The sequence below is a fragment of the Shimia sp. R10_1 genome (assembly GCF_017744095.1).
Classification (GTDB): domain Bacteria; phylum Pseudomonadota; class Alphaproteobacteria; order Rhodobacterales; family Rhodobacteraceae; genus Shimia.
In genome coordinates this window covers 337874-393948 of record NZ_JAGHQX010000003.1, presented here as the reverse complement: position 1 = coordinate 393948, position 56075 = coordinate 337874, and the positions used below count along the sequence as shown (strand labels likewise).

General features: G+C 58.7%; 54 protein-coding genes (1 of these 54 cut by a window edge). 34 read left to right on the top strand and 20 right to left on the bottom strand.

All coding sequences use genetic code 11. The features are described from left to right. Nucleotides 1–640: the 5' portion of a bifunctional UDP-N-acetylglucosamine diphosphorylase/glucosamine-1-phosphate N-acetyltransferase GlmU gene (gene glmU / locus J7413_RS08815; protein WP_209097700.1), read on the bottom strand. It extends 716 nt beyond the left edge of the window; 640 of the gene's 1356 nt are visible here — the first part of the coding sequence; it begins with the start codon at nt 638–640; its stop codon lies beyond the left edge, outside the window. Nucleotides 641–775: 135 nt separating this feature from the next. Between glmU and J7413_RS08810 the strand changes: the two genes are divergently transcribed. Together J7413_RS08810 and J7413_RS08805 are read left to right on the top strand one after the other, a co-directional pair. After that, nucleotides 776–1450 carry an HAD-IA family hydrolase gene (locus J7413_RS08810; RefSeq protein ID WP_209097699.1) on the top strand — a complete coding sequence of 225 codons (675 nt, stop codon included), beginning with the start codon at nt 776–778 and terminating at the stop codon, nt 1448–1450. Between the two features lie 59 nt (nt 1451–1509). Beyond that, nucleotides 1510–2703: an aminotransferase class I/II-fold pyridoxal phosphate-dependent enzyme gene (locus tag J7413_RS08805; RefSeq protein WP_209097698.1), complete on the top strand. Its 1194-nt coding sequence runs from the start codon at nt 1510–1512 to the stop codon at nt 2701–2703. A 71-nt stretch (nt 2704–2774) separates the two neighbouring features. Here J7413_RS08805 and arsC read toward each other — a convergent pair whose 3' ends face one another. Genes arsC through J7413_RS08790 form a run of 3 tightly spaced genes read right to left on the bottom strand, consistent with a single transcriptional unit; the run spans nt 2775 to nt 4515 of the window. Next, nucleotides 2775–3113 carry an arsenate reductase (glutaredoxin) gene (arsC, locus tag J7413_RS08800; protein WP_209097697.1) on the bottom strand — a complete coding sequence of 113 codons (339 nt, stop codon included), beginning with the start codon at nt 3111–3113 and terminating at the stop codon, nt 2775–2777. Next, nucleotides 3110–4177, bottom strand: a complete 1068-nt coding sequence (locus J7413_RS08795; protein WP_209097696.1) for a quinone-dependent dihydroorotate dehydrogenase — start codon at nt 4175–4177, stop codon at nt 3110–3112. Before J7413_RS08795 ends, arsC begins: the two co-directional genes overlap by 4 nt. Further along, complete coding sequence (locus J7413_RS08790; protein ID WP_209097695.1) at nt 4174–4515, bottom strand: DUF952 domain-containing protein; 342 nt, start codon at nt 4513–4515, stop codon at nt 4174–4176. The genes J7413_RS08795 and J7413_RS08790 overlap by 4 nt, the downstream gene beginning before the upstream one ends. A 123-nt stretch (nt 4516–4638) precedes the next feature. Here J7413_RS08790 and J7413_RS08785 point away from each other — a divergent pair, with 123 nt between their 5' ends. The 6 genes from J7413_RS08785 to J7413_RS08760 all read left to right on the top strand — a co-directional run bounded on the left by J7413_RS08785 (nt 4639) and on the right by J7413_RS08760 (nt 11643). Then, nucleotides 4639–6201: a 5'-nucleotidase C-terminal domain-containing protein gene (locus J7413_RS08785; RefSeq protein WP_209097694.1), complete on the top strand. Its 1563-nt coding sequence runs from the start codon at nt 4639–4641 to the stop codon at nt 6199–6201. A 67-nt stretch (nt 6202–6268) separates the two neighbouring features. After that, nucleotides 6269–6574 carry a DUF1992 domain-containing protein gene (locus J7413_RS08780; protein ID WP_209097693.1) on the top strand — a complete coding sequence of 102 codons (306 nt, stop codon included), beginning with the start codon at nt 6269–6271 and terminating at the stop codon, nt 6572–6574. Then, the gene (locus J7413_RS08775; protein WP_209097692.1) at nt 6574–7230 is read left to right on the top strand and encodes an SOS response-associated peptidase; all 657 of its coding nucleotides are present in this window, start codon (nt 6574–6576) and stop codon (nt 7228–7230) included. The genes J7413_RS08780 and J7413_RS08775 overlap by 1 nt, the downstream gene beginning before the upstream one ends. Before the next feature lie 143 nt (nt 7231–7373). Next, nucleotides 7374–8195: a bifunctional allantoicase/(S)-ureidoglycine aminohydrolase gene (locus J7413_RS08770; protein ID WP_209097691.1), complete on the top strand. Its 822-nt coding sequence runs from the start codon at nt 7374–7376 to the stop codon at nt 8193–8195. A 143-nt stretch (nt 8196–8338) separates the two neighbouring features. Further along, entirely contained in the window at nt 8339–9370 is a 1032-nt protein-coding gene (locus J7413_RS08765; protein WP_209097690.1) for a type I glyceraldehyde-3-phosphate dehydrogenase, read from the top strand. Next, the gene (locus tag J7413_RS08760) at nt 9367–11643 is read left to right on the top strand and encodes an NADP-dependent malic enzyme (RefSeq protein WP_209097689.1); all 2277 of its coding nucleotides are present in this window, start codon (nt 9367–9369) and stop codon (nt 11641–11643) included. The genes J7413_RS08765 and J7413_RS08760 overlap by 4 nt, the downstream gene beginning before the upstream one ends. Nucleotides 11644–11967: 324 nt before the next feature. Here the strand turns inward: J7413_RS08760 and J7413_RS08755 are convergent, their stop codons facing one another. Next, the gene (locus J7413_RS08755; RefSeq protein WP_209097688.1) at nt 11968–13740 is read right to left on the bottom strand and encodes an SLC13 family permease; all 1773 of its coding nucleotides are present in this window, start codon (nt 13738–13740) and stop codon (nt 11968–11970) included. A gap of 142 nt (nt 13741–13882) precedes the next feature. Here J7413_RS08755 and J7413_RS08750 point away from each other — a divergent pair, with 142 nt between their 5' ends. Beyond that, nucleotides 13883–14623, top strand: coding sequence for a YebC/PmpR family DNA-binding transcriptional regulator (locus J7413_RS08750; RefSeq protein WP_209097687.1), 741 nt, complete (start codon nt 13883–13885; stop codon nt 14621–14623). 69 nt (nt 14624–14692) lie between these two features. Here the strand turns inward: J7413_RS08750 and J7413_RS08745 are convergent, their stop codons facing one another. Continuing rightward, nucleotides 14693–15247 carry a superoxide dismutase family protein gene (locus tag J7413_RS08745; protein ID WP_209097686.1) on the bottom strand — a complete coding sequence of 185 codons (555 nt, stop codon included), beginning with the start codon at nt 15245–15247 and terminating at the stop codon, nt 14693–14695. Between the two features lie 103 nt (nt 15248–15350). Further along, the gene (locus J7413_RS08740; protein WP_209097685.1) at nt 15351–16247 is read right to left on the bottom strand and encodes a LysR family transcriptional regulator ArgP; all 897 of its coding nucleotides are present in this window, start codon (nt 16245–16247) and stop codon (nt 15351–15353) included. A gap of 100 nt (nt 16248–16347) precedes the next feature. Between J7413_RS08740 and J7413_RS08735 the strand changes: the two genes are divergently transcribed. Further along, complete coding sequence (locus J7413_RS08735) at nt 16348–16965, top strand: LysE/ArgO family amino acid transporter (protein ID WP_209097684.1); 618 nt, start codon at nt 16348–16350, stop codon at nt 16963–16965. A gap of 91 nt (nt 16966–17056) precedes the next feature. Beyond that, the gene (locus J7413_RS08730) at nt 17057–17989 is read left to right on the top strand and encodes a pirin family protein (protein WP_209097683.1); all 933 of its coding nucleotides are present in this window, start codon (nt 17057–17059) and stop codon (nt 17987–17989) included. Here the strand turns inward: J7413_RS08730 and J7413_RS08725 are convergent. Further along, complete coding sequence (locus tag J7413_RS08725; protein WP_209097682.1) at nt 17973–19097, bottom strand: methyl-accepting chemotaxis protein; 1125 nt, start codon at nt 19095–19097, stop codon at nt 17973–17975. The genes J7413_RS08730 and J7413_RS08725 overlap by 17 nt on opposite strands. 208 nt (nt 19098–19305) lie before the next feature. On the opposite strand from J7413_RS08725, the gene J7413_RS08720 reads away from it, so the two are divergent. Both J7413_RS08720 and betC read left to right on the top strand, forming a co-directional pair. Then, the gene (locus J7413_RS08720; protein ID WP_209097681.1) at nt 19306–20211 is read left to right on the top strand and encodes a DMT family transporter; all 906 of its coding nucleotides are present in this window, start codon (nt 19306–19308) and stop codon (nt 20209–20211) included. Between the two features lie 100 nt (nt 20212–20311). Beyond that, a complete protein-coding gene (betC, locus tag J7413_RS08715; protein WP_209097680.1) occupies nt 20312–21820 on the top strand; it encodes a choline-sulfatase in 1509 nt (502 codons plus the stop codon). A gap of 58 nt (nt 21821–21878) precedes the next feature. On the opposite strand, the gene betI is transcribed toward betC, so the two are convergent. Continuing rightward, nucleotides 21879–22463, bottom strand: a complete 585-nt coding sequence (gene betI, locus J7413_RS08710) for a transcriptional regulator BetI (RefSeq protein WP_209097679.1) — start codon at nt 22461–22463, stop codon at nt 21879–21881. 159 nt (nt 22464–22622) lie between these two features. Between betI and betB the strand changes: the two genes are divergently transcribed. The 3 genes from betB to J7413_RS08695 all read left to right on the top strand — a co-directional run bounded on the left by betB (nt 22623) and on the right by J7413_RS08695 (nt 26108). Further along, the gene (gene betB, locus J7413_RS08705; RefSeq protein WP_209097678.1) at nt 22623–24074 is read left to right on the top strand and encodes a betaine-aldehyde dehydrogenase; all 1452 of its coding nucleotides are present in this window, start codon (nt 22623–22625) and stop codon (nt 24072–24074) included. A 43-nt stretch (nt 24075–24117) separates the two neighbouring features. After that, nucleotides 24118–25773, top strand: a complete 1656-nt coding sequence (betA, locus tag J7413_RS08700) for a choline dehydrogenase (RefSeq protein ID WP_209097677.1) — start codon at nt 24118–24120, stop codon at nt 25771–25773. Between the two features lie 95 nt (nt 25774–25868). Further along, complete coding sequence (locus tag J7413_RS08695) at nt 25869–26108, top strand: DUF465 domain-containing protein (protein ID WP_209097676.1); 240 nt, start codon at nt 25869–25871, stop codon at nt 26106–26108. A gap of 116 nt (nt 26109–26224) precedes the next feature. Here the strand turns inward: J7413_RS08695 and J7413_RS08690 are convergent, their stop codons facing one another. The 3 genes from J7413_RS08690 to J7413_RS08680 form a co-directional block, all read right to left on the bottom strand. Further along, a complete protein-coding gene (locus J7413_RS08690; RefSeq protein ID WP_209097675.1) occupies nt 26225–26899 on the bottom strand; it encodes an outer membrane beta-barrel protein in 675 nt (224 codons plus the stop codon). A 273-nt stretch (nt 26900–27172) separates the two neighbouring features. Then, nucleotides 27173–28573, bottom strand: a complete 1401-nt coding sequence (locus J7413_RS08685) for a helix-turn-helix transcriptional regulator (protein ID WP_209097674.1) — start codon at nt 28571–28573, stop codon at nt 27173–27175. A gap of 108 nt (nt 28574–28681) precedes the next feature. Continuing rightward, nucleotides 28682–29896, bottom strand: a complete 1215-nt coding sequence (locus J7413_RS08680) for a multidrug effflux MFS transporter (protein WP_209097731.1) — start codon at nt 29894–29896, stop codon at nt 28682–28684. Between the two features lie 242 nt (nt 29897–30138). Here J7413_RS08680 and J7413_RS08675 point away from each other — a divergent pair, with 242 nt between their 5' ends. The 6 genes from J7413_RS08675 to J7413_RS08650 all read left to right on the top strand — a co-directional run bounded on the left by J7413_RS08675 (nt 30139) and on the right by J7413_RS08650 (nt 33858). Continuing rightward, complete coding sequence (locus tag J7413_RS08675) at nt 30139–31671, top strand: acyl-CoA carboxylase subunit beta (RefSeq protein WP_209097673.1); 1533 nt, start codon at nt 30139–30141, stop codon at nt 31669–31671. 48 nt (nt 31672–31719) lie between these two features. Further along, nucleotides 31720–32145, top strand: a complete 426-nt coding sequence (locus tag J7413_RS08670; RefSeq protein ID WP_209097672.1) for a hypothetical protein — start codon at nt 31720–31722, stop codon at nt 32143–32145. Between the two features lie 57 nt (nt 32146–32202). Next, nucleotides 32203–32556, top strand: a complete 354-nt coding sequence (locus tag J7413_RS08665; RefSeq protein ID WP_209097671.1) for a hypothetical protein — start codon at nt 32203–32205, stop codon at nt 32554–32556. 128 nt (nt 32557–32684) lie between these two features. After that, on the top strand, nt 32685–33047 hold the full coding sequence (locus J7413_RS08660) for a DUF6497 family protein (protein ID WP_209097670.1): 363 nt from the start codon (nt 32685–32687) through the stop codon (nt 33045–33047). Between the two features lie 202 nt (nt 33048–33249). Continuing rightward, nucleotides 33250–33396 carry a hypothetical protein gene (locus J7413_RS08655; RefSeq protein WP_209097669.1) on the top strand — a complete coding sequence of 49 codons (147 nt, stop codon included), beginning with the start codon at nt 33250–33252 and terminating at the stop codon, nt 33394–33396. A 108-nt stretch (nt 33397–33504) separates the two neighbouring features. Beyond that, on the top strand, nt 33505–33858 hold the full coding sequence (locus J7413_RS08650) for a hypothetical protein (RefSeq protein ID WP_209097668.1): 354 nt from the start codon (nt 33505–33507) through the stop codon (nt 33856–33858). Nucleotides 33859–33944: 86 nt separating this feature from the next. On the opposite strand, the gene J7413_RS08645 is transcribed toward J7413_RS08650, so the two are convergent. Beyond that, nucleotides 33945–35093 (bottom strand): DcaP family trimeric outer membrane transporter, encoded by a 1149-nt coding sequence (locus J7413_RS08645; RefSeq protein ID WP_209097667.1) that lies wholly within the window; start codon nt 35091–35093, stop codon nt 33945–33947. Between the two features lie 629 nt (nt 35094–35722). Between J7413_RS08645 and J7413_RS08640 the strand changes: the two genes are divergently transcribed. The 3 genes from J7413_RS08640 (at nt 35723) to J7413_RS08630 (ending at nt 39114) form a co-directional block, all read left to right on the top strand. Further along, nucleotides 35723–35926: a hypothetical protein gene (locus J7413_RS08640; protein WP_209097666.1), complete on the top strand. Its 204-nt coding sequence runs from the start codon at nt 35723–35725 to the stop codon at nt 35924–35926. 172 nt (nt 35927–36098) lie between these two features. Further along, the gene (locus J7413_RS08635) at nt 36099–38126 is read left to right on the top strand and encodes an acetyl/propionyl/methylcrotonyl-CoA carboxylase subunit alpha (RefSeq protein WP_209097665.1); all 2028 of its coding nucleotides are present in this window, start codon (nt 36099–36101) and stop codon (nt 38124–38126) included. Nucleotides 38127–38199: 73 nt separating this feature from the next. Then, nucleotides 38200–39114, top strand: a complete 915-nt coding sequence (locus J7413_RS08630; RefSeq protein WP_209097664.1) for an aldo/keto reductase — start codon at nt 38200–38202, stop codon at nt 39112–39114. Nucleotides 39115–39157: 43 nt separating this feature from the next. Here the strand turns inward: J7413_RS08630 and J7413_RS08625 are convergent, their stop codons facing one another. Beyond that, a complete protein-coding gene (locus tag J7413_RS08625) occupies nt 39158–39631 on the bottom strand; it encodes a DUF4174 domain-containing protein (protein WP_209097663.1) in 474 nt (157 codons plus the stop codon). Nucleotides 39632–39742: 111 nt separating this feature from the next. Here J7413_RS08625 and J7413_RS08620 point away from each other — a divergent pair, with 111 nt between their 5' ends. The 7 genes from J7413_RS08620 to J7413_RS08590 all read left to right on the top strand — a co-directional run bounded on the left by J7413_RS08620 (nt 39743) and on the right by J7413_RS08590 (nt 46213). Further along, nucleotides 39743–40699 carry a hypothetical protein gene (locus tag J7413_RS08620; protein WP_209097662.1) on the top strand — a complete coding sequence of 319 codons (957 nt, stop codon included), beginning with the start codon at nt 39743–39745 and terminating at the stop codon, nt 40697–40699. 16 nt (nt 40700–40715) lie between these two features. Then, complete coding sequence (gene scpA / locus J7413_RS08615) at nt 40716–42851, top strand: methylmalonyl-CoA mutase (protein WP_209097661.1); 2136 nt, start codon at nt 40716–40718, stop codon at nt 42849–42851. A gap of 139 nt (nt 42852–42990) precedes the next feature. Continuing rightward, entirely contained in the window at nt 42991–43596 is a 606-nt protein-coding gene (locus J7413_RS08610; RefSeq protein WP_209097660.1) for a VOC family protein, read from the top strand. Beyond that, nucleotides 43593–44066: a GNAT family N-acetyltransferase gene (locus J7413_RS08605; protein ID WP_209097659.1), complete on the top strand. Its 474-nt coding sequence runs from the start codon at nt 43593–43595 to the stop codon at nt 44064–44066. The genes J7413_RS08610 and J7413_RS08605 overlap by 4 nt, the downstream gene beginning before the upstream one ends. A 42-nt stretch (nt 44067–44108) precedes the next feature. Beyond that, nucleotides 44109–44786, top strand: coding sequence for a molecular chaperone DjiA (locus J7413_RS08600; protein ID WP_209097658.1), 678 nt, complete (start codon nt 44109–44111; stop codon nt 44784–44786). Continuing rightward, a complete protein-coding gene (locus J7413_RS08595) occupies nt 44786–45811 on the top strand; it encodes an endonuclease/exonuclease/phosphatase family protein (protein WP_209097657.1) in 1026 nt (341 codons plus the stop codon). The genes J7413_RS08600 and J7413_RS08595 overlap by 1 nt, the downstream gene beginning before the upstream one ends. 21 nt (nt 45812–45832) lie before the next feature. Next, on the top strand, nt 45833–46213 hold the full coding sequence (locus J7413_RS08590) for a hypothetical protein (protein WP_209097656.1): 381 nt from the start codon (nt 45833–45835) through the stop codon (nt 46211–46213). Between the two features lie 90 nt (nt 46214–46303). On the opposite strand, the gene J7413_RS08585 is transcribed toward J7413_RS08590, so the two are convergent. Next, on the bottom strand, nt 46304–47839 hold the full coding sequence (locus tag J7413_RS08585; RefSeq protein ID WP_209097655.1) for a Ppx/GppA family phosphatase: 1536 nt from the start codon (nt 47837–47839) through the stop codon (nt 46304–46306). 87 nt (nt 47840–47926) lie between these two features. Beyond that, nucleotides 47927–50101: an RNA degradosome polyphosphate kinase gene (locus J7413_RS08580; protein WP_209097654.1), complete on the bottom strand. Its 2175-nt coding sequence runs from the start codon at nt 50099–50101 to the stop codon at nt 47927–47929. A 206-nt stretch (nt 50102–50307) separates the two neighbouring features. Here J7413_RS08580 and J7413_RS08575 point away from each other — a divergent pair, with 206 nt between their 5' ends. After that, nucleotides 50308–50790, top strand: a complete 483-nt coding sequence (locus J7413_RS08575; RefSeq protein WP_209097653.1) for an N-acetyltransferase — start codon at nt 50308–50310, stop codon at nt 50788–50790. Nucleotides 50791–50821: 31 nt separating this feature from the next. Here J7413_RS08575 and J7413_RS08570 read toward each other — a convergent pair whose 3' ends face one another. After that, nucleotides 50822–51217, bottom strand: a complete 396-nt coding sequence (locus J7413_RS08570) for a helix-turn-helix domain-containing protein (protein WP_247743403.1) — start codon at nt 51215–51217, stop codon at nt 50822–50824. A gap of 161 nt (nt 51218–51378) precedes the next feature. Here J7413_RS08570 and J7413_RS08565 point away from each other — a divergent pair, with 161 nt between their 5' ends. Then, nucleotides 51379–52143, top strand: coding sequence for a nuclear transport factor 2 family protein (locus J7413_RS08565; RefSeq protein WP_209097652.1), 765 nt, complete (start codon nt 51379–51381; stop codon nt 52141–52143). 74 nt (nt 52144–52217) lie between these two features. On the opposite strand, the gene J7413_RS08560 is transcribed toward J7413_RS08565, so the two are convergent. From J7413_RS08560 to J7413_RS08550, 3 genes are all read right to left on the bottom strand, one after another. Then, the gene (locus J7413_RS08560; protein WP_209097651.1) at nt 52218–52886 is read right to left on the bottom strand and encodes a DnaA/Hda family protein; all 669 of its coding nucleotides are present in this window, start codon (nt 52884–52886) and stop codon (nt 52218–52220) included. Nucleotides 52887–52891: 5 nt separating this feature from the next. Beyond that, nucleotides 52892–53977 carry an AI-2E family transporter gene (locus J7413_RS08555; protein ID WP_209097650.1) on the bottom strand — a complete coding sequence of 362 codons (1086 nt, stop codon included), beginning with the start codon at nt 53975–53977 and terminating at the stop codon, nt 52892–52894. A gap of 113 nt (nt 53978–54090) precedes the next feature. After that, nucleotides 54091–55779, bottom strand: coding sequence for an ATP-binding protein (locus J7413_RS08550; protein ID WP_209097649.1), 1689 nt, complete (start codon nt 55777–55779; stop codon nt 54091–54093). Nucleotides 55780–56075 lie beyond the last annotated feature (296 nt).

Below are 56075 nucleotides of genomic sequence, written 5' to 3'. Positions count from 1 at the left end.
CCGTGACATTCAGCCCTTTTTCACGTGCGAGGCCGACGATGTCAGTGAGGTAGTATTCACCTTGCGCATTGTCAGACGAAATTGCGCTGATCAGATCAAAGAGTGTTTTGCTTTCAACAAGCATCACCCCTGAATTGCAGAAAGTGACCGCGCGCTCATCTGTGGAGGCATCTGCAAACTCGACAATCCGCTCAAGCTGATCGCCATTCATAATCAAGCGGCCGTATTTTCCGGGATCTGCAGCGTCAAAACCAAGCACAACAACTGCGTTCCGCTCTTTGGCTGCGACCATGTTTTCGAGGGTTTCAGCGCGTACAAATGGTGTGTCTCCGAAGAGGACAATCACATCACCTTCAAAATCAGCGAGGGCCTCTTGGCACATATCCACAGCGTGCGCCGTGCCGTTTTGCTCTTCCTGCAGAACCACTTCGGCCTCAGGATCAAATTCAGAAACTTCTTTCGCAACCAGATCCGCTCCGTGGCCTGCAACAACCAACGTTTTTTCTGGAGACAGGGCCTGGCCAGCTTGCATGGCGTGGATCAACATCGGCGCGTTTGCAATCGGGTGAAGCACCTTGGGCAGATCCGAATTCATCCGTGTGCCTTTGCCCGCGGCCAGGATGATGAGGGCTATGCTCATTTGTTTTCTCTTTGAATTTCGATTGTGCCCGTTTTATCCGAGTGCTGGAAGGGTGCAAGGGTGACAAGCTTCAATTCAGGTTGCGCCTTGTAACAGCCATTGGCGATAACTCGCGCATCTGAAGAGGGCAAGTGTATGAAAACCGTCATTTTTGATCTGGATGGAACGCTGGCGGATACCAGCGGAGACTTGATTGCTGCGGCCAATTTTTGTTTCCGGGAGATGGGATACGGAGACGTGCTTTGGCCAGAAACCGACGCGGGAGTAGCCTTGCGGGGTGGCCGACGTATGCTCACTGAGGGGCTTAAGCGCGTGGGGGCGCTGGATGAGGCAACCATAACAGCATATTATCCGGTTTTGCTCGAAGCTTATGGCGGCGCTATTGCAGAACATACACTGCTTTATGATGGTGCAATGGAGGCGGTCGCGCAGCTGTCAGCGCAGGGGTATGGCGTGGGGATTTGTACGAACAAGCCAGAAGGACTGGCGCAGCAACTGTTGGAGGCTCTGGGCGTGCGAGACGCTTTTGGCGCGTTGGTTGGGGCGGACACTCTGCCGGTGCGAAAGCCTGATCCAGCGCCACTTGCCGAGACTGTGCGGCGTTTGGGCGGGCATCCCGCCAAGACCCTGCTGGTCGGGGACAGCGACACAGACCGCAACACTGCAAAAGCTGCTGGGGTGCCGAGCGTATTGGTGACATTTGGCCCGAGTGGGGAGGACATGGCGGCGCTTGAGCCAGAGGCGCTTTTGCATGACTTCGCGTCTCTGCCACAGGTGGTTGAGACGCTTCTGGCTGATCCGGTTGGGTGATTGCAGCCGCCTGTGAACTTGCGTAATGCTGATGTGACGCGACCTGTGTGGAGGCCATGATGAGCGAAGTGTTTAAGGGCAATTTCACCCAGCAAGAACCGATTTCAGAAGAGGCGATTGCCGCTGCAGTTGACGTGATGCGCACAGGTCGTTTGCATCGCTACAACCTATCTGAGGGTGAAGTAGGTGAGGCCTCTCTCTTAGAGCAAGAGTTTGCGCAGAGTGTAGGTGCCAAATTCTGCATTGCCGTTGCATCTGGCGGGTATGCGATGGGGTGCGCGTTGCGCGCCATGGGCGTTGGTGCTGGAGACAAAGTGCTGACGAATGCCTTTACTCTTGCACCAGTACCAGGCGCTATTGCCAGCGTCGGCGCTGTGCCAGTGTTTGTGGGCGTGACCGAGGGGTTGGTGATTGATCTGGATGATCTGGAAACCAAAGCGGACCAAGCTGATGTACTAATGCTGTCACACATGCGGGGCCATATCTGTGACATGGATGCGCTGATGGCGATTTGCGCCCAGCACAATATCCGCGTGATCGAGGATTGCGCACACACAATGGGCGGCAGCTGGCGTGGTGTCCCATCGGGGCGCTTTGGGCAGATGGCGTGTTATTCGACGCAGACCTACAAGCACATGAACTCGGGCGAAGGCGGCCTGCTGATCAGTGACGACGCTGAGCTGATGGCGCGGGCCACGATTTTGTCGGGCAGTTACATGCTTTATGGGCGCAATGGGGCCGTGCCCGAGGCGGAAGTCTTTGAACGCGTAAAGTATGACACACCCAATGTCTCGGGCCGTATGGATCATCTGCGTGCCGCGATATTGCGCCCGCAGTTGCGTAAACTTTCTGACAGCGTGGCGGCCTGGAATGCGCGCCACGATGTGATCTTGGATGGGCTGCGCGAAACGCCTGGGCTGACCGTTGTGGAACGGCCTGAAGGCGAAGGCTATGTGGGCAGCTCGATCCAGTTTTTGTTGTTGGATTGGTCGGTCGATAAAATCAACGCCGTGCTCAAGCGATGTTTGGCACGGGGCGTTGAGTTGAAGTGGTTTGGCGGCGCTGAGCCCGTGGCCTTCACATCCCGCTACGACAGTTGGCGCTATGCCCCGAGCGCACCAATGCCGAAATCTGACCGGATCCTGAAGGGGATTGTGGATATGCGCATCCCGCTGACGTTTTCGCTTGAGGATTGCGCACTGATTGCGCGGATCATCAAGGCAGAAGTTGGTGCAGTGTTTCAGTCGGGCTGATGGGTGCCGGGTGAGCGCAGGACGGAAGCCCTGCGCACTTTTGACCGATTTGGTGTCTGGAGCGAAGCGGCTTAAAGGATGTCCAGAACAGCTTCTGGTGGGCGTCCAATTGCCGCTTTGCCGTTTGTAAGCACAATTGGACGCTCGATCAGGATCGGGTTTTCTGCCATTGCGGCGCGCAATGTCGCGTCATCGTCAGACTTGTTGAGACCCAGCTCGGCGAAGCGCTTTTCTTTGGTGCGCATCATCTCGATGGCTTTGAGGCCCAAGAGCTTCTGAACTTCCGCGAGTTCATCTGCGCTGGGCGCGTCTTCGAGATAGCGCCGCACTGTGACGTCGCCCTGTTCTTCAACAAGGGCGAGTGTCTGGCGCGATTTGGAGCAGCGCGGGTTGTGCCAGATGGTGATCATAGCCAGTCCTTTCGTTTGCTTCCAACCGCGTCTGCGACATTGGCAAAGCCATCGCGTTGCAGCAGCGCGTCCAATTCCCGCACGATTGTTTCAGCAAGGGAGAACCCGCCGTAGACAAGCGCTGTATAGAGCTGCACGGCAGAGGCGCCGGCGCAGATCTTGGCGTAGGCTTGGTCCGCGGACCCTATGCCACCAACCCCGATCAAAGGCAGGGCACCCTCTGTCAGTTCTGACAGACGTGCGAGCACTTGGGTGGACTTTTCAAAGAGCGGCGCGCCAGACAGGCCCCCTGCCTCAGCCTTGTGCGGGCTGCTGAGCCCATCGCGAGAAAGTGTCGTGTTGGTTGCAATAATCGCATCAACGCCTGTTTCCTGCGCAACTTCGGCGATCTCGCCCAGTTCGACATCGCTGAGATCCGGGGCGATTTTGAGGAAGACTGGGATCTTCCGATCCAATGCGTCGCGGGTGTCCATCACGCCGCTCAAAAGCGCGGAGAGGGCGGCTTTGCCCTGCAAATCACGCAGCTTTTCTGTGTTGGGTGAGCTGACATTGACTGTTGCAAAATCGAGATGCGCGCCGCAATGCGCCAGTACGCGTGCGAAGTCTTCTGCACGGTTTTCGCTATCTTTATTGGCGCCAAGGTTGAGGCCGATGACAGCGTCTTTGGGGCGGTTGGCAAGGCGCGCGCCGATGGCTTCCATGCCATCGTTGTTAAAACCAAAGCGATTGATCGCTGCTTTGTCTTCGCTCAGTCGAAACAGCCGCGGTTTGGGATTGCCGGGCTGTGGCCGAGGTGTTGCGGCGCCGACTTCGACAAAACCAAATCCAGATTTGGCAAGGCCAGACAGTGCAGTGGCGTTTTTGTCAAACCCTGCGGCAAGTCCAACGGGGTTTGGAAGCGAAATTCCGGCAACTTCGGTGCGCAGGCGCGCTGAGGATATTTGCCCCGGCGCATTTGCCACACCCATTTGCAAAGCGCGGATAGCCAAACCGTGGGATGTTTCCGGGTCAATGCTGCGCAGGGCCTTCATGCCCAGTTTTTCAAGAATGTTGCCGTTGGTCATGATATGGTTCCCGCTGGAAACTGATGGGTGCCGTCCACGAGTGGCAAAGGCTGTGCCCAAGTCACATCAGACAGCCGGAATTCTCGATAGAGATGCGGGAATAAAGCGCCGCCGCGAGAGACTTCCCACTTCAGCTCATCTCCAAGGCTGTCAGCTTCAACAGCGATCAGGAATAGGTCGTCCTCTCCGGCGAAGTGTTTGGCGGCGGTTTCCGCAGCCTGTTCCGCTGTCGAGAAATGGACAAAGCCATCGGCAACATCCACGGGGGCGCCTGCCGTGTGGCCATCGGCGCGCAGAGTGGCCCATTCTTCGGCCCGAAAAATCTTGAAAATAAGCATGGCTTGCTCATGCAACGGGCGGGGCGTGAGGTCAAGCTATAGAGCTTTTGTTAAACCTTTGACATAGGTGTGCCTTAGGCGGCACGATATTGATTGAATGGTAAAAATGAGAAGGGATTCTCCATGATCGCGCGTTTGATGACAGGGGCCGCAGCGCTCGCCGTAACCGCTGGTATGGCAGCTGCCGACTACACTTTGCACATTGTTCACATCAACGATCTGCACAGCCGTATTGAGCCGATCAACAAGTATGACTCGACCTGCAAGGCTGAGGACAATGCAGAGGGCAAATGCTTTGGTGGCTATGCCCGTGTGGCGACCAAGATTGCCGAACTGCGCGAGGAGTTGGCTGGTCAGAACCTTGTGGTTCTGGACGCAGGCGATCAGTATCAAGGCTCTCTGATGTACACGACCTACAAAGGTGACGTGGAAATCGAGATGATGGAGAAGATCGGTTTTGACGCCATGGCCGTGGGCAACCACGAGTTTGATGATGGTCCCGAAGGGCTGCTTAAACTGGTTGAAGGCGTGTCTTTCCCGGTGATTTCCGGCAACCTTGATGTCTCTCAATCCGATGTGCTGGCTGGCAAAGTGACCAACCATGTGGTGCTGGACGTTGGCGGTGAAAAGGTTGCCATCATTTCCGCGCTGGCCACGGACACGGCTGAAACCTCAAGCCCCGGCGAAGCAGTGATCTTCCAGGACGAGATTGAAGCCCTGCAGGCAGATGTGGATGCGCTGACCGCGGAAGGCGTGACCAAGATCATCGCGCTGAACCACGTGGGCGTGAATAAAGATATGGAGATTGCAGGCGCGGTGTCTGGCGTGGATGCGGTGGTGGGTGGGCATTCTCACACCAAATTCTCCAACACCGAAGAAGGCGCGATGGCTTATCCAACCATGGTTGGCAACGTGCCGGTGGTACAGGCCTATGCTTATTCCAAATATGTTGGCCACCTGACCCTGACCTTTGACGACGCGGGCAATGTAACCGCTGCAACCGGTGACACCATTTTGCTCGACGCCTCTGTGGCGGAAGATCAGGACATCGTGGCGCGCGTGGCGGAGCTGGCTGGCCCAATCGAAGAGATGAAGTCACGTGTTGTCGCCTCGACCGATGCGGCGATTGATGGCGACCGTGGATCCTGCCGGGCAGGCGAGTGCGCCATGGGCAATCTGGTCGCAGGCGCGATGCTGGATCGTGTGAAAGATCAAGGCGTTGAAATTGCAATCCAAAACGGTGGCGGTCTGCGGGCGTCCATCGACGCGGGCGAAGTAACCATGGGTGAGGTGCTCACGGTGCTGCCATTCCAGAACACTCTGTCCACCTTCCAGGTGACCGGCGAAACCATTGTGGCCGCTTTGGAGAACGGTGTGAGCCAAATCGAAGATGGCGCAGGCCGCTTCCCGCAGGTGGCGGGTATGACCTTCAGCTTTGATGCCGCCGCAGACGCAGGCAGCCGCATCAGCGACGTGATGGTTGGCGGTGCGCCGATTGATCTCGACAAAGTGTATGGCGTTGTGTCCAACAACTATGTGCGCAACGGTGGCGATGGCTACAAAATGTTCCGCGACGCTGAAAACGCCTATGACTATGGCCCGGATTTGGCGGATGTGACCGCAGAGTATCTGGCCAAGAATGGCGCGGGGGCTGCGGCACTGGATGGTCGTATCAGCAAAAAGTAAGCGCCTGATTGCTTGACGTTTCTAACCCCCGCCGGGAAACTGGCGGGGGTTTTGCTTTGAGGTCGTTATGGATCATCCGCTGATCGATCTGATCAATCAGAAAATTCGCGAAGCGGAGGAGGCTGGCGAATTTGACAATCTGGCAGGGGCGGGAAAGCCTTTGCCGAAGGAAGAAGATCCAGAAAATGCTCTGATCAACCGGCTGGTGAAAGAAAGCGGTGGCGTGCCTGAGTTTGTGTCACTGTCCCGGGAACTGGCGAAGCTGCGGGAGGAGCTGCGCGATACGGGCGACCGCACCAAGCGGCGCGAGATCATGAAGGACATGTCCATGATGGAAGCGCGGATTGATGTGGCGCGAAAGGCCCATCGCTGATGTGTGGGCGCGTGGCGGTCACCTTGCCAAATGACGCCATGGCGCAGATGTTTGCGGCGTCCCCGGCCAATGATCTGCCCGAGGTGCCAAATTACAATGTCTGCCCGACCACTCAAATTCACGTGGTTTTGGCTGGCGTTGATGCGGGGCGCAAGCTGGTCTCCATGCGGTGGGGCTTTCTGCCCAGCTGGTACAAAGCCCCGAATGATGGCCCCTTACTGATCAACGCGCGGGCAGAAACCATCGCAGAAAAACCTGCCTTTCGAGCGGCTTGCCGAGAGCGGCGCTGTCTGATTCCGGTGACGGGGTTTTATGAATGGACAAAGGATTCCGATGGCACACGCTGGCCTTGGTACATTCATGGTTCAGAGACTTTGGCCCTCGCGGGCGTTTGGCAGGAGTGGGGCGTTGAACGTGAGCGCATCGCAACCTGTGCGGTTGTCACCACAGCTGCCAATGAATCTATGTCCCAGATCCATCATCGTATGCCGGTGGTCATTGATGAAGAGGATTGGGGGCTTTGGCTTGGCGAAAAGGGACACGGTGCCGCGACTTTGATGAAGTCTGCGGCTGAGGATCTCTTGTCCTTTCATCAGGTGGATCGGGCGGTGAATTCAAATCGCGCTTCTGGACCGGAGTTGATTGAACCGTTTTAGTGATATCTCCGAACCCCGTGTTGTTCACGCGCCATTTTCAAGAAAAGCGCAACAGTCCTTCAGCTCTGCGTAGCGTCCTTGTCCATTGGCCTCGTGGATGAGTTTGGTGATGATGCAGGCAAGACTAACGTTGGAGGGTTGTCATGACCAAAGCGCCGTATTTTGCTCCGCAAGGAGGGTTGCCGCCGCAGACACAGCTGCTGACGGATCGCGCAATGTTCACCGAGAGTTTTGCTGTCATCCCCAAAGGCACGTTGACAGATATCGTCACCTCCAATCTGCCGTTTTGGCGGGACACACGGGTGTGGGTCATTGCACGCCCGATGTCAGGATTCAGTGAGACATTTTCGCATTACATCGTGGACGTTGCACCCGGCGGCGGCAGCGACAAGCCTGAACTTGAGGCCGGCGCACAGGGCGTTGTGTTCGTGGTGGAAGGCGAGGTATCTTTGTCCATTGAGGGCACAGATCATACGTTGTCTGAAGGCGGTTATGCCTATCTTCCGGCCGGATGTGACTGGCGTTTGAGCAATCGGTCTGAGAAAAACGCCAAGTTCCACTGGATTCGCAAGCTTTATGAAGCGGTTGACGGGATCGATGCGCCAGAGGCCTTTGTCACCAGCGATGCGGACACCCCCATTCGGCATATGCCGGATACCGATGGCGCCTGGGGCACCACACGGTTTGTGGACCCCGACGACATGCGCCATGACATGCACGTCAATATCGTGACCTTTGAGCCTGGGGGGGTGATCCCATTTCTTGAGACACATGTGATGGAACATGGGCTCTATGTGCTTGAAGGCAAAGCCGTTTATAAGCTCAATCAGGATTGGGTGGAGGTCGAGGCCGGTGATTACATGTGGCTGCGCGCCTTCTGCCCGCAGGCGTGTTACGCGGGTGGCCCCGGCAAATTCCGTTATCTGCTGTACAAAGATGTCAACCGCCACATGAAGCTGCGTTAAGAGTGCGTATGGGGGGATGATGTCCGTGCGCCCCGCTGATAGCGTTAACGCGCACGGCCATGTCGCTTTTGTGCATTTTTAGGGGTGGCAATTGGGGGGCAAACTCGGTCAATTGGCGTTTCAAGGACTCGCAGGACCAAAGAATGACCGCAGATCGCACCCGCATTTTTATCAATGGGTTTGGCCGTATTGGCCGCACCCTGTTGCGTATTCTGTCAGATGGCCAGCATCGCGACATTGAAATTGTCGGGATCAACGATATCGAGCCGCTGGAAACCTGCGCTTATCTGTTTGAATACGATAGCGTTTACGGCGCTTATCGCGGCACGGTTGAGGTTCACGACAGCGCGTTGGTGGTTGATGGCCAACCTATCCCGTTTCACGCGCAAAGTGATCTGAGTACGCTCGATCTGAGCTCCGTTGATGTGGTGTTGGAATGTACTGGTATGGCAGGCACCCGCGCGATCGCCGAGCGGGGGCTGGCCGCTGGCGCGCAGGCCGTGTTGATCTCTGGTCCGTCAGATGAGGCGGACGTGACGGTTGTGCTCGGTGCCAACGATTCCGACCTGCAGGATCAGGTGATCGTTTCCAATGCCTCCTGCACCACCAATGCGCTGGCCCCTTTGATGCAGGTGCTGGATGTGGAATATGGGCTGATTTCTGGCCACATGACCACAGTGCATTGTTACACAGGAAGCCAGCCGACGGTGGATAAGCCTCGCGGTGATCTTGCGCGTAGCCGGGCGGCGGCTTTGTCTATGGTGCCAACGACCACTTCGGCACAGCGCATGATTGATCGCGTGCTACCGCATTTGAAGGGGCGGGTCGAAGCGCGGGCGATCCGTGTGCCGACCGCCAGCGTGTCCGCGATTGATCTGACAATACAGACAGAGCGGGCTGTGACAGCTGATGCTGTGAACGCTCTGCTGCGGCAAGAGGCTGAAAAGAATGGTATTTTAGGGTGGACGCGTACGCCGTTGGTCTCCACCGACCTGCGGGCGCGGCCAGAATCCCTGATTGTGAGTGAGCGAGAAACCAGTGTTTCCGTAGGCGGGCTGCTGCGCGTCTTTGGCTGGTACGATAACGAATGGGGCTTTTCCAACCGTATGCTGGAAATGGCCCGCTTGATGGGGCGGCGGTCAGCCGCGCGAGGGGACTTGGGAGACAAGAAATGACAAATACAAAAGACCATGATCGCGCCCGTGAGGCAGCGCTGAAGTATCACGAGTTTCCAAAGCCCGGTAAGCTGGAAATTCGCGCAACCAAACCCATGGCGACGGGGCGTGATCTGAGTCTGGCCTATAGTCCAGGTGTGGCAGAAGCTTGCCTTGAGATTGAAAAGACCCCTTCGGATGCAACGCGTTACACGTCCAAGGGCAATCTTGTTGCGGTGATTTCGAATGGTACGGCCGTCTTGGGCCTTGGCAATATTGGCGCACAGGCCAGTAAGCCGGTGATGGAAGGTAAGGCGGTTCTGTTCAAGAAATTCGCCGGGATCGACTGTTTTGACATTGAGGTAAACGAGCCGGATCCGGAGAAACTTGCCGATCTGGTGTGCCGTCTGGAGCCGACCTTTGGCGCGGTGAACCTTGAGGACATCAAGGCCCCAGATTGCTTCCTTGTTGAACGTCTTTGCAAAGAGCGGATGAACATTCCGGTGTTCCATGACGATCAGCATGGCACCGCGATCGTGGCTGCGGCTGCGGCTTATAACGCCTTGATTGTTGCCAAGAAAAACGTTGAAGACATCAAGGTTGTGGCGCTGGGCGCGGGGGCGGCGGGGATTGCCTGCCTCAAGATGCTGATGACCATGGGTGTGCAGCATGAGAACATCCTGATGCTGGACAGCAAAGGCGTGGTGCACAAACAGCGCAACGACCTGACGCCAGAGAAGGCCGAATTTGCGCAAGCCACTGAAAAGCGGACAACAATGGAAGCTATGGAAGGGGCGGATCTGTTCCTAGGCGTGTCCGGTCCGGGCTTGTTGACCAAAGAGATGGTTGAGCAGATGGCGGACAATCCGATCATCTTTGCGCTGGCCAACCCAACGCCTGAAATCATGCCGGAGGAAGCCCGTGCGGCGGCGCCTGGGGCGCTGATTGCCACGGGGCGGTCGGACTACCCGAACCAGGTCAACAACGTGCTCTGCTTCCCCTTCATCTTCCGGGGGGCGCTGGACGCTGGTGCGACGGAAATCAACGATGCGATGAAGCTCGCCTGTGTGGAAGCGATTGCCGGTCTCGCACGAGAAACCACCAGCGCGGAAGTGGGGGTTGCCTATCAAGGAGAGACCCTGACATTTGGCCCTAACTACCTGATTCCAAAGCCGTTTGATCCACGTCTCTTGCCGACGATTGCGGTGGCTGTGGCCCGTGCCGCGATTGAGTCTGGTGTGGCGACCAAGGATCTGGATCTGCATGCTTATGAAGACAAGCTGCAGGCACAGGTGTTCCGCTCCTCGATGATCATGCGCCCTGTTTATGAAGCGGCCAGCATGTCCCGCCGTCGCATCATCTTTGCAGAGGGCGAGGATGAGCGGGTGCTGCGCACAGCGCAGACCATGCTGGAAGAAACGGTGGACACGCCGATTCTGATCGGACGCCCCGAAGTTGTCGAGCATCGCCTTGAAAAGGCTGGATTAAAAATCAAACCTGGCGTGGATTTTGAGCTCATCAACCCAGAGCAGGATGAGCGCTATCGTGACTATTGGACGACCTACCACGCCAAGCTGCGTCGCCAAGGGGTGAGCCCGGACAGTGCGCGGGCGATCCTGCGCACGAACAGCACGGCGATTGCGGCGATTGCGGTGGACCGTGGGGATGCGGACAGCATGATCTGTGGCACCTTTGGGGAGTATCGCTGGCACCTGCGCTATGTGACAGAAGTGTTGAAAAACAAAGAGTTGAACCCAATCGGGTCTTTGTCTTTGATCCTTCTGGACAAGGGGCCTTTGTTCCTTGCGGACACCCACATTCACATCGAACCGACCGCCGATCAGGTTGCGCAAACGGTTGTGGCAGCAGCGCGGCACGTGCGGCGCTTTGGGGTGGATCCGAAGATTGCGCTGTGTTCGGGGAGCCAGTTTGGCAACCTTGACAGCCACTCTGGCCGGGTGATGCGCGGGGCGCTGGATGTGCTGGACCAAACCGAGCATGACTTTGAATATGAAGGAGAAATGCACACTGATGCGGCGCTGGATCCAGAGCTGCGGGAGCGTCTGTTCCCCGGTGGGCGGCTCAACGGCAAAGCCAATGTGCTGGTCTATTCCAACACCGATGCGGCGGGCGCGACCCGCAACATTCTGAAATCGGTGGCCGATGGTCTGGAAGTGGGGCCGATCCTGATGGGCATGGGCAACCGGGCGCATATTGTGACACCCTCCATCACGGTACGCGGCCTGCTGAACATCGCGGCGCTGGCCGGCACAGAGGTGTCGACCTACGGCTAAAAGCGAAAAATTTCGCCACACGCAACAGCCCTCGTTAACCATGGTTTTCGGGGGCTGTTTTGCGTCGGTATCCCGTCGGTATTGCGGAGGTGCGATTTTCGGGCCGCGCGAAAGGTGAAGGCAACGTGCGGTGCGGGGCGCAACGGCTGTACCTTATGGCCCGGAACAAGGGCGCAGCCTGCCGGGCCAGCGCACGACCGCCGCGAGGGCCTGCGCTTTTGGTTGGCGGATTGGCAGGTTGATGAAACTGAATGCCCTTGGCTGGCATAAAGGGACAGATTGGTGCGGTGGAAGCGCACACCTGCGGTCGTTCGCTGGCCTTGATCAGAGCGGCCAGAACACCAGAATGGCGGGGATGGACACGGCGACCACCAAGATCTCCAGAGGCAGCCCCATGCGCCAGTAGTCGCCAAAGCTGTAGCCGCCGGGGCCGAGGATCAGCGTGTTGTTCTTATGTCCGATTGGCGTGAGGAAGGCAGAGGAGGCCGCAACGGCCACCGCCATCAGGAACGGATCGGCGGAGACACCGAGCGCCTGCGCCATCTGGATGCCAACTGGCGCAGCGACGATGGTGGTGGCGGTGTTGTTGAGCACATCAGACAGCGTCATGGTCACGAGCATCAACACCGTCAGCACGGCCCAAGCGGGCAGACCGGCGGTGAGGCTGACAAGGCTGTTGGCGATCAGGGCCGTGCCGCCGGAGCTGTCGAGCGCGGCCCCAAGCGGGATCATGGATCCCAGAAGCACGACCACGGGCCATTCGACGTGATCATAAAGTTCCGAGATCGGCACGATCTTGGCGAGCACATAGGCGACCACCACCAGACCCAATGCGATGGGCAGGTAGATCAGCCCGAATGAGGCGGCGGCGACCGCGCCCACAAAAAGGCCGATGGCAAGCCACATCTTGCTGTTGGCTGTGACCACAAGCCCGCGGTCCGCCAGCGGCAGGCATCCGAGCCAGTCGGTGACATCCGGGCCGCGGTCCTTGTGGACGAGGATCAGGAGGATGTCGCCGGGTTGCACCACGGTTTTGCGGATCTGGCTGCGGATGCGACGGCCTTCGCGGGAGATGCCCATGAGCACCGCCCCCTGTCGCCACGCAAGGCCGAGCGCGGCAGCGGTTTTACCTGCGATGCGGGCGGTTTCGGGCACCACCACCTCTATGATGTCGAGACCTTCGCCAGCCGCGTTGAGCTGTTCTTCGCGTTTTTCGTCTGAGAAGTTCAGCGAGAGCGCGGCGCGGAATTCATCCAGCGCGTCTGGGCTTGCCTCCAGCACCAATGCGTCGCCTTCCCGCAGCACGTTGTTGCGCGCGGTGCCGTACATGCGCTTGCCGCCGCGCATGAGGCCGAGAATCTGTACATCGGCATCTTCGGCATTGGGCTCAAGCTCGGCCAGACGTTTGCCGATGAGCTTGCTGTCTGCGGGGATGGTGAGTTCGGCGATGTATTGGCCAAGGTCGGAGACCTTTTTGCCCGCGTCTTCGCGATCCGGGATCAGGCGCCAGCCTATGAGGGCGACAAACAGCAGGCCTGCGATGGCGGTGAGGCCGCCGACAGGGGCGAAATCAAACATCTTGAAGGGCGCGCCAAGAGCATCCTCGCGGATCGAGGCGATGATGATGTTGGGCGGTGTGCCGATGAGCGTGGCCATGCCGCCAAGGATGGTGGCAAAGGACAGGGGCATGAGCGATTTGGCTGGGCTGCGGCCCGCCTTGCGCGCGGTTTGGATGTCCACCGGCATCAGCAGGGCAAGGGCTGCGACATTGTTCATGAAGGCTGATAGCACCGCGCCGATGGCACCGATGATGGCAATGTGGCTGCCTAACTTGCGGGCGCTGTCAACCAGCGTGCGGGTGATGAGGAACACCGCGCCGGAGCGCACGAGCCCTGCTGAAACAATCAGCACCAGCGCCACAATCAGTGTGGCGGGGTGACCAAAGCCGGAAAAGGCCTCTTTGGTGGGGACCACGCCAAGGACGACACCGAGGAGCAGAGCGGTGAAGGCCACCAGATCATAGCGAAACCGCCCCCAGAGCAGCATGACAAACACGCCGCCAAAGAGGGCAAAGAGGATGATCTGATCGGTGGTCATGAAAAGCGCCTGTGGTCAATGTGATGCAGATATCTCAACCGCAGGGAGCTGAGAAACGCAAGCGGCTTGCGGATTTTGGCTGCTCTGACGTATAGAGGCCCCTGATACAGAACATCTGCCATAACAGACCCGGAGGCGAACCATGGCCGGCCATAGTAAATGGGCAAACATTCAGCACCGCAAAGGGCGTCAGGACGCCGCGCGCTCCAAGCTGTTTTCCAAACTTTCCAAAGAGATCACCGTTGCCGCAAAAATGGGCGACCCGGATCCTGAGAAAAACCCACGTCTGCGTCTGGCTGTGAAAGAAGCCAAGAGCCAGTCCGTGCCAAAGGATGTGATCGAACGCGCGATCAAGAAATCCGTTGCCGGTGACGGGGACGACTATGAAGAAATCCGCTATGAGGGCTATGGCCCCAATGGCGTGGCGGTGATTGTTGAAGCGATGACCGACAACCGCAATCGGACCGCCTCTACCGTGCGCTCGACCTTCTCCAAGAATGGCGGCAATCTGGGCGAAACCGGCTCTGTGGGCTTCATGTTTGACCGCAAGGGTGAGGTGACCTACCCGGCCTCTGTGGGTGATGCGGATGCAGTGTTTGAAGCGGCCATCGAGGCGGGCGCTGAGGATGTGGAAAGCTCTGAGGATGGCCACATCATCTGGTGTGAAGACACGGATCTGAACGAGGTGTCCAATGCGCTGGAAGCGGCGCTGGGCGAATCTGACAGCACCAAGCTTGTGTGGAAGCCCACCACCACCACCGAGATGGATCTGGAAGGCATGCAGAAGCTGATGAAGCTGATTGATGCGCTGGAAGATGACGATGACGTGCAGCGTGTGACGGCAAACTTTGAAGCCTCTGACGAGGTGATGGAGCAGCTGTAAGCGCTTGCGCAGCTGATGACTTAAAGAGGCCCGCGGCATATGCTGCGGGCCTCTTTGTGTGCGGGGGCATTAGGGGGCGGTGATGACGCCACAGGCGATGCGCCCGCCGGAGCCGCCGATGGGCTGTGTGAAGTGGTCATCCGGGTTGGCGTGAATGACCAAAGTGGAGCCGTCTTCATCCAGCACTTTGCCCGCGCCCTGATCGAGCATCAGCAAGTTGGTGTAGAGTTCCACCTCGGCGGTGCCATCCGCGCCAACGATCAGGTTGGGCAGATTGCCCGCGTGTGGGCCATCAGAGTGAAAGAAACCGTGGGGCAGGTCACCGGGCATGATGTGACCATGGGCGCCTTTGAAGGTGTCTAGCGGGGTGCAGTCGCCAACCGCATGGAAGTGCATGCCATGTTTGCCCGGCGGCAGGCCCTGCACGGACAGAGACAACAGAATGCCGCGCGGGCCCTGCATGAAGTTGGCGGTGCCGATCTGCGCGCCCGCGTTGTTGATGATCTTGGCTTCGGCAGTGGCAGTGATCTGTGGGGCGTTGCCTGCTGTGGCCATCATGGCGGATGCAAGCATGGTCGCGGTGGTGGTGACGGTTGCGAGCAAGGTGTTTTTGTCAAAGCGCATCATAAGTTCCTTCGCGTTGGTGTCTGCGTGACAGGGTCGGATGAGGTGGCGGTTTTTGCTGGCCTCATGACAACAACGCGCTGGTTGGCGATTTTATGCAGATCTATTTTTGGGCGGACTTTGTCGATATGAGCTGCTGGCCGGCGACGCGGCGCACAGCCTGTGTGAGTGGGGCGAGGGCGGAGGCGAGCAGGCGGCTGGATTGCCAGAACAGCGGCGTGTCATAGGTGGTGTCCGGCAGAAGAGGCACCAGAGCGCCGCTGTCCAGATGCGGGCGGATCAGCGGCTCTGGGTTCATGCCCCAGCCAAGGCCCAGCAGGCAGGCTTCGACAAAGCCGGTGGAAGAGGGCAGGCGGTGGCTGGGCGGTGTTGGGCTGATGCCGAGATTTTGCGCCATCCAGATGTGTTGCAGGCGGTCTTTGGCGTCAAATATCAGGGTGGGCGCGGTGCTGAGCGCGTCGGCAGTGACGCCGCTTGCGAAATGGCGCGCGATATAGGCGGGGCTGGCGGTGGCGACGTAGCGCATCGCCCCAAGCGGGGTGCTGTCACAGCCCGCAATCGGGGCCTCATGGGCGGTGACGGCGGCGCCCACTTCGCCCCGGCGCAGCCAGTCAGCAGAGAAATCCTGATCATCCACCACCAGATCAAACAGCAGATCGGGCACTTGGGCCGCAGCGGTGAGGAACCATGTGGAGAGGCTGTCGGCGGTCACGGCGATGCGCAGGCGGGCGCTGCGCGGGGAGAGCGCTTTCAGATCGCGGGCCAATGCGCCTTCGAGCAGGCCGACCTGATCGAGATGTGCCGCCAGTCGGCGGCCGGTTTCGGTGCCCCGGCAGGGGTTGCCGCGCAGAACCAGAGGCATGCCCACGCGCTCCTCCAGCGTTTTCAGGCGCTGGGAAATTGCCGATTGCGTGACGCCCAGATCGGCGGCGGCGGCTTCAAAACTGCCGCTGCGCAGGATTGCGGCGAGGGCGGCGAGATGGGCGTAATCCAGCTGCATTAGATTTCCTAATGATAAAGCAGATGTTTTAATTTGAGTAATTTTGCCATGCCCCCTAGTCAATGCACAAGGTGACGCGAGACATGGAGACGGACGACAGATGGGTGACGCAGGAATCATCGGCCCCGCAGTGGCGGGATTTGCGCTTGGGTTTTCGCTGATCATGGCGATTGGGGCGCAGAACGCTTTTGTGCTGCGGCAGGGGTTGCGCGGCGAATATGTGCTGCCGCTCGTGCTGACCTGTGCGCTGTCGGATGCGATCCTGATCACGCTTGGCGTGGCGGGGTTTGGGGTGCTGATTGCATCGAACCCTTGGGCGCTGGAATTGGTGCGCTATGCGGGGGCAGCCTTTCTGTTTGTCTATGGCGCGATGAATTTTCGCGCGGCGATGACAGGAGGAGAAGCGCTTGACGAGAAGGGGCGCACAGTTGGCAGCCTTGGGGCGGCGGTGACAACTTGCCTGTTGCTGACCTGGGCCAATCCGCATGTGTATCTGGACACGGTGGTGCTCTTGGGTGGGATTTCGGCGCAATACACACCGGCCTGGGCCTTTGGGCTGGGGGCTGTGGTCGCGAGTTTTACCTTTTTCTTCATGCTGGGCTTTGGCGCGCGCCTGTTGCGGCCTTTGTTCACCAATCCTCGTGCCTGGCAGGTGCTGGATGTGCTGGTCGGGCTGACCATGTGGGCGATTGCGGCCAAGCTGGTGTTTGGGATGTAAAGGGCTGCACAGAGACTGTGCGCGGGTCGCGGTTTGAAGGGCAGATGTTTGCGGCTAGGTTTGTGGCAGCTGTTGTCTGAGGAGACCCGCCATGAGTTGGAACCCGGCCCTTGAGCCTTCTTGCCCTGATGCTGCAACGCTGGACAGCATTGAAACCGTCATCATTCCCCGCGCGCGCGATCTGGGCGGGTTTTCGGTGCGTCGTGCCCTGCCTGCGCCAAGGCGACAAATGGTGGGGCCGTTTATTTTCTTTGATGAGATGGGGCCTGCGGAGTTTCTGACCGGGCAGGGTATTGATGTGCGTCCGCATCCCCATATCGGTTTGGGTACGGTGACCTATCTTTATCGCGGGGAGTTTGAGCACCGCGACAGTCTGGGCACCCATCAGATGATTTACCCCGGAGAGGTGAACTGGATGGTGGCGGGCAATGGCGTGACCCATTCAGAGCGCACCAGTGAGATGACGCGGCAATCGCCGAGTTCCCTGTTTGGCATTCAGACCTGGATTGCCCTGCCTGAGGATCGCGAAGATGATCCGGCGATGTTTGAGCACCACGGTAAGGAGGCGCTGCCGTTTCTTGAGGGCGAAGGCAAAGAGGTCCGGCTGATCCTTGGCGATGCCTGGGGCGCGCGGGCGCCGGTGACGATGCTGTCTGAGACCTTTTATGCCGATGTGGTGCTGCAACCCGCCGCCAAGCTGCCGATGCCAGACAATCACGAGGATCGCGGGCTTTATGTGGTTGAGGGGGCGGTGGAGATCGCGGGGGATGTGTTTGAGCCGGGGCAGATGATGGTGTTTCGCCCCGGAGATGCCATCACCGTGACCGCCGGGCCGCAAGGCGCGCGCCTGATGGCGCTGGGCGGGGCGACGATGAACGGGCCGCGCTACATCTCCTGGAATTTTGTCAGCTCCAGCAAAGAGAAGATTGCGGCCGCGAAGGCAGACTGGTCTGCCGGGGACTGGGCGCACGGGCGCTTTCAGCTGCCGCCGGGCGACACCGAGGAGTTTATCCCGTTGCCCTGATGTGCGCTGCTGTCTCTGCTGGGATTTCAAGCAGGGACAGGGCCTCGCCGCAGAGCTCGATGTTTTTCTGAGAGCCCTGCACGGCGGCTTGTGTGTTGTCCTTGATGCTGCGGATTTCTGAGACAATCTCGGAATAGAGTGGCAGTTGGCGGCGTGTTTCATCGCTGTCGGCGGTGATGTCTGCGACGAGACCATCGATGCTGTCCTGAATGGAGCGGGTCATGGAGCGGCAGGTTTCGCCGCGCTCAAGGCTTTGCTCGGCGGCGCGTGCCACTTTGCCGACCGTGGTGGACAGATCGATCTGCGCCTCTTGCAATTCTTCCATGCGGGCCAGAATGCGGGTGATGTCCGCCTCTGCCATATCGGCAAGTTCGCGCACTTCGCCGGCGATGATGGCAAAGCCGCTGCCCTGTGCCCCGGCGCGGGCTGCTTCGATGCCGGAATTCAGCGCCAGCAGACGGATGCGGTCGGCCAGACCGCGGATGGCCTCGGATGCGTTGCTGACCTCTGCAAGGGAGGTTTCGATCTTTTTCACGGGTGCGGCGACATGGGCGATTTGTTGGGTTGTGTCGCTTGTCAGGTCGAGAAAGCCGTCGACCTCTTGAGTGACCTCATTGACCGAGTGGCCGACTTCTGCGGCTTTTGCAGCGGAGCGGTTTGCGCCTTCACACAATGTGTCAAAGACGGTGCCGAGGTGTTCGGCCTGAGAGATCAGATTGGCGATGAAGGTCACGCGCTCGCGCGAGCTGCGGTTTACGTTGGTGGCATTGCTGCGAATGGTTTCAACCCGTGCACTGGCGTCTTGTAGCCCGTCTGGGTAGATCGGGCGCTCTTCGATCACGGTGCGGATTTCCGGCTCTGGTGGGGTGTCGGTGACCGGTTCGGCAGCTGGGGTGAGCTTTGGTTGCGCCAGATAGGTGGACAGGCTGCTGACACAGAAGGGGATCACCGCTGTAAGGCAGGCCGCAAAGGGATCAAAAGGCGCACCGTCAAAAAGAGCCGACCATTGGTTGATCAGCGTGAGAAGCGGGCCGACAATAGAGGCCGCAATCAGGCCCCGTTTCAGGGAAAGGCGCACCGCAGGGCGCAGGGGGAAAAGAGACCGCATAAAATAATCACCTGTAACTGCGGGTTTGTTTTAGGCTTTGTCCTCCCAATATTTGGTAAACAATGGGGTGAGTGGCCTGTGGTCGTCGCGCCGAAGGTGTGGGGGCGGGCTGCGTGGTGCAAGAGGCAGACTTGGCCGATGACAGAGTTTTGAAGCTTAACCTGTTTGCTATCTCGACTTTGTGAGCACGGCGTGTCTATGTGGCCGTATGACAGAGACAAGCGCACACGCGCCACTGAAAGGCGTGTTTTGGATGTTGGTCACGGGGCTGTGCTTTGTGGCGGTGACGGCCTTGGTGAAGCTGGTGGGCACGCGGCTGCCGGCCTCAGAAACCGCTTTTCTGCGCTATGCGCTGGGCGTGGTGTTTCTGATCCCGATGATCCGGCCCATTTTGGCGGCCAAGTTGAGCCGTCGTCAGATGGGGCTGTTCACGCTGAGAGGGGTTTTGCACACTGGCGCTGTGGTGGCGTGGTTCTTTGCCATGGCGCGGATCCCCGTTGCTGAGGTGACGGCGATGAACTACCTGTCGCCGGTCTATGTGACGCTGGGGGCTGCGCTGTTTCTGGGTGAAAAGCTGGCGTTTCGCCGGATTGGTGCCGTGATCGTGGCCCTGATTGGCGTGGCGATCATTCTGCGGCCCGGATTTCGCGAGTTGAGCCCCGGGCATTTTGCCATGCTGTTCACCGCGCTGGGCTTTGCCGGGGGCTACTTGATTGCCAAGAAGTTGAGCGAAGAGGTGAGCCCCACCGTGGTGGTCGGCATGTTGTCTGTCACGGTCACCATCGGGCTTGCGCCGCTGGCGTTGTCGGTCTGGGTGACGCCCACCTTTGAAGAGCTGGTGATCCTGTTTGTCGTGGCGTGTTTTGCCACGGCGGGCCACTACACCATGACGCTGGCGTTTAAGGCCGCGCCGGTGACGGTGACCCAGCCGGTGAGCTTTTTGCAGATGGTCTGGGCGGTGCTGCTGGGATGGCTGGCTTTTGGCGAGGAGCCGGATGTTTGGGTGCTGGTGGGGGCGCTGGTGATCATCGGGGCGATCAGCTTCATCACCTGGCGTGAGGCGGTGATCAAACGGCGTCAGATCACGCCTTTGGTGGGGCAGACAAAGATGTGAGCAGCCGCAGGCTGCGACATGGCGGTGTCGTCTTTGAGATTGCGTTTCCAGATCGGCCGCGCCTAGGGTCACGCAAACAGAGCCGCAGGAGGAGCCGCCCATGTCCCGTCCCAATATTTTGATTTTTATGGTGGATCAACTCAATGGGACGTTGTTTCCCGACGGGCCTGCGGAGTGGCTGCATGCGCCGAACCTGAAAAAGCTGGCGGCGCGCTCCACACGGTTTCAGAACGCCTATACCGCGAGCCCGCTGTGCGCGCCGGGGCGGGCGAGCTTTATGACGGGGCAACTCCCCAGCGACACGCGGGTTTACGACAATGCGGCGGAGTTTGCCTCCTCTATCCCCACCTACGCGCACCATCTGCGTCGGGCGGGGTATCAGACCTGTCTGTCAGGGAAGATGCATTTTGTCGGCCCCGATCAGCTGCACGGTTTTGAGGAGCGGCTGACCACAGACATCTATCCGCCGGATTTTGGCTGGACGCCGGATTATCGCAAGCCCGGTGAGCGGATTGAGTGGTGGTATCACAATATGGGCAGCGTCACCGGCGCGGGTGTCGCGGAAATTTCCAACCAGATGGAATATGATGACGAGGTGGCCTATCACGCCACGCGCAAGGTCTACGATCTGGCGCGGGGGCATGATGATCGGCCCTGGTGTCTGACGGTGAGCTTCACCCACCCGCATGATCCTTATGTAGCGCGCAAGAAATATTGGGATCTTTATGAGGATTGCGAACACCTGCTGCCGGAGGTGGGGCCGATCCCTTATGAAGAGCAGGACGCGCATTCCAAGCGGATCTTTGATGCCAATGACTGGCGCAGTTTTGACATCACTGAAGAAGATGTGCGCCGCTCCCGTCGGGCCTATTTTGCCAATATCAGCTATCTGGACGACAAGATTGGCGAGGTGATGGAGGCGCTGGAGGCGACCCGTCAGGAAGCCATCATTCTGTTTGTCAGCGATCATGGTGATATGCTTGGCGCGCGCGGGCTTTGGTTCAAGATGAGCTTTTATGAAGGCTCAAGCCGGGTGCCGATGATGGTGGCGGCGCCGCAGATGCAGCCGGGGCTGGTGGCCACGCCGGTGAGCAATATCGACGTCTGCCCGACGCTGTGTGATCTGGCGGGGGTGAGCATGGAGGAGGTCATGCCCTGGACCACGGGGGAGAGCCTTGTGCATCTGGGGCAAGGCGGCACGCGGGACACGCCGGTGGCGATGGAATATGCGGCGGAGGCCTCTTATGCGCCGATGGTGTCACTGCGCTATGGTAAGTGGAAATACAACCGCTGTGCGCTGGACCCGGATCAACTGTTTGATCTGGAGGCCGATCCGCATGAGCTGACCAATCTGGCCGAGGTGGCGGATCATCAGGGCACGGTGCAGACACTGCGTGCCAAATCGGAGGCGCGCTGGGATCTGGCGGCGTTTGATGCGGCGGTGCGGGAAAGTCAGGCGCGGCGTTGGGTGGTTTACGAGGCGCTGCGGGAAGGCGGCTATTATCCGTGGGATTATCAGCCGCTGCAGAAAGCCTCTGAGCGGTACATGCGCAACCACATGGATCTGAATGTGGTGGAAGAAAACCAGCGGTTCCCGCGCGGGGAATGAAGTTGTGAGCAAAGTGTTCGGGCTGTGCGGCGGACGCGCGGCCCCTGCTGTTTTATGTTCAAGCGTGGGAGCGCAACATCAGGTTGGTCACTTCACGCGCCTCTTTGCGGGCCTGAGCCGGATCCAGCGGTGTTTCTGTTTGGGCGGCTTCTAGCCAGACCCCATCCATATAGCATTGCAACGCTTCACGCATGGTTTCCCGTCGTGCATCTGGAACCAGCGCGCGCAATTCAGCACGGAAATGTGCCGTCACGCGGGCGCGGTTGATGCGATGCAGACGTTGCAGGGCGGGGGCATAGGGGGCGTTGGCCCAGAACTGCATCCACATGGAGCATTGCTCATTGGTGTAAAGCCGGTCAGAGAAGTTCGCGTCAATCACCGCCATGAGCCGATCATGGGGTGTTTTTGCGGTGGCGTAACGTTCCAGCATTGCATCTTTGAGCAGGGAGAGCAGGCGGCGCATCGTGGCCTCCATCAGCTTTTCCTTGGAGCCGAAATAATAGTTGATTGACGCCGCAGATGCCCCCGCTTCGGCAGCGATTTCCGCCATGGTGACAACGGCATAGCCACGTTTGTGCACCGCCGTCATGGTGGCGTTGATCAGCTCTTCGTGTCGAATGTCCCGGATGCGTGTTCTGCTCATTGCGCCACTTTAGCGTGCTGGCGCGCAGGTACAATGTTGTTGTTTCGATAAAAAAATGAAATGACCATTTAAAAATGAAAAAACCGATGCTAGGCTCGCCCACAACCGAGATTCCGCGCCATGCCGCAGAGAGTGTGTGCGCCACCAAAGGAGCCAGCCATGCAGCTGCAACCGACCGCGAGCCATTTCATCAACGGGACCTATGTGGAGGACACCGCAGGGGCGCAGATTGATATCGTCTACCCCGCAACAGGTGAGGTGATCGGCAAGGTGCATGCGGCGACACCGGCGATCATTGATCAGGCGCTGGAGAGCGCGAAAGCGGGGCAGAAGATCTGGGCGGCGATGACTGGGCGCGAACGTGGCCGCATCATGACTCGCGCAGCTGCGATGATCATGGAGCGCAATCACGAGCTTTCGGTGCTAGAAACCTATGACACCGGCAAGCCGTATCAGGAAACCATCGCGGTGGATGCCACCAGCGGTGCGGATGCGCTGGAATACTTTGGTGGGATGGCCGCAACCCTGACTGGCGAGCACATTCCGCTTGGAGAGGACTGGGTGTACACCGTGCGCGAACCGCTGGGCGTGTGTGTGGGCATTGGGGCGTGGAACTATCCAACGCAGATTGCCTGCTGGAAGGGCGCGCCTGCGCTGGCGTGCGGCAATGCGATGGTGTTCAAGCCGTCTGAAACCACGCCGATGTGTGCCTTGAAGGTTGCGGAAATCCTGCATGAGGCCGGAGTACCCGCGGGGGTTTATAACGTTATTCAGGGCATGGGCGAAGTGGGTAGCGCGCTGGTCAATGATCCGCGCGTGGACAAGGTGAGCCTGACCGGCTCTGTGCCCACCGGCAAGAAGGTCTACGCCGCTGCCGCCAGCCATATGAAGCATGTGACCATGGAGCTTGGCGGGAAATCTCCGTTGATCATTTTTGATGATGCGGATGTGGAGAACGCTGTGGGCGGGGCCATTCTGGGCAATTTCTACAGCTCTGGTCAGGTCTGCTCCAACGGGACGCGGGTGTTTGTGCAAAAGGGCATCAAGGAGAAGTTCCTGACCCGTCTGACGGAGCGTCTGGGCACGGCGGTGATCGGTGACCCGCTGGATGAGGCGACAAGCTTTGGTCCGATGGTGTCTGAACGTCAGATGAACATCGTGCTTGGCTACATGGCGAAAGGCCAAGAAGAAGGCGCGCGGCTGGTGTGCGGTGGCAAGCGGATGGACCGCGAGGGCTTCTTCCTTGAACCCACTGTGTTTGCCGATGTCACCGACGATATGACCATCGCGCGTGAAGAGATCTTTGGCCCTGTGATGTCGGTTCTGGATTTCGAGGACGAAGACGAGGTGATTGCGCGTGCCAATGACACTGAATTTGGCCTGTCAGCCGGTGTGTTCACCTCTGATCTGTCCCGTGGTCACCGCGTGATTGGGAAGCTGGAGGCGGGCAGCTGTTTCATCAACTCCTACAATGACGCCCCTGTGGAAGCGCCGTTTGGCGGGGTGAAAAACAGCGGCGTTGGCCGGGAGAACAGCAAAGAAGCGATCAATCACTACAGCCAGGTGAAATCGGTTTACGTGCGCATGGGCGACGTGGAAGCGCCTTACTAACCGCGGCCCTTGCTGGCGCGACCTCTGTCGGAGAAGAATGACTATGCAGGCAGATTATGTGATTGTTGGGGCCGGCTCTGCGGGCTGCGCCATGGCCTATCGTCTGAGTGAAGCCGGGAAATCAGTGTTGGTGATTGAGCATGGCGGGACCGATGCTGGCCCGTTCATTCAGATGCCTGCGGCGCTGAGCTATCCGATGAACATGCGCCTTTATGACTGGGGGTATAAATCCCAGCCAGAACCGCACCTCGGAGGGCGCGAACTGGTGTGTCCGCGGGGCAAGGTGATTGGGGGCTCCAGCTCCATCAATGGTATGGTCTATGTGCGTGGGCATGCGGGCGACTATGACCATTGGGCCGAAAGTGGCGCGGATGGATGGTCCTATGCGGATGTGCTGCCCTACTTCAAGCGCATGGAGACCTGGCATGAGAGTGGGCAGGGCGGGGACCCGGATTGGCGTGGAGTCAATGGGCCGCTGCACATCAGCCGCGGGCCACGCAACAACCCGCTGCATGCGGCCTTTGTAGAAGCGGGGCGTCAGGCGGGGTATCCGGTGACGGATGACTATAACGGTCAGCAGCAAGAGGGCTTTGGCCCGATGGATATGACTGTTTACAAAGGGCAGCGGTGGTCGGCCGCCAATGCCTACCTTAAGCCTGCGCTGAAGCGTGAAAACTGTGATCTGGTGCGTGGGCTTGCGCGCAAAGTTGTGATGGAGCATGGCCGCGCCGTGGGCGTGGAGATTGAGCGCGGCGGCAAGGTTGAGGTGATCCGCGCCAATATCGAGGTGATCCTTGCGGCCAGTTCTCTCAATTCGCCGAAGCTTTTGATGCTTTCGGGCATTGGCCCGGCTGCGCATCTGGCGGAGCATGGCATCGAGGTGATCGCGGATCGCGCCGGTGTGGGGCAGAACCTGCAGGACCACCTTGAGGTTTATTTGCAGATGGCCTGCAAACAGCCGATTACGCTGTTTAAGTACTGGAACTTGATTGGCAAGGGGTTGATCGGGGCGCAGTGGCTGTTCACCAAAAAGGGCCTTGGGGCGTCCAACCAATTTGAAACGGCCGGGTTTATCCGCTCGCGTGCGGGTATTTCCTATCCGGATATCCAGTATCATTTCCTGCCGATTGCGGTGCGCTATGACGGGCAGGCGGCAGCGGAAGGACATGGCTTTCAGGCGCATGTTGGGCCGATGCGTTCGCCATCGCGGGGGCATGTCACATTGTCCTCAGCGGACCCGAAGGATGCGCCGAACATCTTCTTCAACTACATGTCGACCGAGCAGGATTGGGAAGATTTCCGCGCCTGTATCCGCCTGACACGGGAGATCTTTGCGCAGGAGGCGATGCAGCCTTACGTGAAGCATGAGATCCAGCCTGGGGCAGCGTTGCAGAGCGATGATGAGATCGACAGCTTCATTCGGGAGCATGCGGAAAGCGCCTATCACCCCTGTGGTACATGCAAAATGGGCGCGGCCAATGACCCGATGGCCGTGGTGGACAGCGAGTGCCGCGTGATCGGCGTGGATGGGTTGCGGGTCGCGGACAGTTCCATCTTCCCGCGCATCACCAACGGCAACCTGAATGGGCCATCCATCATGACCGGAGAGAAGGCCTCTGATCACATTCTGGGGCGCCGGTTGGCCGCCTCGAATGCAGAGCCATGGTTCCACCCAGGGTGGCAAGAAGCGCAGCGCTAAAGCTTCATTTGTTTTGCGGATTTGATCGGGGTCAAAGTTGGCCCCGATTCTGGTTGTTAGAGTCATGTTGAACTTCGAAAAAAGGAGCGAACAGCATGTCTAACACCCCACATGAGCTGGCCGAAGAGTTTCCAGAATTTGCCGAGAAAATGAGTGCTTTGAAGGTCAGCGACAATCACTTTGCCAAGCTGGCGGCGGAGTACCACGAAATCAACCGTAAGGTGCACGTTGCAGAAACCAACGTGGCCCCGCGCGAAGAGTTGGCAGAAGTGGATCTGCGCAAGCGCCGTGGCGCTCTGAAAGATGAGATCTACGCCTATCTGAAAGCGAACTGAGTCTTTTGAACCAAGTCAATTGCGCTCCGCCAGAGGGGACTCTGGCGGAGCGCAGCCCGTGTTTCACGTCAAATTAAGGGCGCATCACATGAAACACGTTTGCAGCTGGGCGCGGATCAGAACGTGAAGCGCACACCCAGGTTCAGGGAGGTGTTGGACAGGTCGTCTGACACAGTGGCTGTGCCTGCCGGGGAAGTGCGGGTGCCGGTGACGTCAAAGCCGCGTGTGTAGCGCACATCGCCAAACAGCGAGACCTGATCATTGATTTCATAGGACGTGCCCGCGATCAGCTGGGCGGTGAAGACTTCGTCATCGCCACGAATGGTCACGCCATTGCCATAAGAAATGTTCTGGTCAAAGAACCCCACGCCAAGACCGCCGCCAAAGTAAGGTGTGAACTTGGAGCTGGTTTCCACATCCACAATCAGATTGCCCAACAGATAGGTGGCTGAAATATCGCCGCCTGGGTTGGCCTCGTTGCCTGCGCCATTGCCACTGAAGTCGACCGCGTTGACGTCATTTGAGCGGTAGGACAGCTCCACTTCGCCGCGCAAGGACAAGCCATTGCCAAAGCTCGTGATGTTGCGGCCAACGGAGACACCGTAGCTCAGATCTTCGTCCAGGTCGGTGAGCACGCTTTGTGTGTTGCCGCCGATGTTGCCGGAGTGCTCTGCGTCATCGGCATAGGAATATCCGAGAAATCCCTGGACGTACCAGTCTTGGGCAAAGGCGGGTGCCGCGAGGGTTGTGGTGGCGAGCAGGGTTGCGCCCAGGAGGGAACGGGTGAACATGTGAGAGGCCCTTTGTCTGTAAAATGGGGTGTTGTTTGTGTGGGGGCAAAGCACCACAGCGGCGGTGCGCTGTCATTTCACAAGGGCCAAAGAAAATGTGTGAGCGCGCCATTGAACAATTTTCAAACAAGGCGCGCAGCGATAGGAATTTATATTTTTCAGGGTGTTGCAGGCTTTGTGCCTGAGTGTGATTGGTCACAATGGGCCTTTAGGCGTCGCTGTGTTGCAATATCGATCACGGGTGCATGAGCGGATGTGTGGGGGGCGGGGCGTTTACCCCACATCATATGGCAACACATCGCGGCGGTTTTCGTCAATCGTCAGGCGGCGTTCGAGTGGGGGCACCGAGCGTTGGTGGCAATGGGTGCGCTCGCAGATGCGGCAGGAAATGCCGATGGGCTCAAAGGCGCGGGGGTTGTCCAGTTCCATATGATCGGCATAGACCAGCGCGTCGGCGTGGCGGATTTCGCAGCCCAATGCGATGGCGTAGCGGCGCACAGGCGCGCCGAAGTGGCCACCGGATTTAGAGACGTCGCGGGCCAAAGAGATGTAGCGCACGCCATCGGGCGTTTCGGCCAGCTGGCGCAGGAAGTGACCGGGCGTTTCAAAGGCGCGGTGGACGTTCCAGAGAGGACAAGCACCGCCGAAACGGGCAAATTGCAGGCGGGTGGCAGAGTGGCGTTTGGTGATGGTACCGGCCTGATCGACGCGGACAAAGAAGAATGGGATCCCCTTGTTGCCGGGGCGTTGTAGCGTGGATAGCCGGTGGGCGACCTGTTCGATGGAGGCGCCAAAACGGTTCGCGAGCAGTTCGAGATCGTGGCGTGTGTCGCGCGCGGCATCCAGAAAAGTGCTGTAGGGCATAAGCGCCGCACCGGCAAAATAGTTGGCGAGCCCGATCTTGGCGATGGCGCGGGCCGCGTCACTCTGGAAGCGGGCAAAGTCCAGCGTGGCTTCCAGCAGTTGACCGTTTTGCAGGAGGGCAACTTGCAACAAAAGCTGGAAGGTCTGTGTTTCTGGCTGGGCGTAGCGGGAAATTTGCAGTCTTTGGGTGTCTGCATCATAGGCGCGCAGGTGATCGACATCGGTGAAGGACACAGCGATGCCAGCCTCGCGCAGAGACGCCAGCGCTGCCGCGCGGACGCCGCCGTGCTCTATGGCTTGCTGAGCGAAGCGTTCTGCGGCGTGGTCCACTGCGTCGATGTAGTTGTCGCAATAGTGAAAGAAATCGCGCACTTCATCCCAAGGGCTCGATTGGGTTTGCACGTCCTGACGGCCCAGAGCCTCATCCAGAGAGGCGAGACGTTCGTGGGTCTGGCGGTAGGCGCGGTGCAACTCCAGAAAGGCGCGGGCGAGGGCGGGGGCGTTGGAGGCCGCAAGGCGCAAATCGGCCAGCGGCGCGGAGGTTTCTGCCAGCACCGGGTCGGCCAGCGCTTCGCGCATGTCAGAGACCAGGCGTTCGCTGTCACCGGTGCTGAGTTCGGTGACATCAAGGCCAAATTCCTGGGCCAGAGCGAGCACAACCGTGGTGGAGACCGGCCGGTTGTTGTTTTCCATCTGGTTCAGATAGGGCAGGGAAACGCCAAGTTTCTGCGCGAAGTCTTTCTGCGTGAGCGTCAGCCGCGTGCGAATTTCGCGCAGCTTTGCGCCTGCGTAGAGCTTTTGCGTTGGCACCGTGGTCCTCCCGTGATCCCTGGCTGCATAGCTGCAAAGATAGCTTTGCAAATCCTGCGATGCCAGTGGGATTTTGCCGCGGTGCGCGCCTGTGGCGGCTTTGCGCTTTTACAGGCGCAGGTGCTTCTCTCTGAGGATGACAAGCACGATGGCAACAACGGACAGGGTTGCGGTTGCGACCATCAGCCAAAGCAGGGGAAAGGCGCCGGTTTCAGGTGTAAGCAATGTGCCTGCGAGCGCTGACAGTGCCGCGCCGCCGCCGATCATAATGGCCCCGGTGAGGCCCGATGCGGTGCCTGCGAGCTGTGGGCGCACGGACAGGGCGCCGGCCGTGGCGTTTGGAATGGCGAGCCCATTGCCGATGCCGACAAAGGTCATGAAGCCAAAGAACACCTCAGCAGAGCCGTGACCGAGATAGAAGGTGGTGAGTGAGGCAGCCACACCGAGGCCGCAGATCAGACAGCCCGCCAGCACCATTGGATTGATGCCAATGCGTGCGGAGTAGCGGCCTGCCAGGAAATTGCCGATGAAATATCCCACAGCTGGAGCGCCGAAATAGATGCCCATTTGCGAAGAGGACATGCCAAAGAGTTCCGTGGCCACAAAAGGCGCGCCGCCCAGATAGGCAAAGAAAGCGCCTGAGGTGAAGCCATTTGCGAGGGAATACCCCCAGAAGCGGGGGCTGGTCAGCAGCTCTGGGTATTGGCGGACCTGCGCCCCAAGGGAGAGGCCGCTGGCTGTTTTGGTTTCGCCGAGGTCGCGAAACGTGAGCCAGAAAATGGCGAGCCCGATCGCAAACAGCATCCAGAAGCTGGCTTGCCAGCCAAAGGCGGCATCAAGCACGCCGCCAAGGGCAGGGCCCAGCATCGGGACCACAGTCATGCCCATGGTCACATAGCCAATCATGGAGGCGGCTTCCTCGGTGGACACCATATCACGTACCACCGCGCGCGAGAGCACCATGGCGACAACAACCGCGGCCTGCAGCATGCGGAAGGCTAGAAAGATCGCCGCGTTGGGGGCAAAGATGCATCCCAGCGTGGCCAGCAGGAAGATCGCCAGCCCCCACAGGATCACCGGGCGTCGCCCCAGCTTGTCGGAGATGGGGCCCACAACAATTTGCAGCACGCCATTGACCGCCAGATAGACCGCAATCGACAGCTGCATCACGGCATAATCTGTGCCGTAATACTCCGCCATCGAGGGCAGGCTGGGCAAGAAGATGTTCATACACAACGCTGACACCCCAGCAAGCAGGATGAGCGTCAGGATGTGGGGTGGTGTGCTGCGGTCTAAAAACGTGCCGCGTGAATGACTGTTCATGGCTAAGAGGTAGGTGGCGGGTGATTTAATGTCCACGAAGAAAATTCAGATGTGAACGATTTGCTGATTTGCAATTCGCACGCGCCGCATTCCTCATAATTTGCAAATTTGCCGAATAATGCTTTTGTGAGGCGGGTGGGCTTCTTATGGTACTTTAAAACCAGGGTGCGTGCGCTGGTGTTGGTGGGAGGTCGTGTGGGCCTGTGCCGGACAGTGCGCGATTGAGATCATGAGGGACGGCCATGAAAGATATTCTGCAGCAATTGGAAGAGCGCCGCGAGGTTGCGCGCCTTGGTGGCGGCCAGCGCCGGATCGACAGCCAACATGCCAAAGGCAAGCTGACGGCGCGGGAGCGGATCGAGCTGTTGTTGGATGAGGGCAGCTTTGAAGAGTTTGACATGTTCAAAACGCATCGCTGCGCCGAGTTTGGCATGGAGAAAGACAAGCCTGCTGGTGATGGTGTGATCACCGGTTGGGGCACAATCAATGGCCGTATGGTTTATGTCTTCTCGCAAGACTTCACGGTGTTTGGCGGCTCCCTGTCGGAAACCCACGCCCAGAAGATCTGCAAAATTCAGGACATGGCGGTGCAGAACGGTGCGCCGATCATTGGTCTGAACGATTCAGGTGGCGCGCGTATTCAGGAAGGTGTCGACTCGCTGGCGGGCTATGCCGAAGTGTTCCAGCGCAATATCATGGCCTCTGGTGTGGTGCCGCAGATCAGCGTGATCATGGGCCCCTGTGCCGGTGGCGCGGTTTATTCCCCTGCGATGACCGACTTCATCTTTATGGTCAAAGACACGTCTTATATGTTTGTGACCGGCCCGGATGTTGTGAAAACCGTGACCAATGAGGTTGTGACCGCCGAAGAGTTGGGTGGCGCAAGCACGCATACCAAGAAGTCTTCTGTTGCGGATGGTGCGTTTGAAAACGACGTGGAAGCGCTGGCCGAAGTGCGCCGTTTGGTGGACTTCCTGCCGCTCAACAACCGCGAAAAGCCGCCCGTTCGCCCGTTCTTTGATGAGCCGGGGCGCGTGGAGAAAAGCCTTGATACGCTGGTGCCGGAAAACCCCAACACGCCTTATGATATGAAAGAGCTCATTCATAAGGTGGCAGATGAGGGCGATTTCTACGAAATTCAGGAAGATTACGCCAAAAACATCATCACGGGCTTCATCCGTCTGGAGGGGCAGACCGTGGGGGTGGTTGCCAACCAGCCAACCGTTCTGGCGGGCTGCCTGGACATTGACAGCTCCCGTAAGGCGGCACGGTTTGTGCGCTTCTGTGACTGTTTTGAGATCCCGATCCTGACGCTGGTGGATGTGCCGGGCTTCCTGCCGGGGACCAGCCAGGAGTATGGCGGTGTGATCAAGCATGGCGCGAAGCTGCTGTTTGCCTATGGTGAAGCGACCGTGCCGAAAGTGACGGTGATCACCCGGAAGGCCTATGGCGGTGCTTATGACGTGATGGCCTCCAAACACCTGCGTGGGGACTTCAACTATGCCTGGCCCACAGCGGAGATCGCTGTGATGGGAGCAAAGGGCGCGACCGAGATTATTCACCGTGCGGATCTTGGCGATGCTGAGAAAATTGCGGCGCACACCAAGGACTATGAAGAGCGGTTTGCAACGCCATTTGTGGCGGCGGAGCGCGGCTTTATCGACGAGGTGATCATGCCCCAGAGCACACGCCGCCGGGTGAGCCGCGCGTTTGCGAGCCTTCGTAACAAGAAGCTCGAGAACCCTTGGAAAAAACACGACAACATTCCGCTTTGATCGTCTATGAGTGGTTTCATTGAAAAACCACACAAGGAAAAGATGAATATGAGAACGTTGATTTTTGCATCATGCGCGTTGTTTGCACTGCCGCTCGCGGCAGAGGCCCAAAGCTGCCGTGGCATTCAGGCGTTTGATTTGGGCGGAGGCACCAAAGGGTGCGTCGTTTCCATTCAGGAAAATCAAATCACGACGACGACCAGCCGCGATGACGGGGCGAGCACGCGGGTGCGTCGCAATGCGCAGCCTTTGGTTGGTGCGGTGATGTCTGGCCCTGTGCCTGCCAACAAGTCTGTTGTCAAAAAGCAGATGGTTGAGATGTGCAAACTCACTCAAGAGAAGGTGCGCGCTCAGTTTGCCGATCTGAAATACAACCGCGTGATTTTGGTGATGGACTGGCAGAAAGCCGGTGGCGAGGTGCAGGCTGGATTCTCGTCAGCCAAATGCCGGGGCTTTAAGTTCTTTGATGGCTGATGGGCGTTGCATATATCGCTTTGTATTGTCGGGCGCCTTTGACATGAGGGCGCCCGCATGAGCCGCCGTCGCTGGCATATCCTGCGTGAGGGTGACCGGGTGACGGTGGCGCGGCGCCTGCCTGTGCGGTGGGACGTGGCGGCGGAGACGACGTTGCCGGATGCCTGCCGTGTGCGCGTGGCGCAGCAGGTGCGGCAGGATATGTGGCGCGCGCTGCAGGATTTACGTGGTTTTGCGCCGGTCGTGCAGGTGACGCGTGTGGATGGCGGTCTGCATGTTGTTGCTGGCGGCGAAGTGGCTGGCGCGGTGGCGCGTCAGAAGCTTGAGGCAGACATTTCACAGGTGCTGAATTGCCCCAAGCGTCGCGTGCGTTGGATTCGTCATGCGCAACCTAAAAAGGTGCTGGCATGACAAATTCCTACCAATGTCAGGGGGCTGTGGAAAAAAAATCTGCATTGCGCATATTTTTTGGAGCTTTTGTTGAAAAACTATGTAAGCCTGCGACTCACATTGTTTTTGCCGCGTTAGGAGGGCCCCTTTTGGGTGCTGCGGCCACGGCTGGAGTTTTGGAGGAGGCTCCAGCTGTGCCCTCCGGCAACGACATATCCCTACAAGAAGTCCTGTTTGAAACCCGCGATGATGCAAGTCGCGTAGCACGGTTTCGCTATGTGATGCCCCTGTTGCGGCAGGGGATCGCCTTTACGGAGATTGAAGAGGACTTCTTTCACCTGTGCATTGGCGTCGCGGTGCCGTATCTGGCTGTTTCCGAAGAAAAAGTCGATCAGGTGATCATATCCATGGCAGACAGAGAAACAGAATTCGGCGTGATGACCCATCTCGCCCAACAGTATTTTGAAGCATTCAGCGTGCAGGATGGCACCTGTATCTGGGAGGGGTTTTGATGACACCACTAGATATTGTGAGCAGCTTCACACAGCCTGATGCGGTTGCGGCAAACACGCCACAGCGCCTTAAGGCAGGCTCCTATCCCTATCTTTTTGCGAAAGAATCCCCTATTCTCCGCGCATGCCACATCGCTGTGGCATTGAGGCAGGCAGGGCGCATCGTCCCTGTCCAAATTGAAAATGATAAGTGGAGAAACAGATGTCGAAGAGCATCAAGTCATTCCTCGCGATCGGCCTTGTGGCCCTCGTGGCGGCCTGTGGCCAAGACGAACCCATCGAAGAGTTCGTTGTGGTTGACCCAGAGCCCATCTCAACCGAGCCAACCTACACTGGCAAATACAAGTAAGGCCGCAGGTCTTTCTTTTGAAAAAAATGGCGAGCAGACCGCAGGGCCTGCTTGCGTCTCAACACAGGTGATGCGGACGCCGCGCCCTCAACAGAAGGGAGCGCAGGCATGATTAAGCATCGCGGCTTCCCCGGTCGTCTTCCGGGATCAGATTTTCAATTCACCATCCGTCGTGCGAACCCTCGTGGGGTGACTGCGATCACGAAACGGGAGCGTTTCAAGGACCGCAAGCCCGCAGATCGCCGTGCCGACAGCGCCTTTATGGCGGCGCTGTGGGAGCATTTTGGCGATCAGCCGTTTGAGCGGGGCAATCTCGATGCCGGTCGCCTGAGCTGGCTTTTTGGCCGTGAGGTGGTCGCGGCAGAAGATCCGTTTGATCCAGAGAGCTATGACGCGCTTTTGGTGATTGACGAGGTCGTGGCGCGTGCCTCTTTCCCGGACGCATTTGAAGACGATTTCTGATGCATCAGCCGGGCGCACATATCGCTTTGGCCTCTAAGATCATGGCCCCACCTGCCGCTTTCGGCGGGCAGGGCCACGTTTCTGCTTTAGAAGTTCAGCTGGACAGCCAGCTGGATGCGGTCAGAGTCAAATGTGCGCCCGCTGCCCGCGTCGTTGCGTTCGCCGATGAAATACTCGGCGCTGAACGTCAGATCGTCGGTGGCCTTGTAGAAGGCGTTGAGGTGGATGGTTTCCAGCTCGTCGAAGGCCAGCGTGCCGGTGGAACTGGCAAGGTCGTAATCCTCGCGGCCGTAGGCGATGCCCACGTTCCAGCGCGCGCCAATGTCCTGCCGGAATTCCAGCGTGTAGCCGGAGACATCATTGGCCTGACCGCCGACAGCGGCGTTGCCGCCCCCAATCAGCAGCGGGCCGAGGGCTTCGCCGTCGACATAGGTCGCCTGGAAGAGCCCCCCCTCCCAAGGGCGGACTGCGCCGGACAGGGTGAAGCCGCTCTGGTCGATGTCCTGCCCACCGCTGCGCACGCTGCCTGTCAGGCCCGCCACACGGGCACTGAAGAGGTCGGTGTCGTAAGACAGGGCCGAGGTGAAGGTCGGGTCGTCAGAGGCCGCGTTGTTTTCCTCGATCGAGGCGCTGAAGGTCAGCTGATCCCAGTTGTGGGTGTAGCGGATTTGCGGGACGCGGGCAAAAGAGATGCCAACGGGGCCGTTGAATTCCACGGTGGTGGGGTATTGGCTCAGCGGCATGAAGTTGGTCCAGTCCTGACCAATCAGCCAGTTGTCACCCAGTTGAACGCTGGCGTGGCGCAGGCGCAGCTCTGCGGTGCCGCCGGAGCCGAACAGATCCAGCTCCAGTTTGCCGGCGACATTGCCGATGCTGGTGTCGGTGTTGGTGCGGAAGCCAAGGCGGGACTGACGGGCAGTGGCCCCAAAGCTGCCGTCGGTGGCGTTGGTGGGCTCACCAATCGCGTTCACAAAGGCCGTATCTCCCTGACGGAAGTCTGTGTCGTAGTAAAAGTCGGCTTTCAGGTAGCCGTAGATGTCGATGCTGGTGCCGCCAACGTTGAAATCACCGCTGCCGGTGCTGGTCGGTTCGCTGCCGGATTCGAGTGCCTCAACACGGGCACGCAGCGCGTCAAGTTCGGCCTGTGTGCCTTGATCTTGGGCATGGGCGAGCGTGCCGGTGGTGCCGATGGTCAACGCCGCGACGGTGACAAGTCTGTGTCTGGGTTTGCGCATTTGGCTGGTCCTTTCAGTGACGTGCAACGCCCCATGGGTTTCACGGGTTTGCACATTCTCGAAATGACGTCGCTGAGAGCAGAGCGGCCAAAATTCTCAGTGACTTGTGACCGTTTTGTGAGATTGGACGCAAAGATTGGCATTTGCCGGGGTAAGACTTTGGTGAAACTGCCGACGATCTTGTTTGGAAAATGTGATCGCGCCCCTCTTGAAAATGCACTTGTGTACCATTTGGTTCCGAATTGTCGCGCGGTTGTGATGGCGAGTGATCGCCGATTGGCATCGGGGGCCCTGTTTTCTGTCGGCGGGAAGTTGCCTTGGGGTCAGCTGATTGGGCAGGATGCGGCCTATCGTTGTGCGTGGGCGCAAAATCCACTTTGGTTTCCGAGATTTGCAGGCATCATGCGTGCTGAGGAATGCGCCGATTTGGCGGGTTCCTGTAACAGTGTATTCCGTTACCCTTCCCCTTCCGGGTGGTTCTGTTGTGTCCCTTCAGAATCACCCGTTTTTTTCAAGGGCCTGCGCGTGGCAGGACTTGAGGAACGCGATGAGGATATTTTGGGGGCTGACGCGGATACGGACAGCAATCTTAGGGGCCTCGTCCCTTCGCAGGTATTGGACACTCAGACATGCGACTTTCTTCAGCCATTATCGGCTTGTGCGCGCTCACCGCGTTGGGCGCCTGTGGTGACACATTCAATGAACAAGCGCTCATTGGGGCAGGTGCAGGTACAGCGGTCTCGGCGGTTGTTGGCGCCAACCTTGCGGCGGGTGCCGTCGTCGGCAGCGCGGCCAATGTGGTCTATTGTAAAGAATTCTCCAACAGTTGCTGATCAGGCGGCGGGTGCAGCACTTACTGCACCTTGCCTGACGGTTCTGAGCTCTTCGGCTGAGCCACAGTTGATCCCAGAAACGAAGCCATCCCCTCGCTTGCGCGGGCGGGTGGCTTTTTTATTGCCAAACCAGACCGCGCTTGCGGCCTGACAAGACCAGAAGGACGAGACGATGTTCGATAAGATCCTGATTGCCAACCGGGGCGAGATTGCCTGTCGCGTGATCAAATCCGCCCGCAAGATGGGCATCAAGACGGTGGCGATTTATTCGGATGCTGACAAGCAGGCGCTGCACGTGCAGATGGCAGACGAGGCGGTGCATATTGGCCCACCTCCGGCAAACCAATCCTACATCGTGATCGACAAGGTCATGGAGGCCATCAAGAAGACCGGCGCACAGGCGGTGCATCCTGGCTATGGCTTCCTGTCTGAAAACGCAAAATTTGCCGAGGCGCTGGAAGCGGCTGGCGTGGCCTTCATCGGGCCCCCTAAAGGGGCGATTGAGGCGATGGGGGACAAGATCACCTCCAAAAAGATCGCGCAGGACGCCAATGTGTCCACCGTGCCGGGCTATATGGGCCTGATCGAGGATGCGGATGAGGCGGTGAAGATCTCTAAAGAGATCGGCTATCCGGTGATGATCAAAGCCTCCGCTGGTGGCGGCGGCAAAGGCATGCGGATCGCGTGGAACGATGAAGAAGCGCGCGAGGGTTTCCAATCTTCCAAGAACGAAGCGGCCAACAGCTTTGGCGATGACCGTATCTTCATCGAGAAGTTTGTGACCCAGCCGCGCCACATTGAAATTCAGGTGCTGTGTGACGCGCATGGCAACGGTGTGTATCTGGGCGAGCGCGAATGTTCGATCCAGCGTCGGAACCAGAAAGTTGTGGAGGAGGCGCCAAGCCCGTTCCTTGATGAAGCCACCCGCAAGGCGATGGGCGAGCAATCTGTCGCGCTGGCAAAAGCGGTGGGTTATGCCTCTGCCGGGACCGTGGAATTCATCGTGGATGGCGACAAAAACTTCTACTTCCTTGAGATGAACACCCGCCTGCAGGTGGAACACCCTGTGACCGAGCTGATCACCGGTGTGGACCTCGTGGAGCAGATGATCCGTGTCGCCAATGGTGAGCCGCTGAGCATCACCCAAGACGATGTGAAGCTGCAGGGCTGGGCGATTGAGAACCGTCTTTATGCGGAAGATCCCTATCGCAACTTCCTGCCGTCCATTGGCCGCTTGACCCGTTACCGCCCACCGGCGGAGACCAAAGCCTACACCCCTGGCACCCAGCCCGGTGATGCGGGCGATGAGGTCGTGCGCAATGACACTGGCGTCTATGAAGGCGGCGAGATCAGCATGTATTATGACCCGATGATCGCCAAGCTCTGCACATGGGCCCCGACCCGAGACGCGGCGATTGAGGCGATGCGTGTGGCGCTGGACAGCTTTGAGGTGGAAGGCATCGGCCACAACCTGCCGTTCCTGTCGGCGGTGATGGATCACCCGATCTTCATCAAGGGCGATATGACCACAGCCTTTATCGAAGAGCAGTATCCGGAAGGCTTTGACGGCGTAGAGCTGCCTGAGGCGCAGCTCAAGCGCGTGGCGGCGGCAGCGGCGGCGATGTACCGCGTGGCGGAGATCCGTCGCACCCGTGTGTCGGGCCGTATGGACAACCACGAGCGCCGTGTTGGCAAAAAGTGGGTTGTCACGCTGCAGGGCCATGAGTTTGCCGTGAAGGTGAAGGCCGACAAAGAAGGTTCTACCGTCAAGTTTGAGGATGGCAGCAAGCTGCGCGTGGCCTCTGACTGGACACCGGGTGACCAGCTGGCTGAGGTCGATGTGGATGGCCGCCTAGTGCTGAAGGTTGGCAAAATCTCCGGTGGGTTCCGTCTGCGCACCCGTGGTGCAGATATGAAAGTGCATGTGCGCACGCCGCGCCAAGCCGAGCTTGCAAAGCTGATGCCAGAGAAGCTGCCACCAGATACCTCCAAGATGCTGCTCTGCCCAATGCCGGGTCTGATCGTGAAGGTCGACGTGGAAGTCGGCGACGAAGTTCAGGAAGGTCAGGCGCTGTGCACGGTGGAAGCCATGAAGATGGAAAACATCCTGCGGGCCGAGAAGAAGGCCGTGGTCAGCAAGATCAACGCAGCCGCGGGCGACAGCCTCGCGGTGGATGATGTGATCATCGAGTTCGAATGATCTGATCCAAACAAAGGCTCGCCCGGCATGGTTGTCGGGCGCGCGCTCACCGCCGAAACCACAGGTGCCCGCCATGACCGGAGACGCATTGCAAATTGCAAAGACGACCCAAATTGGCCCGTTTGACACCGGGCGGTTGGCCTATGGGTGCTGGCGGTTTGCAGGGTCTACAGCGGCGGAGGCGGCGCAGAAGGTGCATGCGGCGCTGGAAATTGGCGCCAACCTCGTGGACACGGCAGCGATCTACGGATTTGGGGCTGAGGGCTTTGGCGCTGCAGAAGAGGTGCTGGGTGCTGTCTACCGCGCAGAAAAAGATCTGCGCGCGCGCACGGTGCTGGTGACCAAAGCGGGCATTCATCCGCCTGTGCCCTACGACAGCCGCGCGTCCAACCTGATTGCGAGCTGTGAAGGCTCGCTCGCGCGGCTTGGCGCCGACACCATCGACGTTTTTCTGATCCATCGTCCGGATCTTCTTGCCTCGTTTGAGGAGGTGGCAGATGCACTGACGCATCTGCGCCAGACGGGCAAAATCCGCGAAGCAGGGGTGAGCAATTTCACTCACACGCAGATCCGAGCGTTGCAAAGCAAGTTGGATTTTCCTCTGGTCGCGAGCCAGCCGGAGTTTTCGCCGCTGGCGATTGATCCGCTGGAAGATGGCACGCTGGATATTGCGCAGGAACTGAACCTTGCGGTGATGGCCTGGTCGCCGTTGGGCGGAGGCCGTTTGACAGCGGCGCATCAGCCGGAAGCGGGCACGCAGGAGGCCCGCGTGCTGACCGTGCTGGAAGGGATCGCCACGCGCGAATCCGTGGGCGTGGACCATGTGGCACTGGCCTGGGTTCTGGCGCATCCCAGCAATCTCATTGCGTTGATCGGCACCCAGAATGTGGCGCGGATCAAAGACAGTGCAAAGGTGTTTGACGTGCGCCTGAGCCGTCAGGACTGGTATGACGTGCTGATCGCCGCGCGCGGGAAAACGATGCCGTGAGACCGGCCAATGGGCATATCACGCCGCGCGCAGAGATGCGCGTTCAAGGCTGGCGGCGGTCGCGGATTTCCTGTTGGCGCAGCGGGTTTTTGTCGATGTTGGCGGATATTTCGCGCACCGACCAGGGCAGCGGTTTGCGGAAATACACGGTGCCGTCTTTGCCAATCATCGCCATCATGAAGCCACGTGGGCGCAGTTTTTGGCGCAGGGCGGATTGGGCCGCCGGATCGGTGTCGGTGAACACAACCACATCGCGTACGCGCAAATCGTCCGGTTGCGCCTCGATCAGCTCCATCTGCTGGGCGAAGCGTGGATCGCGTGGGGTGTCAGCAAAAACCACGATCAGCCGATTCACCCAGAGGAACGCGTCTGGATCTGCATCCAGGCCGGAGCGCACAAGTTGTGGTGTATTTTCAGCGTTTTCTGTGCCGGTTTCGGGTGTGGCTTCGGTGGCCTGTGCCGCAACGCCGGTGGCCGACAGAAAGGCAATTAGAACAAGGGCTAAGCGGTGTGTCATTCTCTCTCCTGCTGCGCCCAATATAAGCGTGTTGCCTGACATTACGATCCCAAACCGTAAATTGGGTCAAATTTTACAGTCGATTAGCATGATCTCCATAGGTGCATGTGCATGATGGCCGCCTCTGTATATCCGGCCGCCCCTGCGGGTTTGGCCTTTAGCAAGGTGCGCGCAGCCATGGACGTCATCCTACATGTCGGGGCCCATCTCTCTGGGGTTTCCACACTCGCAAGCTATCTCAATCGCAACCGGCGGTCACTTCAGGCCAATGGTTTGGCGGTCTGGACAACAGAGCACACCCGCAAGGGCCTGTTTGACGGGGTCACATTGCGCTCCGGTCTGCACGGCGTGGAACGGCGCCGTGCGCGCGGGGCCGGACGGGTGCGTTTGCGGGCGGCGATGCTTGAGCGTGATAAGGTCAAGGATCTGATGGTGCTTGAGCCGGATATGCTGGGCAGCCTCACAAACAATCTCACTTCGGAGCGTTTGTATCCGGCGGCGGGGGAGCGTGTGGCCCGATTTGTGCATGCCTTTGGCGGTCGCGTGAAGCGGGTGATCATCGGCATGCGCGCATTGGAGGACTATTGGGGCGGCGCTTTGGCCCATGGTTTGCGTCAGGGCCATGCCCTGCCAGATGCCGCCAAGCTGGAACGGCTGGTCACCCAACCCCGCAGCTGGCGCAAGGTGGTGATGGATCTGGCCTGCGCCGCGCCTGACGCAGAGATTCTGGTGATCCCATATGAGCGTCTGGGCGCCCGCCCGGAAGTGGTTTTGGGCTACGCGGTGAGCGGGCGGTTTGAGGCGCCGACAAACTTTCGCCTGAATGGTCTGGCGCAGGTGCCCAAATTGCCAGAGCTGCGCGAGATTTTGCAAGATCGCCGCGAAACGCCTGACGCCTTGCCGAACGGGATGGGCCGCTGGCACCCGTTTGACGCGTTCAAGGTGGACATACTGAGAGAAATTTACGTCGAAGATCTGGCCTGGCTGCGTGCCGGGGCGGATGGTCTGGCGTATCTGATTGAAGACAGCACACCGGAGAGGGCTGGCCTGGCCAGTCGCTTTGGTTAGCAACAAGAAGTTGAGGATGACATCGATGACGGACACCAAGAAATGGGCCGAACTGGCAGAGAAAGAGCTGCGCGGCAAACCTCTGGACGACCTGACCTGGGAGACGCTGGAAGGCATTCGGGTCAAACCCCTCTACACGGCTGAGGATACGGCGGATCTGCCTCATACCGGCACGATGCCGGGGTTTGCGCCCTTTACGCGTGGCGTGAAGGCGACGATGTATGCGGGCCGCCCCTGGACGATCCGTCAGTACGCGGGCTTCTCCACCGCAGAAGAATCCAACGCGTTTTACCGTCGCAATCTGGCCGCGGGTCAGCAGGGTGTTTCGGTGGCCTTCGATTTGGCGACACATCGTGGCTATGACAGTGACCATGAGCGTGTTGTGGGGGACGTGGGCAAAGCCGGTGTGGCGATTGACTCTGTTGAAGACATGAAGGTGCTGTTTGACGGCATTCCGCTGGATCAGGTGTCGGTCTCCATGACCATGAACGGCGCTGTCATTCCAATTCTGGCCAACTTCATTGTGGCGGGCGAAGAGCAGGGGCACGACAAAGCGCTGCTGTCGGGCACCATTCAGAACGATGTTCTGAAAGAGTTTATGGTGCGCAACACCTATATCTATCCGCCAGAGCCGAGCATGCGGATCATCTCTGACATCATCGAGTTCACCTCCAATGAGATGCCGAAGTTCAACAGCATTTCGATTTCCGGCTATCACATGCAGGAAGCGGGCGCGAACCTTGTGCAGGAGCTGGCCTATACCATTGCGGACGGCAAGGAGTACGTGCAGGCCGCGATTGATGCGGGCATGGATGTGGACAAGTTTGCCGGGCGTTTGAGCTTCTTCTTTGCGATTGGCATGAACTTCTTCATGGAGATTGCCAAGCTGCGGGCGGCGCGCACGCTGTGGTTCCGCGTGATGACCGAATTTGGCGCGAAATCCGAGCGCTCCAAAATGCTGCGCACCCACTGTCAGACATCGGGTGTGAGCCTGCAGGAGCAGGACCCCTACAACAACGTGATCCGCACCGCCTATGAGGCGATGTCTGCGGTATTGGGTGGCACGCAGTCTCTGCACACCAATGCGCTGGATGAGGCAATTGCCCTGCCCACAGACTTCTCTGCCCGGATTGCGCGCAACACGCAGCTGGTATTGCAAGAAGAGACTGGCGTGACCAATGTGGTCGATCCGCTGGCGGGCTCTTACTACATTGAGAGCCTTACTGAGGAGCTGATCGAGAAGGCCTGGGCGATCATTCAAGAAGTCGAGCAGATGGGCGGCATGACCAAGGCTGTGGCCAGCGGCATGCCCAAGCTGCGCATCGAGGAAACTGCAGCCAAGCGTCAGGCGATGATTGACCGGGGCGAAGAGGTGATCGTTGGGGTCAACAAGTACCGCAAGGAGCAGGAAGACCCGATCGACATTCTGGACGTGGACAATGTGGCTGTGCGGGAAAGCCAGATTGCGCGTCTGAAGAAGATGCGTGCGGAGCGTGATGAGGCGGTCTGTCAGGCGGCACTGGCGGAAATCACACGGCGTGCCAAAGAAGGTGGCAACCTGCTTGAGGCGGCTGTGGAAGCGGCGCGTGCGCGGGCATCAGTTGGGGAAATCAGCATGGCAATGGAGAAAGAGTTTGGTCGTCACCGTGCCGAGGTGAAAACCCTCGCGGGTGTCTATGGAGCGGCCTATGAAGGTGACGAAGGCTTTGCGGCCATTCAGAAATCCATCGAAGACTTCGCCGAAGAAGAGGGTCGTCGCCCACGTCTTCTGGTGGTGAAAATGGGGCAGGATGGGCACGACCGTGGCGCCAAAGTGATCGCCACGGCTTTTGCCGACATCGGTTTTGACGTGGATGTGGGTCCTCTGTTCCAGACCCCGGCAGAAGCGGCGCAGGATGCGGTGGACAATGACGTGCATGTGGTTGGCATTTCCTCGCAAGCGGCCGGGCACAAGACGCTTGCGCCACAGTTGATTGAAGCGCTGAAGGAAAAAGATGCGGAAGACATTATTGTGATCTGCGGCGGCGTTATTCCGCAGCAGGATTATGACTTCCTCAAGAAAGCGGGCGTGAAGGCGATCTTTGGTCCCGGCACCAACATCCCTGAGGCGGCGCAGAACATTTTGCAGCTGATCCGGGATGCACGTGACTGAGGGATCCTGTCTGTTGGGGGCCAGCCCCCAAACCCCCGGGATATTTTGAGCAAGAGGAAGGGGCGCGGTTTCGCGTCCCTTTTTCGTTGTGGTTGGCGAGGCTTTGGGTTTTTGTGGCGCAAAACGGAGAGGATGCGCAATGCAGTTGGATCATTTGGCCGTGGCGGCAGAAAACCTCGCAGAGGCTGTGGCACATGTGGAAGAGGCGCTGGGCGTGGCCATGGGGCCGGGCGGAGAGCATGCGCATTTTGGCACGCACAATCAGCTGATTGGCCTGGCAGATGGGCTGTACCTGGAAGCGATTGCCGCCAATCCGGCGGCGGATGCGCTGCCTTATCCACGCTGGTTTGATCTGGATCGGCTGTCTGGTGGGGCGCGGCTGGGGAACTGGATTTGCCGGAGCGATGATCTTGAGGCTGAGCTGGCGGGCCTAGATGCGGATGCAGGCAAACCGATTGCTTTGGCGCGTGGGGATCTGCGCTGGCGGATGGCGGTGCCGGACAGCGGCGTGCTGCCGTTTGACAACCGCTTTCCAGCGCTCATTCAGTGGGATGTGGCGGTGACGCCTGCGGAATTATTGCCAGCCTCCGGTGTGGCGCTCACTCGACTGGAGGTGGCGCATCCGGAGGCAGCGGCACTGGAAGCTGCGGTTGGGCTGTCTGATGCGCGGGTCGTGTTTGTGGAAGGGCCTTCGGAGCTGCGCGCGACCTTTGACACGCCCCACGGCACGCGCGTGCTGCGATGAGGTTGCGCACAGCAGAGATCTCGGACGCAGAGGCCATTGCGGCCATTTGGAACCGTGAGATCCGCGATGGGGTGAGCACCTTCACAACAGTAGAGAAAACTACGGAGGCTGTGCGCGCGGCGCTGGAGCAGGCGGTGTTTCTGGTTGCGGTGCGGAACGGGCAGGTGGTGGGCTTTGCCACCTATGGGCCGTTTCGCGCGGGACCTGGCTATCTGCGCACGGTGGAGCACACCGTTTATCTTGCCGAAGCAGCGCGCGGGCAGGGCATGGGGCGTGCCCTGCTTGCTGCGCTTGAACTTGCAGCGAAAGCCGCTGGGCATCACGTGATGGTGGCCGGTGTCGGCGGTGAAAACACGGGCGGGATCGACTTTCACAAACGCATGGGATTTGAAGAGGTTGGGCGGCTGCCAGAGGTGGGGCGGAAGTTTGACCGTTGGATGGATTTGGTGCTTTTGCAAAAAATGCTGTGATGCAGCACTGGCAATTGGCGCAGGAGAGGATAGGTTAGGGGCATGTCTATTTGGTCCCGCATCAGCCAAGCTTTGTCTTCCCTCAGTCAGGGGGAGTCTCTCTCGGCTGTGTTTGAACAGCTACGTGCGCCGCCGGAGCGCTCTGTTGCCTTTACAATCGCGGTGATTGCGCTGGGTGCGAAGATGGCCAAGGCGGATGGATTGGTGACGCGTGATGAGGTCACAGCGTTCCGTGAGGTGTTTCAGATCGCGCCACAGGATGAGGCGCAGGCGGCGAAGGTGTTCAATATGGCGCGCCAGGACGTGGCGGGCTTTGAGGAATATGCGCTGCGCATAAAAGGCATGTTTGGTGCGTCGCGCGGCCGGCCGGCGGATTTGATGGAAGGGCTGTTTCACATTGCGGTGGCGGATGGGGAGTATCATCCCAATGAGGATGTGTTTCTGAGCCGTGTCGCCGAGATTCTTGACATGGATGAGCGCTGTTTCAAAGCGATGCGGGCGCGTTATGTGCCGGATGCAGAGCCAGATCCCTATCACGTGCTGGGCGTGGATCCGGAGATGCCGATTGCCGAGATCCGCAAAACCTGGCGGCAGCTTGTGCGTGAGACACATCCTGACAGCATGATTGCCCGGGGCGTGCCGGAAGAGGCCGTGAAAATCGCAGAAAAACGTATGATTGATATCAACCGCGCCTGGGATCAGATTAACGAGGCCGCCTGATGCGGATTGCCACGTATAATGTGGAGTGGTTCGCCAGTCTGTTTGACGACAACAATCACCTGTTGCGCGATCAGCGGGGATCGGGGCGCAAAGGCGTCAGCCGGGCTGCGCAGATAGACGCATTGGGCCATGTGTTTCGCACCTTGAATGCGGATGCGGTGATGATTGTGGAAGCGCCTGATCAGGGGCGGCGGCGCGATGCGGTGGCTGCGCTTGAGAATTTTGCCGGCGCGTTCGATCTGCGCGCGCACAAAGCGATCATGGGGTTTGAGAACACCACACAACAGGAAATCGCGCTGCTGTATGATCCGGCGGCACTGACGCCGCGACATGATCCGCGTGGCGCTGTGAGTGGCCCGGAGGGCGCGGTTGGAGCGCCCCGGTTTGACGGGGCGATGCGGATTGATCTGGATGTGGACGCCCGCGAGGATCTGGTGCGGTTTTCAAAGCCACCGCTGGAGCTTGCCCTGACCACAGCGCGCGGGCGCTCCCTGCGTATGATTGGTGCACATCTGAAATCCAAAGCGCCGCATGGGGCGCGCTCAGATGCGGATGTGATGCGAATTTCGATTGCCAATCGCCGCAAGCAGCTGGCGCAGGCGATCTGGCTCAGGCGGCGGATTGAGGCAGAGTTGGCCGCAGGCGAAGACGTGATTTTGCTGGGTGATCTGAATGATGGGCCGGGGCTGGATGCGTTTGAAGATCTGTTTGGGCGCTCCTCCGTTGAGATCATCATGGGCGTTGGCGGTGGGGCGGCGATGTTTGACCCGCACGCGCAGGCGGCTTTGCGCCACCCACTGGCGGCGCAGGCGAGCACGGCCCGGTTTCATATTGAGCGCGAGGGGCGCTATTTGTCGGCGCTGCTCGACTATGTCATGATCTCCGAAGGGTTGCGCGCGGCGCAACCGGAGTGGCGGATTTGGCATCCGTTTGACGATCACGCCTGTTGGCGGGATGCGAAATTGCGCGAGGCTTTGTTGGTTGCGTCAGACCACTTTCCGGTGGTGCTGGATATTGATCTTTGAGTGGATGCGAAAGGAGCGGTCATGAAAAAGGTGATTTTGGCGGTGGGTTTTGCCGGGGCTTTGGGCCTGTCTGGAGGCGCGGCTCTGGCGGAAGATGAGGCCGAGGGACGCAGCCTGATGGAAGAGGGCGCGCTTTTGTTTTTCAAAGGGTTGCAGGAAGAGATGGCGCCAGCGCTTGAGGGGTTGCAGTCGTTCATGGATGAAGCGGGCCCAAGCATTCAGGCCTTCATGCTGGAGATGGGGCCGAAGCTTGGCGAGGTGTTTTCGCAAGTGAAAGACTGGAGCCAGTATCATGCGCCTGAGATGCTGCCCAATGGCGATATTATCCTGCGCAAAAAGACGCCTCAGGAGCTGGAGCTTGAGGGGGACGACAGCGTGGACGACAATGCAATAGAGCTTTAGAGCCATTTCGTTTGGCTTGAATCGCCAGTGCGTGGCCTCTCCCATTCGGTTGAACACGAAACGCGCGGCCGCGATAACACACAAACTACTTTAGTCGCGCATCTTGACGGTGGGTTGCGCGCCGAGCGCGTTGCAAAGTGTATTGAAGCGGGATTCTGCCACTTCGCCATAAAGTGCGCCGGTGCTGGTGGGCAGACGCAGGTGGAGTTCCGCCTTTTTGGGGAAATACTTTAGGCTGCCCATATTCTCGCTGTCATTCTGCCAGAGCATGGCGCCAAAACGCATGGCTTTGCCGATCACCTCGGCCTGATGACGCTCTTTGTCGCTGAGCAAACGGGCCAGTTCTGCAAAACGCGTGCCTTCCGCTTTGTTGCGGTAGCGGTGCAGCAGGGACAGGCCAAGGAACACACGCTCGCTGTGTTTGAGACCACCGAGATTGGCGCGTGTGGTGCTGTCAAACACGGTTTCGGCGCGGTAGTCTGGATGCGCGCGCCAGCTGACGTCATGCAGCAGGCAGGCGGCTTTGATCAGGCGGTGCTGTTCGGGCTTGGCTGCGTTGAACAAGGGCTGAATGAAGCGATAGAGCGCCTTGCCAAAGCCGGGGATGCGCGCATCTTTGGCTTCCATGAAGCGGCAGGCTTCGATCAGCGGATCGCGCTCGCGGATGCGTTCAGGCATCTGCTCATAGAGCACGCCTTCGCGGATGCCATAAGAGCTGATGGCGATGTCATGGGGTTTGAAGCGGCGCAGCACGCCTTTCAGCACTTCAATCGCCAGAGGCACCAGATCCATCCGAGAACTGGAAACGCCGCAGCGGGCGCGCAGGGCATCTGGGTCTTGTGACTGGATGAACTTCGCGGTTTCGCGCACCGAGGTGGCGGTCATTCGGTATTCATGCAGCACTTTCAGCGGGTAGTTCTGCCGCTCCATGTCGATGCGGGCGATGGCGCGCCAGCTGCCGCCCACCAAAAATAGGCGATTTCGCTGGTTGCCCATCTGGGCATAGAGCTGATCAAGCGTTTCATTGATGAAGGCACGGCGACCTTTTTTGCCGCCTTTGACATCGCGCAGTTTGAGCGGGCCAAGCGGCGAGGTCACGCGGCGGCCAACCTGACCGTCGTTGATTTCCGCAAGCTCCATGGAGGCGCCGCCAATGTCACAGATCAGTCCATAGGCGCCGGGCCAGCCGGTGAGCACGCCCTGTGCGGACAGTCGGGCCTCTTCTGCGCCATCTATCACATGAATCGGCACGCCGGTCTGCGCCAGCACTTCGGCGCAGAAATCGGGGCCATCGCTGGCTTCGCGCACAGCGGCAGTGGCGACGGCGGTGAGGCCGGAGACTTCCATGGTGCGCGCGATCTGGGCAAAGCGGGCAATCGCAGCCAATGCCCGTTCGCGCCCTTTGGGGTTCAGTAGGCCGGTTTCAGCGATGCCTGCGCCCAGAGCACACATGATTTTTTCATTGTAAAAATACGCGGGGCTGCGGGCTGCGCCATCAAACACCACCATGCGCACGGAGTTTGAGCCGACATCGACAACCCCAACACGAGACAGCGCACGGGCACCGGGATCCTCAAAAATAGGGCGTTCAAACAGGGTGTTGTCCTGTTTTGGGTCGTTAGGCATCGGTGTCTGGTCCCGCCGAAAAGAGTCGCGTGTTGCTACACATCACTGTGCGCCACGCGACACTTCTGGGTCAATCATGCGGTGAGGTCAATCATCCGTATGGGTTAGTTTGGGCACATCAGATGCGCCTGCGGAACCGCGGCCCGACAGGGAAGGGTTTTCCATAAAGAAGCGGTGACAATTGAAGGCAAATTCGCCCTCAGGTAGCGGCTGGCGTTCAAAGCTGCCATCGGGTTTCATGACCCAGCTTTGGGCCACATCCGCGAGATTGGCGGCCAACACCTGACTCATGATTTGCGCTTTCACCGTGGCGTTTTTGACCTCCACCAGTGTTTCCACGCGGCGTTTGAGGTTGCGGCCCATCCAGTCGGCGGAGGACATGAAAACCCGCGCTTTTTTGTTGGGCAGTTCCTGACCATTGGCAAAACACATGACGCGAGAGTGCTCCAGAAAACGGCCCACGACAGATTTCACGCGGATGTTGTCTGAAAGCCCTTCGATGCCGGGGCGCAGGCAACAGATGCCGCGCACCACAAGCGAGATTTTCACACCTGCTTGAGATGCCGCGTAGAGTGCATCAATCACTTCGGCTTCCACAAGGGAGTTCATCTTCGCCCAGATCGCGGCAGGTTTGCCGGCACGGGCGTTTTCTGCCTCTGTACCGATCATTTCCAGCAGGCGGGGCTTCAGGCTGATTGGGGAGATCGCCAGATTGTCGAGGGTTTCCGGCTCCACATAGCCGGACAGGTAGTTGAACACCTTGTTCGCATCCCGCCCCAGATCCGCATCGCAGGTGAAAAGGCTGACATCGGTGTATATTTTGGCCGTGATCGGGTGATAGTTTCCGGTGCCGTAGTGGGTGTAGGTGACCAGCTTTTCCCCTTCGCGGCGCACCACGGTTGAGATCTTGGCGTGGGTTTTGAGATCGAGAAAGCCGTAAACCACATGGGCGCCCGCGCGCTCCAGCCTGCGAGACTGACGGATGTTGGCGGCCTCATCAAACCGGGCTTTGAGCTCCACCAGCGCAGTGACGGATTTACCATCCTCTGCGGCTTCACACAGTGCGCTGACGATGGGCGAGTTTTTGGAGGTGCGGTAAAGCGTCTGTTTGATCGCGACCACATTGGGATCATGGGCCGCCTGCTGCAGGAAGCGTACCACCATATCAAAGGTTTCATAGGGGTGGTGCAGCAGCATATCTTTCTGGCGGATGGCTGCAAACATATCGCCGTCAAAGTCCTGCACACGTTCAGGCACGCGCGGGGTAAACGAGGGCCAAAGCAGATCCGGGCGTTCATCCAGCACCAGTTCCTTCAGGTCCGCAAGGCCAATCATGCCCGTGATATCAACCACTTCGTCGCCACGCACTTCAAGCTCATGCATGATGAGTTTTTTGAGTGCGGCGGGGGCGTCTGCGGTGATTTTGAGACGCACAACTTCGCCACGGCGGCGACGTTTCAGGGCAACTTCAAATTCGCGCACCAGATCCTCGGCCTCGTCTTCGACCTCAAGATCGCTGTCACGCAGCACGCGAAAGGCGCAGTGGCCTTTGACTTTGTAGCCCGGAAACACGCTGTCCAGATGCAGGATCAGCAGTTCCTCCAGAGGGAGCGCACGTACGGTATTGCCTTCGGAGGGCAGAAACACAAAGCGGTCAATCTGATGCGGGATTGGCAGGAGCGCCTGCAGGGGACGTTTGTTTTTCTTGCGCTCAAGTTGCAGGGCCAACACGAAGCCGGTGTTGGGAATAAAGGGGAAGGGGTGCGCCGGGTCGATGGCGAGCGGCGACAACACTGGAAAGACGCGGTTCATGAACACATCGGCGAGGAAGGCTTGATCCGCCTCCGACAGGGCCTCGCGGTTCAGAATGTGGATGTTCTCGCCTTCGAGTGCGCCGCGCAATTCGTTGAACATGCGCTGCTGTTCTTGCAGCAGATTGCGGGCGTCTTCGTTGATGAGGACAAGCTGTTCAGCTGGGGAATGCCCATCTTGGGCGGGGGTTGTGTTCCCCTCGCGCACCAGTTCACGCAGGCCCGCAACACGGACGGTGTAGAACTCGTCCAGATTGGTGGCAGAGATCGACAGGAAGCGCAGGCGTTCAAGGAGCGGCACGCGCGGGTTCTCGCTTTCCTCTAGCACACGCCAGTTGAAGCCGAGCCAGCTCAGCTCGCGATTGTAAAAGCGATCAGCCCCGGAAATGTCCAGATCCGGCATTGCAGTGGCGGCGGGGAAGTCGGATTTCAGAAAGTCAGCTTGGGTCATGCAGCCCTCATGCCATTGGCAGGTAACGAGAAGATGACTGTAGGGTGGATTTTGTGGAGGGTCCAGCGTGTGGGGCTGGCTCAGCTGTTCACGCGGAACAATTGTCTTGACGGATGTAAAGAATTTGGATCTCTCCGTTTTACAATGGTCGTGTGCCTTGTCAGGCGTCGAGGCAGAACTGTGGAGCCTTTTGAGGTAAATGCGTTTTGATTGAGGTTAGAACAGCGTGCCCAGAAGATTTTCAGGCCCTTGCGCACTTAGGGCTTGAGGCTTGGAAGCGCGGAATTGGTCCTTTGGTAGCGCCGTCAGTTGTGGCCAAAATGGAAAGAGCCAATCCGTTTTTGAGTTTCCTTGAAGATCAGAATTGCAACATCTTGGTCGCGGTTATAGCGGGCGTGCCTATTGGGTTTGCGGCATGTGAAGGCCGTGACAACCATATCAGCGATGTCTGGGTCTCTCCTGGCTTTGAGGGGCGCGGTTGCGCGACGGCATTGATTGGAGCACTTACCACCAGAATTTTCGACCGCGGGTATGAGGATGCAACGATTGAAGTAGCCGCTGATAATACGCGTGCGCATCGGTTGTATCTTCATTTGGGATTTGTCGAAGAGTGGCGTGGTATGCGTCGTGACCCTCTGTTAGGGGCAGAGCTTGTCAAAGTCCGGATGCGGACGCGTCTCTCTCCCTGAGGAGGCGGGTCTGGTCCGCTGTATGAGATGCTTACTTCGCGTGATCGCGATCGTATTCCATGCGGTGCTGGCGCACCTCGGGCATTTGCTCATGAGACCAGAACACAAGAGGTTTGAGCAGGTCGAGCAATGCGCGCCCTTGAGGGGTTAGTGCGTAGGACACAGCCACCGGAGGACCGGGATCAACCTCGCGGGTGATGTAGCCATCACGCTGTAGGCCACGCAGATTTTCTGTCAGCACGCTTTGGGTGATGTCACCAATACAGCGTTTGAGGCTGCCAAACCGCTTGGGTTCATCCTCCAGCGCCATGATGATGATCATGCGCCATTTGCCGGTCACATTGGAGAGCACTGAGCGAATTGAGCAGTTTGAGGCTTCTGCTTTGTTGGCAACACCGATTGGCAGCATGGTAGGCCTTGGTATCATTTCGAAACTGAATGGTAAAATATCTGAGCTTTGCGTTGAGCGCAATTAATCTTTGCAAACATGGTATTGTTTACCGTACCAGGTCAGTTCAAGGTGCGTAATTGAGATATGGTATGATTTTGATACCAGGGGTGAGGCACAACGAATCAAAGGATTAGATCATGTCTCCCAAAGAACTTGTTCTCGCACTTTTTACTGCCGCTTTTGCGGATCACGACCCAGAGGCTGCCCGTGCATTGGTCACGCCAAACTACATTCAACACAATCCGCAGGTGCCAACCGGGGCCGAGGGCTTGATGGCGCTTGTGCCGCTTGTGGCGCAGTCTGGCATGTCGGTCACAACCCATCGTGTTATCTCTGAAGGGGATTTGGTGGTCCTGCACAGCACCTTTGAAAATGCGGATGCTTTTGGCGCGCCAAGTCTTGCGGCTTTTGATGTTTTTCGCGTCGAGGATGGCAAAGTTGCGGAGCATTGGGACAATCTGCAACCCATTCCTGCGACCACCGCTTCGGGGCGGGGCATGACAGATGGCCCAACAGAAATTACGGATCTGGATAGCACGGAAGAGAACAAGGCGCTGGTGCTTGGCTTTGTGCGGGATGTATTGGGCGGCGCTGCGCCGGAAAAGGCACCGCTGTATTCAGAGGTCTACATGCAGCACAATCCGCAGCTTAAAGATGGGATTGATGGGCTGATCGCAGGCACCAAAGCCTGGGCCGATCAAGGGTATGTCATCACCAAGTTTGAGCCGCAGATCGTGGTTGCAGAGGGCAATTTCGTTTTTGTCGCCTCAGATGCAACGGTGAGCGATCAGCCATGGGCCTTCTTTGATCTGTGGCGGGTTGAAGATGGCAAGATTGTCGAGCACTGGGATGTTGTCTCGCCGACCCCGGCGCAAATGGTGCATGACAACGGCAAGTTCTAAGGCGGGAGTTTCTTGGCGGGCCAAGGCAAACTGGCCCGTCTTTGCCATTTGTCTTTTCTCAGCTTTGGGACGTTTCAATCCTGCTCAAGCACCCGCTTCGCCAGTACTTTGGTGATGGGGCGTTTTTCGCTCAATGACAGTTGATCCACGGCCTCGACCACGCGGGCGACCCCGGCGAAGGAGCGGTCCATGTGTTTGGCAATGTAGCTGAGCACATCAGGGGTGGGCATCAGCTGGCGGTCGCCGAACTGTTTCGCCATCACGGCCATCAAGAGCATGTCGTCAGGCTGATCGAGCGTGGCTACGGTGGTGCCCTGCATGCGGCTGAGCAGATCGGGCAGGGTGAGGCCCCACTGTAGCGGTGCGCCGACGCCTGAGAGCAACAACGTGTGACCTTCGGCCAGTGTCAGGTTGTGGAGATGAAACAGGGCCGTTTGGGCCGCTGGATCATCTGCAATCAGGTGCACGTCTTCTACTGCAATGGGTGCCTTCGCGAGCGTAGGCACGCTGTCTTTGGTGAGGCTAATGGCTGGCACGATTTGTGCGTCTGCCAGGGCAGCCCACACATGGGTGAGATGGGTTTTGCCGGAACCAACAGGCCCAGACAGCACCAGTTTTCCCCCGACCCAATTGGGCCAGAGGTCAACAAGACCCAGCGCCATAGCGTTGGCGGGGCTTACAAAGAAATCATCACGCCCAAGCGCTGCCCGGACGGGCAGATCAAAGTTCAGCTGTTCAGCCATTGGTTTTATTCAGCGTCCTGTGCGCTTTCGTTCGGTGAAGCGCTGTGCCCGTAGTACATTTTGGACGACATGTATTGGCCTGTGGCGAAACGTGCAAGCACACCGATGGCCGCCGCGACCGGAACGGCGATCAACATCCCCACAAATCCGAAGAGTGCGCCAAACACAGACAGGGCCAGCAGCAGCCAAACGGGGTGCAGCCCCACAGATTTGCCCACCAGTTTTGGTGTCAGGATATTGCCTTCGACCATTTGCCCAATGGCAAAGACAATGCCGACGAGCCCGACCTGAAGCCAATCCCCCCAGAACTGGAAGAGCGCAAGGCCGATGGCCAATGCGCCACCAATCAAAGCACCGAGGTACGGAATGAAGGTCACAAGACCGGCAATGAAGCCCACAACCAGACCAAATTGGAGGCCAACCACCATCAGGGCCACGGCATAATACGTGCCAAGGATCAGGCAGACCGTGCCCATGCCGCGAACAAAAGAGGCGAGGGTTTTGTCGATGTCGCTGGCCAAGCGGCGCACAATCGGGGCGTGATCGCGCGGCAGCAGCTTGTCCACCTCGGCGACCATTCGGTCCCAATCAAGCAGAAGATAGAAGGCGACCACCGGGGCGATCACCAAAAGTGTGATCACATTGAGCAGTGAGGCTGCCGAGCTGAGCGCGGTTTGCAGAAACTCGCCGCCGCGTTCCTTGAGCAGACCGCTGATCTGCTGCAGCGTCTGGTGCATGATTGAATCGGGTTGTTGCAGGCTCGGGAAATTGGAGGCAACAAAGGCACGCACCTGCGCTGAGAATTGCGGCAAGGTTTCCACCAATGCAATCGTTTGTTGAATGAGTGTTGGCACCACGGCCAGAACCATGACAGCGAAAACCAGAACGCCCAGCAAGGTGATCAGGGCTGTGGCGGCCACGCGGGAAAACCCGCTGCGCTCCAGTCGGTCGGCAACAGGATCCAGAAAATAGGCGATGGCCCCGCCCAGAACAAACGGCAACAACACATGTCCGAGTGCCCAAAACATCAGGGCAAACACAACTATGAAGATACCCCAGAACTGAAATTGTTTCTTGGCAGGAAGCGCCATGGACCGCGTGCTCCGTTAATATAGGTTTGCACCAGTCATCGCCGAAGCTGCCAAAGGTTGCAAGCTTAAGTCACAAACGCGCGGGCGTGGCCCGTTGAGGTCGGCGTCTTTGGCTAAGTGCATCCTGTTGCGCAGGACTGCAGCACCTCAAGCAAATCTACCCGTTTGAGGGGTTTGCCTAAGCAGTGATCAAACCCCGCGTCGAGATAGCTTTGCACCTGATCAGGAAACACATTTGCTGTCACGGCAACCAGTTTGGTGTCGCGCTTTGACAGGCTTGTGGAGCCATTGCAGCGCAGTGCGCGGGCGATCTGGTCTCCGCTGAAGTCGGGCATCTGAATGTCGATGAACAACATGTCAAAACGTGTGTCATGTGCCTGTTGCAGGGTCTGCGCACCGTTTGACGCTGTTTTGACCGTTGCGCCCATGTTTTCCAGCATTTTGCTGAGAACGAGGCGGTTGACACTGCTGTCATCCGCAACCAGCACGGTTTTGCCTTCGAAGGCGGTGTGTAGCACATCTGGGGAGATTTGGGCGCTTTGTTGCTGTGTTGCTTGCACCATTGGCAGCGTCACTTTGAACGTTGTGCCGACGCCCACCGCGCTTGAGACCGAAATGGTTCCCCCCATCAAATCAACAAGGTTTTTCACAATGGCAAGGCCAAGGCCGGTGCCGCCTTTGGTGCGCGCTACGGAGGCTGTGGCCTGCGTAAAGGGTTGAAACAGGCGGTTCAGATGCGCCTCTTCCATGCCGGCGCCAGTATCAGACACTTCGAGCGTGATGTCTGTGGGGGTGTTCACCAGTTTGATGCTGACAGCGCCCTGTTCGGTAAATTTGATCGCGTTGCTGACCAGATTGCCAAGGACTTGGCGATAGCGAAACTCATCGCCGAGCCGCAATGCTGTGCTGTCTTTAGCGGCGCAGTCGCATTTCAGAGCGATTGATTTTGCGTCCGCGCTGGCCCGGAACAAGGAAACCACCGACGCCGTTGCATCATGGGCGGAGAAGGGCAGAAGCTCCAGCGTCAGCTCACCTGCGTCAATTTTGCTGAGGTCTAGGGAGTCATTGAGGATGCGCAGCAAGCCCATTGAAGAGGTTTCAATGGATGTCAGCAGCTCAGAGCAGTCGCTGTTTTGCGGCAGCGTATCCGCATATTCGGTCATCAAATCAACGGAGCCGATGATCCCATTGAGAGGCGTGCGAATTTCATGCGCCATATGGGCGAGGAATGTTTCGCGCGCTTGCGCGGCGCGTTGTGCACTCGCTTCGGCCTCCTGCGCGTCAGCCACGGCAGACTTTAGGGCGATTTGTTCATCCACGCACAACGCGATCTGAGACAGGGTGCGCTGATCGTCCGGGCTCCAGGTCCGCGGTGTTTTATCGGCGGCGCAGAGGGCGCCAATGGGCGTGCCATCGGGCAGGTGAATCGGCATTCCGAGATAGGCAATCATCCCAAGATCGTCGATGGCGCCATTGTGCTTAAGCACGGGGTGTTCACGGGCATCACTGACCGCCAATGGAGCGTTGGTGGCCCGAACATATTGACAGAACGAATGGCTGAGTGGGGTTTGACGCGCCTCTGCCACCTCAGCAGACAGGCCAAAGTGGCTTTTGAAATACTGGCGATCTTCGCTGGGCTGCACGATGCTGACCAGCGCAACCGGTACATTGAGTACCCGGCTGGCCAGGGAGCTGAGATTGTCAAATGTCTGCTCTGACTCTGCATCTACAAGGCCAAGCGCCTGTAGCGTGCGATCATCAGCCGGCGACATATTAAAGGCCGGATTCACAGGTTTGTTCATCTTTAAAGCTCGTGCTTTCGCTAGTCATATGTGGGCGGTTGCCCCAGGGCCAAAAAATCAGAAAGGGCGTTGCGGATCATTCTGTGACCGCCGCTTTCGCCCACACCTCAGAAACGGCAATCTGCCTTAGATATCTAATGCGTTTCGAGTTAATCCAAGGTGAATTTTGATAACTAAAGCGTCATATTTGATGCAAATTGGAGGCATTGAGCAACGGTCCGCCGTTTGATGACTTGCTTCGGCCATTTTGCGCCTGTGTCACCTTTGATGTCCGTTTACCGGTGTTCTGGCTTGGC

Bases quoted from the DNA above. Each gene is read 5' to 3' on its own strand.
- J7413_RS08810 (WP_209097699.1), top strand. From the start codon at position 776: ATGAAAACCGTCATTTTTGATCTGGATGGAACGCTGGCGGATACCAGC.
- J7413_RS08805 (WP_209097698.1), top strand. From the start codon at position 1,510: ATGAGCGAAGTGTTTAAGGGCAATTTCACCCAGCAAGAACCGATTTCA.
- arsC (WP_209097697.1), bottom strand. From the start codon at position 3,113: ATGATCACCATCTGGCACAACCCGCGCTGCTCCAAATCGCGCCAGACA.
- J7413_RS08795 (WP_209097696.1), bottom strand. From the start codon at position 4,177: ATGACCAACGGCAACATTCTTGAAAAACTGGGCATGAAGGCCCTGCGC.
- J7413_RS08790 (WP_209097695.1), bottom strand. From the start codon at position 4,515: ATGCTTATTTTCAAGATTTTTCGGGCCGAAGAATGGGCCACTCTGCGC.
- J7413_RS08785 (WP_209097694.1), top strand. From the start codon at position 4,639: ATGATCGCGCGTTTGATGACAGGGGCCGCAGCGCTCGCCGTAACCGCT.
- J7413_RS08780 (WP_209097693.1), top strand. From the start codon at position 6,269: ATGGATCATCCGCTGATCGATCTGATCAATCAGAAAATTCGCGAAGCG.
- J7413_RS08775 (WP_209097692.1), top strand. From the start codon at position 6,574: ATGTGTGGGCGCGTGGCGGTCACCTTGCCAAATGACGCCATGGCGCAG.
- J7413_RS08770 (WP_209097691.1), top strand. From the start codon at position 7,374: ATGACCAAAGCGCCGTATTTTGCTCCGCAAGGAGGGTTGCCGCCGCAG.
- J7413_RS08765 (WP_209097690.1), top strand. From the start codon at position 8,339: ATGACCGCAGATCGCACCCGCATTTTTATCAATGGGTTTGGCCGTATT.
- J7413_RS08760 (WP_209097689.1), top strand. From the start codon at position 9,367: ATGACAAATACAAAAGACCATGATCGCGCCCGTGAGGCAGCGCTGAAG.
- J7413_RS08755 (WP_209097688.1), bottom strand. From the start codon at position 13,740: ATGACCACCGATCAGATCATCCTCTTTGCCCTCTTTGGCGGCGTGTTT.
- J7413_RS08750 (WP_209097687.1), top strand. From the start codon at position 13,883: ATGGCCGGCCATAGTAAATGGGCAAACATTCAGCACCGCAAAGGGCGT.
- J7413_RS08745 (WP_209097686.1), bottom strand. From the start codon at position 15,247: ATGCGCTTTGACAAAAACACCTTGCTCGCAACCGTCACCACCACCGCG.
- J7413_RS08740 (WP_209097685.1), bottom strand. From the start codon at position 16,247: ATGCAGCTGGATTACGCCCATCTCGCCGCCCTCGCCGCAATCCTGCGC.
- J7413_RS08735 (WP_209097684.1), top strand. From the start codon at position 16,348: ATGGGTGACGCAGGAATCATCGGCCCCGCAGTGGCGGGATTTGCGCTT.
- J7413_RS08730 (WP_209097683.1), top strand. From the start codon at position 17,057: ATGAGTTGGAACCCGGCCCTTGAGCCTTCTTGCCCTGATGCTGCAACG.
- J7413_RS08725 (WP_209097682.1), bottom strand. From the start codon at position 19,097: ATGCGGTCTCTTTTCCCCCTGCGCCCTGCGGTGCGCCTTTCCCTGAAA.
- J7413_RS08720 (WP_209097681.1), top strand. From the start codon at position 19,306: ATGACAGAGACAAGCGCACACGCGCCACTGAAAGGCGTGTTTTGGATG.
- betC (WP_209097680.1), top strand. From the start codon at position 20,312: ATGTCCCGTCCCAATATTTTGATTTTTATGGTGGATCAACTCAATGGG.
- betI (WP_209097679.1), bottom strand. From the start codon at position 22,463: ATGAGCAGAACACGCATCCGGGACATTCGACACGAAGAGCTGATCAAC.
- betB (WP_209097678.1), top strand. From the start codon at position 22,623: ATGCAGCTGCAACCGACCGCGAGCCATTTCATCAACGGGACCTATGTG.
- betA (WP_209097677.1), top strand. From the start codon at position 24,118: ATGCAGGCAGATTATGTGATTGTTGGGGCCGGCTCTGCGGGCTGCGCC.
- J7413_RS08695 (WP_209097676.1), top strand. From the start codon at position 25,869: ATGTCTAACACCCCACATGAGCTGGCCGAAGAGTTTCCAGAATTTGCC.
- J7413_RS08690 (WP_209097675.1), bottom strand. From the start codon at position 26,899: ATGTTCACCCGTTCCCTCCTGGGCGCAACCCTGCTCGCCACCACAACC.
- J7413_RS08680 (WP_209097731.1), bottom strand. From the start codon at position 29,896: ATGAACAGTCATTCACGCGGCACGTTTTTAGACCGCAGCACACCACCC.
- J7413_RS08675 (WP_209097673.1), top strand. From the start codon at position 30,139: ATGAAAGATATTCTGCAGCAATTGGAAGAGCGCCGCGAGGTTGCGCGC.
- J7413_RS08670 (WP_209097672.1), top strand. From the start codon at position 31,720: ATGAGAACGTTGATTTTTGCATCATGCGCGTTGTTTGCACTGCCGCTC.
- J7413_RS08665 (WP_209097671.1), top strand. From the start codon at position 32,203: ATGAGCCGCCGTCGCTGGCATATCCTGCGTGAGGGTGACCGGGTGACG.
- J7413_RS08655 (WP_209097669.1), top strand. From the start codon at position 33,250: ATGTCGAAGAGCATCAAGTCATTCCTCGCGATCGGCCTTGTGGCCCTC.
- J7413_RS08650 (WP_209097668.1), top strand. From the start codon at position 33,505: ATGATTAAGCATCGCGGCTTCCCCGGTCGTCTTCCGGGATCAGATTTT.
- J7413_RS08645 (WP_209097667.1), bottom strand. From the start codon at position 35,093: ATGCGCAAACCCAGACACAGACTTGTCACCGTCGCGGCGTTGACCATC.
- J7413_RS08640 (WP_209097666.1), top strand. From the start codon at position 35,723: ATGCGACTTTCTTCAGCCATTATCGGCTTGTGCGCGCTCACCGCGTTG.
- J7413_RS08635 (WP_209097665.1), top strand. From the start codon at position 36,099: ATGTTCGATAAGATCCTGATTGCCAACCGGGGCGAGATTGCCTGTCGC.
- J7413_RS08630 (WP_209097664.1), top strand. From the start codon at position 38,200: ATGACCGGAGACGCATTGCAAATTGCAAAGACGACCCAAATTGGCCCG.
- J7413_RS08625 (WP_209097663.1), bottom strand. From the start codon at position 39,631: ATGACACACCGCTTAGCCCTTGTTCTAATTGCCTTTCTGTCGGCCACC.
- J7413_RS08620 (WP_209097662.1), top strand. From the start codon at position 39,743: ATGATGGCCGCCTCTGTATATCCGGCCGCCCCTGCGGGTTTGGCCTTT.
- scpA (WP_209097661.1), top strand. From the start codon at position 40,716: ATGACATCGATGACGGACACCAAGAAATGGGCCGAACTGGCAGAGAAA.
- J7413_RS08610 (WP_209097660.1), top strand. From the start codon at position 42,991: ATGCAGTTGGATCATTTGGCCGTGGCGGCAGAAAACCTCGCAGAGGCT.
- J7413_RS08605 (WP_209097659.1), top strand. From the start codon at position 43,593: ATGAGGTTGCGCACAGCAGAGATCTCGGACGCAGAGGCCATTGCGGCC.
- J7413_RS08600 (WP_209097658.1), top strand. From the start codon at position 44,109: ATGTCTATTTGGTCCCGCATCAGCCAAGCTTTGTCTTCCCTCAGTCAG.
- J7413_RS08595 (WP_209097657.1), top strand. From the start codon at position 44,786: ATGCGGATTGCCACGTATAATGTGGAGTGGTTCGCCAGTCTGTTTGAC.
- J7413_RS08590 (WP_209097656.1), top strand. From the start codon at position 45,833: ATGAAAAAGGTGATTTTGGCGGTGGGTTTTGCCGGGGCTTTGGGCCTG.
- J7413_RS08585 (WP_209097655.1), bottom strand. From the start codon at position 47,839: ATGCCTAACGACCCAAAACAGGACAACACCCTGTTTGAACGCCCTATT.
- J7413_RS08580 (WP_209097654.1), bottom strand. From the start codon at position 50,101: ATGACCCAAGCTGACTTTCTGAAATCCGACTTCCCCGCCGCCACTGCA.
- J7413_RS08570 (WP_247743403.1), bottom strand. From the start codon at position 51,217: ATGATACCAAGGCCTACCATGCTGCCAATCGGTGTTGCCAACAAAGCA.
- J7413_RS08565 (WP_209097652.1), top strand. From the start codon at position 51,379: ATGTCTCCCAAAGAACTTGTTCTCGCACTTTTTACTGCCGCTTTTGCG.
- J7413_RS08560 (WP_209097651.1), bottom strand. From the start codon at position 52,886: ATGGCTGAACAGCTGAACTTTGATCTGCCCGTCCGGGCAGCGCTTGGG.
- J7413_RS08555 (WP_209097650.1), bottom strand. From the start codon at position 53,977: ATGGCGCTTCCTGCCAAGAAACAATTTCAGTTCTGGGGTATCTTCATA.
- J7413_RS08550 (WP_209097649.1), bottom strand. From the start codon at position 55,779: ATGAACAAACCTGTGAATCCGGCCTTTAATATGTCGCCGGCTGATGAT.